Annotated in this window: 45 protein-coding genes and 3 pseudogenes (1 of these 48 running past the window's edge); 22 read left to right on the forward strand and 26 right to left on the reverse strand. The window is 69.7% G+C overall.

Annotated features, from left to right (window positions below; all coding sequences use genetic code 11):
• Positions 1–279 precede the first annotated feature (279 nt).
• The 3 genes from PSR1_RS01555 to PSR1_RS01565 all read left to right on the forward strand — a co-directional run bounded on the left by PSR1_RS01555 (position 280) and on the right by PSR1_RS01565 (position 2,010).
• A complete protein-coding gene (locus PSR1_RS01555; RefSeq protein WP_059435890.1) occupies positions 280–696 on the forward strand; it encodes a hypothetical protein in 417 nt (138 codons plus the stop codon).
• A gap of 610 nt (positions 697–1,306) precedes the next feature.
• A complete protein-coding gene (locus PSR1_RS01560; protein WP_059435891.1) occupies positions 1,307–1,708 on the forward strand; it encodes a hypothetical protein in 402 nt (133 codons plus the stop codon).
• Positions 1,709–1,716: 8 nt separating this feature from the next.
• Positions 1,717–2,010, forward strand: a complete 294-nt coding sequence (locus PSR1_RS01565) for a ferredoxin family protein (RefSeq protein WP_059435892.1) — start codon at positions 1,717–1,719, stop codon at positions 2,008–2,010.
• A 501-nt stretch (positions 2,011–2,511) separates the two neighbouring features.
• Here the strand turns inward: PSR1_RS01565 and PSR1_RS01570 are convergent.
• Positions 2,512–3,348 (reverse strand): vitamin K epoxide reductase family protein, encoded by an 837-nt coding sequence (locus tag PSR1_RS01570; protein WP_059435893.1) that lies wholly within the window; start codon positions 3,346–3,348, stop codon positions 2,512–2,514.
• Between the two features lie 10 nt (positions 3,349–3,358).
• On the opposite strand from PSR1_RS01570, the gene PSR1_RS23685 reads away from it, so the two are divergent.
• Positions 3,359–4,657, forward strand: coding sequence for a hypothetical protein (locus tag PSR1_RS23685; protein ID WP_152643266.1), 1,299 nt, complete (start codon positions 3,359–3,361; stop codon positions 4,655–4,657).
• A gap of 27 nt (positions 4,658–4,684) precedes the next feature.
• Here PSR1_RS23685 and PSR1_RS01575 read toward each other — a convergent pair.
• From PSR1_RS01575 to PSR1_RS01605, 7 genes and pseudogenes are all read right to left on the reverse strand, one after another.
• Positions 4,685–4,918 (reverse strand): annotated as a pseudogene (locus tag PSR1_RS01575) (thioredoxin family protein); the annotation flags it as partial.
• 170 nt (positions 4,919–5,088) lie between these two features.
• Entirely contained in the window at positions 5,089–5,697 is a 609-nt protein-coding gene (gene arsD, locus PSR1_RS24935) for an arsenite efflux transporter metallochaperone ArsD (RefSeq protein ID WP_082100089.1), read from the reverse strand.
• A 20-nt stretch (positions 5,698–5,717) separates the two neighbouring features.
• Positions 5,718–6,212, reverse strand: coding sequence for an arsenate reductase ArsC (locus PSR1_RS01585; protein WP_059435895.1), 495 nt, complete (start codon positions 6,210–6,212; stop codon positions 5,718–5,720).
• A gap of 12 nt (positions 6,213–6,224) precedes the next feature.
• Positions 6,225–6,683 (reverse strand): arsenate reductase ArsC, encoded by a 459-nt coding sequence (locus PSR1_RS01590; RefSeq protein ID WP_237757780.1) that lies wholly within the window; start codon positions 6,681–6,683, stop codon positions 6,225–6,227.
• Between the two features lie 33 nt (positions 6,684–6,716).
• Positions 6,717–7,610: a universal stress protein gene (locus PSR1_RS01595; RefSeq protein ID WP_059435896.1), complete on the reverse strand. Its 894-nt coding sequence runs from the start codon at positions 7,608–7,610 to the stop codon at positions 6,717–6,719.
• 31 nt (positions 7,611–7,641) lie between these two features.
• Entirely contained in the window at positions 7,642–8,748 is a 1,107-nt protein-coding gene (gene arsB, locus PSR1_RS01600; RefSeq protein WP_059435897.1) for an ACR3 family arsenite efflux transporter, read from the reverse strand.
• Positions 8,749–9,102 carry a helix-turn-helix transcriptional regulator gene (locus PSR1_RS01605; protein ID WP_059435898.1) on the reverse strand — a complete coding sequence of 118 codons (354 nt, stop codon included), beginning with the start codon at positions 9,100–9,102 and terminating at the stop codon, positions 8,749–8,751.
• Between the two features lie 134 nt (positions 9,103–9,236).
• Here PSR1_RS01605 and PSR1_RS23690 point away from each other — a divergent pair, with 134 nt between their 5' ends.
• The 3 genes from PSR1_RS23690 (at position 9,237) to PSR1_RS24330 (ending at position 10,998) form a co-directional block, all read left to right on the forward strand.
• A complete protein-coding gene (locus tag PSR1_RS23690) occupies positions 9,237–9,431 on the forward strand; it encodes a hypothetical protein (protein WP_152643267.1) in 195 nt (64 codons plus the stop codon).
• 132 nt (positions 9,432–9,563) lie between these two features.
• Positions 9,564–10,361: an arsenite methyltransferase gene (gene arsM / locus PSR1_RS01610; protein ID WP_059435899.1), complete on the forward strand. Its 798-nt coding sequence runs from the start codon at positions 9,564–9,566 to the stop codon at positions 10,359–10,361.
• 28 nt (positions 10,362–10,389) lie between these two features.
• Positions 10,390–10,998, forward strand: coding sequence for a sigma-70 family RNA polymerase sigma factor (locus PSR1_RS24330; protein WP_160308990.1), 609 nt, complete (start codon positions 10,390–10,392; stop codon positions 10,996–10,998).
• Positions 10,999–11,117: 119 nt separating this feature from the next.
• On the opposite strand, the pseudogene PSR1_RS24335 reads toward PSR1_RS24330, so the two are convergent.
• A pseudogene (locus tag PSR1_RS24335) lies at positions 11,118–11,282 on the reverse strand (ArsR/SmtB family transcription factor); the annotation flags it as partial.
• Between the two features lie 501 nt (positions 11,283–11,783).
• Here PSR1_RS24335 and PSR1_RS01620 point away from each other — a divergent pair.
• From PSR1_RS01620 to PSR1_RS01650, 8 genes and pseudogenes are all read left to right on the forward strand, one after another.
• Positions 11,784–12,854, forward strand: a complete 1,071-nt coding sequence (locus PSR1_RS01620) for a hypothetical protein (protein ID WP_059435901.1) — start codon at positions 11,784–11,786, stop codon at positions 12,852–12,854.
• Between the two features lie 91 nt (positions 12,855–12,945).
• A complete protein-coding gene (gene moaA / locus PSR1_RS01625) occupies positions 12,946–13,926 on the forward strand; it encodes a GTP 3',8-cyclase MoaA (RefSeq protein WP_059435902.1) in 981 nt (326 codons plus the stop codon).
• A 443-nt stretch (positions 13,927–14,369) separates the two neighbouring features.
• The gene (locus tag PSR1_RS01630) at positions 14,370–15,962 is read left to right on the forward strand and encodes a sigma-54 dependent transcriptional regulator (protein ID WP_160308991.1); all 1,593 of its coding nucleotides are present in this window, start codon (positions 14,370–14,372) and stop codon (positions 15,960–15,962) included.
• 328 nt (positions 15,963–16,290) lie between these two features.
• Entirely contained in the window at positions 16,291–17,442 is a 1,152-nt protein-coding gene (nrfD, locus tag PSR1_RS01635; RefSeq protein WP_059435904.1) for an NrfD/PsrC family molybdoenzyme membrane anchor subunit, read from the forward strand.
• A 62-nt stretch (positions 17,443–17,504) separates the two neighbouring features.
• Positions 17,505–18,299, forward strand: a complete 795-nt coding sequence (locus tag PSR1_RS01640) for a 4Fe-4S dicluster domain-containing protein (RefSeq protein ID WP_082100093.1) — start codon at positions 17,505–17,507, stop codon at positions 18,297–18,299.
• Between the two features lie 53 nt (positions 18,300–18,352).
• A complete protein-coding gene (locus PSR1_RS01645; RefSeq protein WP_059435905.1) occupies positions 18,353–21,655 on the forward strand; it encodes a molybdopterin-dependent oxidoreductase in 3,303 nt (1,100 codons plus the stop codon).
• Positions 21,656–21,703: 48 nt separating this feature from the next.
• Positions 21,704–21,904: pseudogene (locus PSR1_RS24940) on the forward strand (4Fe-4S binding protein); the annotation flags it as partial.
• 177 nt (positions 21,905–22,081) lie between these two features.
• Positions 22,082–22,834: a 4Fe-4S dicluster domain-containing protein gene (locus PSR1_RS01650; RefSeq protein WP_160308992.1), complete on the forward strand. Its 753-nt coding sequence runs from the start codon at positions 22,082–22,084 to the stop codon at positions 22,832–22,834.
• A 6-nt stretch (positions 22,835–22,840) separates the two neighbouring features.
• Here the strand turns inward: PSR1_RS01650 and PSR1_RS01655 are convergent, their stop codons facing one another.
• Positions 22,841–24,292, reverse strand: coding sequence for a sensor histidine kinase (locus PSR1_RS01655; protein ID WP_059435907.1), 1,452 nt, complete (start codon positions 24,290–24,292; stop codon positions 22,841–22,843).
• Complete coding sequence (phnD, locus tag PSR1_RS01660; RefSeq protein WP_082100094.1) at positions 24,289–25,311, reverse strand: phosphate/phosphite/phosphonate ABC transporter substrate-binding protein; 1,023 nt, start codon at positions 25,309–25,311, stop codon at positions 24,289–24,291. Before phnD ends, PSR1_RS01655 begins: the two co-directional genes overlap by 4 nt.
• Before the next feature lie 266 nt (positions 25,312–25,577).
• Between phnD and PSR1_RS01665 the strand changes: the two genes are divergently transcribed.
• The 3 genes from PSR1_RS01665 to PSR1_RS01675 are packed head-to-tail and all read left to right on the forward strand — an operon-like array spanning position 25,578 to position 29,846.
• Positions 25,578–25,874: a cytochrome c3 family protein gene (locus tag PSR1_RS01665; RefSeq protein WP_059435909.1), complete on the forward strand. Its 297-nt coding sequence runs from the start codon at positions 25,578–25,580 to the stop codon at positions 25,872–25,874.
• Positions 25,875–25,888: 14 nt separating this feature from the next.
• Positions 25,889–26,644 carry a 4Fe-4S dicluster domain-containing protein gene (locus PSR1_RS01670; protein ID WP_059435910.1) on the forward strand — a complete coding sequence of 252 codons (756 nt, stop codon included), beginning with the start codon at positions 25,889–25,891 and terminating at the stop codon, positions 26,642–26,644.
• The gene (locus tag PSR1_RS01675; RefSeq protein WP_059435911.1) at positions 26,637–29,846 is read left to right on the forward strand and encodes a molybdopterin-dependent oxidoreductase; all 3,210 of its coding nucleotides are present in this window, start codon (positions 26,637–26,639) and stop codon (positions 29,844–29,846) included. The genes PSR1_RS01670 and PSR1_RS01675 overlap by 8 nt, the downstream gene beginning before the upstream one ends.
• Before the next feature lie 287 nt (positions 29,847–30,133).
• Here the strand turns inward: PSR1_RS01675 and PSR1_RS01680 are convergent, their stop codons facing one another.
• The 12 genes from PSR1_RS01680 to PSR1_RS01735 all read right to left on the reverse strand — a co-directional run bounded on the left by PSR1_RS01680 (position 30,134) and on the right by PSR1_RS01735 (position 46,800).
• The gene (locus PSR1_RS01680; RefSeq protein WP_059435912.1) at positions 30,134–31,003 is read right to left on the reverse strand and encodes a universal stress protein; all 870 of its coding nucleotides are present in this window, start codon (positions 31,001–31,003) and stop codon (positions 30,134–30,136) included.
• Positions 31,004–31,045: 42 nt separating this feature from the next.
• Complete coding sequence (locus PSR1_RS01685) at positions 31,046–32,941, reverse strand: efflux transporter outer membrane subunit (protein WP_082100095.1); 1,896 nt, start codon at positions 32,939–32,941, stop codon at positions 31,046–31,048.
• Entirely contained in the window at positions 32,938–34,149 is a 1,212-nt protein-coding gene (locus tag PSR1_RS01690) for an efflux RND transporter periplasmic adaptor subunit (protein WP_082100096.1), read from the reverse strand. The genes PSR1_RS01685 and PSR1_RS01690 overlap by 4 nt, the downstream gene beginning before the upstream one ends.
• A gap of 8 nt (positions 34,150–34,157) precedes the next feature.
• Positions 34,158–37,346, reverse strand: coding sequence for an efflux RND transporter permease subunit (locus PSR1_RS01695; protein WP_059435914.1), 3,189 nt, complete (start codon positions 37,344–37,346; stop codon positions 34,158–34,160).
• Between the two features lie 34 nt (positions 37,347–37,380).
• A complete protein-coding gene (locus tag PSR1_RS01700) occupies positions 37,381–38,127 on the reverse strand; it encodes a sulfite exporter TauE/SafE family protein (RefSeq protein ID WP_059435915.1) in 747 nt (248 codons plus the stop codon).
• Positions 38,124–39,044, reverse strand: a complete 921-nt coding sequence (locus PSR1_RS01705) for a cation diffusion facilitator family transporter (protein ID WP_059435916.1) — start codon at positions 39,042–39,044, stop codon at positions 38,124–38,126. Before PSR1_RS01705 ends, PSR1_RS01700 begins: the two co-directional genes overlap by 4 nt.
• Positions 39,041–39,667 carry an FmdE family protein gene (locus tag PSR1_RS01710; protein ID WP_059435917.1) on the reverse strand — a complete coding sequence of 209 codons (627 nt, stop codon included), beginning with the start codon at positions 39,665–39,667 and terminating at the stop codon, positions 39,041–39,043. Before PSR1_RS01710 ends, PSR1_RS01705 begins: the two co-directional genes overlap by 4 nt.
• 152 nt (positions 39,668–39,819) lie before the next feature.
• The gene (locus PSR1_RS01715; RefSeq protein ID WP_059435918.1) at positions 39,820–42,894 is read right to left on the reverse strand and encodes an efflux RND transporter permease subunit; all 3,075 of its coding nucleotides are present in this window, start codon (positions 42,892–42,894) and stop codon (positions 39,820–39,822) included.
• Between the two features lie 8 nt (positions 42,895–42,902).
• Positions 42,903–44,291, reverse strand: coding sequence for an efflux RND transporter periplasmic adaptor subunit (locus PSR1_RS01720; protein WP_059435919.1), 1,389 nt, complete (start codon positions 44,289–44,291; stop codon positions 42,903–42,905).
• The gene (locus tag PSR1_RS01725) at positions 44,288–45,406 is read right to left on the reverse strand and encodes a TolC family protein (RefSeq protein ID WP_237757782.1); all 1,119 of its coding nucleotides are present in this window, start codon (positions 45,404–45,406) and stop codon (positions 44,288–44,290) included. The genes PSR1_RS01720 and PSR1_RS01725 overlap by 4 nt, the downstream gene beginning before the upstream one ends.
• Positions 45,407–45,625: 219 nt before the next feature.
• Positions 45,626–46,174 carry a hypothetical protein gene (locus tag PSR1_RS23695; protein WP_152643270.1) on the reverse strand — a complete coding sequence of 183 codons (549 nt, stop codon included), beginning with the start codon at positions 46,172–46,174 and terminating at the stop codon, positions 45,626–45,628.
• 188 nt (positions 46,175–46,362) lie between these two features.
• Entirely contained in the window at positions 46,363–46,800 is a 438-nt protein-coding gene (locus tag PSR1_RS01735; RefSeq protein ID WP_059435922.1) for a hypothetical protein, read from the reverse strand.
• 176 nt (positions 46,801–46,976) lie between these two features.
• Here PSR1_RS01735 and PSR1_RS01740 point away from each other — a divergent pair, with 176 nt between their 5' ends.
• From PSR1_RS01740 to PSR1_RS01750, 3 genes are read left to right on the forward strand one after another with little or no spacing between them, the layout of a single operon-like run.
• On the forward strand, positions 46,977–48,395 hold the full coding sequence (locus PSR1_RS01740; RefSeq protein WP_152643271.1) for a TolC family protein: 1,419 nt from the start codon (positions 46,977–46,979) through the stop codon (positions 48,393–48,395).
• Entirely contained in the window at positions 48,392–49,510 is a 1,119-nt protein-coding gene (locus tag PSR1_RS01745) for an efflux RND transporter periplasmic adaptor subunit (protein ID WP_059435924.1), read from the forward strand. The genes PSR1_RS01740 and PSR1_RS01745 overlap by 4 nt, the downstream gene beginning before the upstream one ends.
• Positions 49,507–52,662, forward strand: a complete 3,156-nt coding sequence (locus PSR1_RS01750) for an efflux RND transporter permease subunit (protein WP_059435925.1) — start codon at positions 49,507–49,509, stop codon at positions 52,660–52,662. Before PSR1_RS01745 ends, PSR1_RS01750 begins: the two co-directional genes overlap by 4 nt.
• A gap of 10 nt (positions 52,663–52,672) precedes the next feature.
• On the opposite strand, the gene PSR1_RS01755 is transcribed toward PSR1_RS01750, so the two are convergent.
• Complete coding sequence (locus PSR1_RS01755; protein WP_059435926.1) at positions 52,673–53,338, reverse strand: Crp/Fnr family transcriptional regulator; 666 nt, start codon at positions 53,336–53,338, stop codon at positions 52,673–52,675.
• A gap of 303 nt (positions 53,339–53,641) precedes the next feature.
• Here PSR1_RS01755 and PSR1_RS01760 point away from each other — a divergent pair, with 303 nt between their 5' ends.
• Positions 53,642–55,021, forward strand: a complete 1,380-nt coding sequence (locus tag PSR1_RS01760) for a sigma-54-dependent Fis family transcriptional regulator (RefSeq protein WP_152643272.1) — start codon at positions 53,642–53,644, stop codon at positions 55,019–55,021.
• A gap of 68 nt (positions 55,022–55,089) precedes the next feature.
• On the opposite strand, the gene PSR1_RS01765 is transcribed toward PSR1_RS01760, so the two are convergent.
• Complete coding sequence (locus tag PSR1_RS01765) at positions 55,090–57,393, reverse strand: carboxypeptidase regulatory-like domain-containing protein (protein WP_059435927.1); 2,304 nt, start codon at positions 57,391–57,393, stop codon at positions 55,090–55,092.
• Positions 57,394–57,572: 179 nt separating this feature from the next.
• Positions 57,573–57,671, reverse strand: the final stretch of a protein-coding gene (locus PSR1_RS01770; protein WP_059435928.1) for a methyl-accepting chemotaxis protein. The gene runs 1,206 nt beyond the window's last position; only the last 99 of its 1,305 coding nucleotides appear in the window; the start codon falls outside the window, past its right edge — the gene reads right to left on this strand; its stop codon occupies positions 57,573–57,575.

Consider the following 57,671-nt stretch of genomic DNA (forward strand, 5'->3'; position numbering starts at 1 on the left):
TCACGCCCTTGTGCGCGTTGCGGACCGAGGCGACCGTCGACCCCGGGGAACCCGAGCCACATGAGCGCGCCGCCCACCACCACCGCTCCGGACGCCCCTGCATCGGCGGCGAGGTGCAGGAGCGCGCTCCGGACACCGATCTCCCGCGACGGACTTGGCGGGATGGCCAAGCAGGGTCGGGTCTCAAGCAAGAGGGAAGGAGCGGCCAGCGCGCGGTGCCAGCTTGGCAGATGACGCTGCAGGTGGTGCTCGGTGAAGCCTTCCGGCTATCCTCGTGTCATGTTCCCGGCACTGTTCATGGCTCTCGTTGTCCTGGCCACGCCTCTCGATGCAGACGAGTACGCGGTTGGCCTGGCGAGCAAGGCGCCGTACGCGGCCGGCATGAAGGGCGCGGTCACGTTAACGGTCACCGCATACAAGGGCTACCACGTGAACCCCGAGTACCCGGTGACGTTCAAGCCCGACGGCGCAGAGGCACTCAAGTTTGCAGGAGTGCGCCTGAAACTGACCGCCGGCAAGAAGACGCTCTGCGAGGACGACTCCAACGACGCCTGCGCAGCGGACTTCGCCGTGGAGTTCGTTCCCGAGAAGAAGGGGCCAGCGAAGTTCGCCGGGACGTTCTCCTTCAGCGTCTGCACCGCGAAGAGGTGCCTGATCAAGAATGTGCCCCTCGCGCTGGCGATTATGGTCGAGTGAGCCTGATCGTCGGCCGCCGAGGCGAACTCAACGAAGCTCGAGCGCGACGATTCCGTGCGCCGACCACAAGGTAACCGTGGTTATGGAGCTTCCATAGGAGTTGAAGGGGGAAGTGCAGGCTTGGTTAAGAGCCTCTGCGTCCGCCTCGCTCGTTTGGGCAACCAACCGAAACCTCAACAGAGTGCCCAACTGTGTGGATCTCTGGAGAGCCGGGAATGCGCACGCGATCCGGTCAGAATGGGGAGCCGAACGAGCTCGCCGGCAATTTGTTTGCCGCCGGCGATGACGAAATCTTAGGAGTGCGCCGGCGCGTTTGACCGTTCGGGGGGCTGCTTCGTCCGCATGCCGCGCCTCCTCCTGCTCTTGCCGGTCGGCGAGTAGATCGCCTCCTTGGGCATACTTGGCAGGCTGCACGTTCGCCGAGGTTCGAATGCGGCGGCTTCGTGTGTTCACGGTTCGGCCTGAGCCGGTCACTCGCGCCGGCGCGGTCGGATGAGTCTCCTCCGAGGGGGCGTGGTCGTCTGCCGCAGCGGGCCGGGTGAAGGAGTTGGCTAAAATGCCAACTAGAGCCTCGCGTCGATGGCGACTGCCGCGAGGACAGGAGGACGTCATGAGCGACACCGGACCGCTTCCCGCGAAGGCGAAGGCCGTCCTCTTCTGCACGTGCTCGGGCTCGTGTCCGAGCATGGAGAAGGTGGACTTCTGGTCGCTCGCCGAGCGCGTGCGTCTGGAGCTCGGGGAGGGGATAGAGTACATGGCGCTGCATCCGCGCCTGTGCGAAGAGGACGGCGAGCGGCTCATGGCCCGGGTGCTCCGGCCCGACCTCACCGTCGTCACCCCAGCGTGCGCGGAGAAGCGTCAGGAGAAGCTGCTTCGGGACGGATTCGCTCGCGCCGGCGTGCCGATGGATCGCGAGCACTGGATCCCGATCAGCATGGCGCAGGAGGACACCGACGCGGTCTTCGCGAAGATTCGCGCCGCGGTGGATCGGCCCGATCCCGTCGCGGGTTGAGGTGTCCCATGGTCCAGCTCCGAACGTTCATGGGAATCCCGAGGGAGCGCATCCCTTGGGCGCCGACCGTAAATGTCGAGCGCTGCAGCGGATGCGGCGCGTGCCTCGACGAGTGCCCAAACGGCGTCTACGCGCTGGACGAGCAGGAGGGGGTCGCGCGGGTGGTCGCGCCGGATCGGTGCGTCGTCCTGTGCGACAAGTGCGCGCCCGCGTGCCCGGGCGACGCCATCTCGTTCCCGGACAAGGACGCCACGAAACGGCTCCTGCGCGAGCTCGCCTCGCACGCACTCGCTTCAGATTGAAGCCGGAGGTCCGTCAGAGCCCGATCCTCGAGCGCTCGGCAGCCCCGCGCTGGGCGGCAGGATCGAGGATCTGATGGCGGCGCGGCCCGAGCCGGTGGATGACGCCCTCTTTCACGAGCGCTGGCGGCCCGGGAGAAGCTCTCGGGCGCCACCCCCACGGCGGCGGCGAGCTCGCGCGACGGGCGCTCCGTGAGGCCTTGATCGCATCGAGCGCGCGTCGACCCGGAGGAGGCCCAGGAGGGCGAGGGGCGAGGGGCGAGGAAGGGCATGAAGCCGAACGTGTCGCTGGCCGAACAGGTAGAGCGTCACGCCCTCGCCTTCCGGGAGGACGCGATGAATCTTGATGCGCCCGGTCTCGATGGAGACGAGCATCGCCGCGTCGTCGCCCCGCGCCACACAGGTCGCCCGCGGCGAACGTGCGCCGCCGCAGGAACGGACCGAGGAACGCGCGCACGCGCTCACCGAGCTCCCGGCAGGCGTCCGCTCCAGGCGCATTCGCCGTCACCACGGCCCCTTCCAGTACGGCGGGTACAGGAGCGCCAGGGCGGCCGCGACCCCCGCGACCCCGAGGAGCGCCGTCGCCGCGTGCGCCGGGCGGCGGCGCATCGCGGCGAGATCCGCAGCGAGGCACGGGCCGAACCCCCCGCCGGACGAGGTCGCGCGCCAGGCGAGCCCGGCGATGGCCACGTTCGCCGCCCAGCACCCGGCGCACACGATGCAGAACGCGCCGATGCGGACCTCGCTGAGCCACGCCAGCCAGCCCGACGCGACGACGCCCGCCCCCGCCGCCACCGCGAGGAGGCCGGCGGGCCAGCGCGGGTGTGGGCGCGCCCGGCGAAGCCCCGACCCGGCGAGCAGCCCCATCGCGACGTAGACGAGGACGCCCCACGCGGCGATCGGCGCGCCGAGGAGGATGGAATGCGGGCTGAGGGCCACCGCGTCGCAGTCGATCTCGGCGTTCACCGCGCAGAAGCTCCCGGCGGCGCCGGTGTTCGCGCGGACGTGCAGGACCGCGAGGAGGACGGAGAGGACGAGCCCCGCCGCGCAAGCCGCGACGAGCCCCGTGAGCGAGCGCGTCGGGCTCGGCGCCGGGTCGACCGGCGCCGCGGGGCGTAGCCACGACGCGATCTCGCGCGCGGTCGGGACCCGTCCGGCGGACCGCAGCACGCCGTCCACGAACACGGCCGGCGTCGAGGCGATGCGGAACGGGATGAGCTCCGCGACGTCGCTCGTCCGCGAGGCGCTCGCCGTCACGCCCGCGAGGGCGATCGCCTTCTCGGCCTCCTCGAGCGCGCGCCGGCAACGCGCGCAGCCGGCGCCGACCACCCTGATCTCCATCGTCCCTCCCGTGGACCCGGATGCTTGGCAGGATGGCCAAAGCGCCGGTGGCCGTCAACGCGTCACGTCGCCGTCCACCCCCGAGTACGCGCGTGAGCGGGAGAAGCACGCCGATCGCATCGCGAAGGGACTCGAGAACGAGCCCGACCGCATTCCCGTCGGCGACATCTGGGACCAGTGGTGGAACCGGGAGGGGCGGCGGCGCCGCGGCTCGTCGACCGAGGACTACCGCGCGTTCCTCGAGAAGCACCTGGCGCCGCTCCGGTCGTTCCTCCTCACGCCAGCTACGAGCGGCGCGTTCGCCGAGAAGCTCGACGTCCTCGACGAGAAGGAGGACCGGGGCGAGCTCGGCCCGCAGAGCCTGAACCACCTCCGCGCCGGCGTGTTCCGGATGTTCGAGTGCGCCCGGGACCCGAAGCACCGCCTCTGGGCGACCGAGAACCCGGTCCAGTGGGTGAAGCGGCGGAAGGTTCCGAAGCGGAAATACGAGACGCTCCGCCGCGAGCAGGTCCGGCCGCTCCTCGCCGCGCTCCCGGCGCCGACCGTCGCGGCGCCCTGGCGCTGGGCGGCGGCGACGATGCTCTACGCTGGCACGCGGCCGGGCGAGGTCTTTGGGCTGGAAGGAGGACATCGATCTCGAACGCGTTCCAGTCGACATACGCCTGCGCGCGCGTCGACATACGCCTGCCGCGCGTCGACATACGCCTGCGCGCGCGTCGACATACGCCTGCGCGCGCGCCGACATACGCCTGCGCGCGCGTCGACATACGCCTGCGCGCGCGCCGGCGCGACGGCACGAGTGGTCGTAGCCGACGACGTCGCCGATGGCGCAGAGGGCACGGCGGAGGTGGTCGACGAGCCGGAAGCGGGTCCGCGGGTCGTACGGCTTGCCGTCAGGCCGTGGGAACACGAGGTGGCTCGTGGACGCACGCATCGCATCCTCGAGAAAGGCGCGCAGCTCGGACACGTGATGCGCCGTCCGGTTGTCGGAGAGCGGGTGCTTCGGAGTATGCCGAGCCTGCGGTCGTGCCAGACCACTTCGACCGGCACGTTCAGCAGTTGCGCAGCGGCCCTGAAGGTCCACTGGCGTTCATGGAGAGGAGTCGGGATAGTCCCGCTCCAGATCCTGCATGACGCCGAGCATTACCCGGCATGGTGCGCAGGTCGTTGTGCCCAGGTCGACGAATCGGGGCACCGCTGCTCCGGTCTCCGAAAGACGAGTCCTCGACTGCGGCGGTTGCGCTGCCGCTGTGCTCGGCGCCCCGTTCGACTTCATACAGCGGAATCGCGACGATCCCGGCGGCGATGATGAGCGAGGCCACGAGGGTGGGTGTCTTCACTTGCTGGTCTCCGCGCGGGAAGCGCCGAGGATCGCCTTGATTGCGTCCACGCCGAGCACCCGGCCGACGGACTTGATCTCGCCATTGACCATCAAGGTGGGTGTGCCCGTGATGCCAGCCTCGAGCATCTTCTGAACTCTCGTCACCTGCTCCACCTGAAGGTCGAGATGGAGCTCGGCGACCGCGGTCTCGACGTTGCGCAACATCGTTTTGCAGGGTGCGCACCCTGAGCCAAAGACATGCTTAGCATGCGCATCTTTCTGGACTCGTGATGGGCGAACTGGCCGGTGAGTCGTTGCGCGACTCCGTCGTTATCTTCCTCGGTGGTGGTCTCGACGGTTGTTCGCACCGCACGCCGAGCGTGCGACGGCATGGCTCGCGCAGCCGACGAAGACCTGCCTCAGCAGCACTTCCTCGGCTGCGAGAGCGACACCGGCGCCGCCTCTGTAGGCGGGCAGCAGCCCTTCGGCGAATCCGGCGTCTCGACCTTCGCTGCCAGGTAACGCTCGGCGAGCTCGAGCACCGCGCGGGCAGGAGCCTCCTTCACCATCCTGGCGGTGGCAACCGCCTGCGCCATGTCGTCCTTCGACACGCCGAGCTTGCGAGCCTTGTCGTAGTGGAAGCGGAAACAGGGCTCGCAGTTGGACGCGATGGCGGCGCCGATCGCGACCAGCTCCTGGACGGCCTCGGTGTAGAGGCTCTTCGGTGTGGCGACCCCGACGATCTCGGCGAGCACCTCCCGCCCCGGGTAGCTGCCCTGCGCGATGATTGCCCAGTCCAGCAGCAGGAGCGGGAGCGCGTCGTCACGGCTGCGGATGGCCTGCGTGACCACGGGGTTGCCGACGAACGCGGCCGGGTCCTGGGACAGGTTGAACCGCTCCACCCTCACGCCGTGCTGCTTGAGCCACTCGAGGTCGGCGGCGAACCGGACCAGCGCGGGGTCGACTGCGGGGCCGCAGACGCCGGTGGAGCAGCACATCGGGGGATCGAACACCTGGATGGTGGGCATGAAACGTGCTCCTTTAGGTCTTACGACCTTCCGATGATGCTCACCCGATCAACCAAAGAGAGTCGGTCGAGCTTCTCGAGGGGGAGGGCTAGGAATAGTTCGATGCGGCGCGAGAGGCTCGACAGCGCGATCCTAAATGCTCTTTGGCGTGCAGCTTCACTGGTCACGACTGCGGCAGGATCCTCGATGCCCCACAGTGCCGTGATCGGATGACCGGACCACGTGGGGCACGCCTCTCCAGCAGCCTTGTCGCAGACAATGAAGACGAAGTGCAGCTCCGGCGCTCCAGGAGCCGCGAACTCGTCCCACCCCTTGCTCCGCAGCCCGTCAAGTGGGAGCTTCAGCTGCCGAAGTTCCTCCAACGCAAGAGGGTCCACGGCGCCCTTCGGATGACTGCCTGCGGAATACGCCCTAAAGCGGCCGCGCCCGAGGTGGTTCAAGATGGCTTCCGCCATGATGCTCCTGGCTGAATTGCCGGTGCAGAGGAAGAGGACGTTGTATGTGGGTTCTGTCAACGGGCCCCTCGATCATCGCTCTGTCTTGAACACCACGGTGAGGCGCCGGCGCAGCTCGTCTCGGACGTCGCGAAATGACTGGAGCTGCTCCGCCTCGGAGTTGCCGGCGCTCGCAGGGTCTGGCAGACCCCAGTGGATGCGCCGCGCCTTACCGAGGAACACCGGGCAGACCTCCTCAGCGCAGAGCGTGATCACCGCGTCGACGCCAAGGGGCGATATGCTGTCGACGCTCTTCGACTTGTGCGAGCGGATGTCGATCCCGATCTCGTCGAGCGCGCGGATAGCCAGCGGGTTCACGCGTGATGGCTGGGAGCCCGCCGACGAGACCGTTACGCCTGCGGGTGCGAGTGAACGCGCGATGCCCTCGGCCATCTGGCTCCGCGCAGAGTTGGCTACGCAGAGGAACAGGATGTGCCGCGGTGCGAGCTTCCGGAGCTCCTCTGCCTCTGACTGCCAGGCACCGATCTTCACCGGTTCACCTCTCTCGGGGCATACGCATATCGGTCAGAACCGGGCGTCGATGACGGACCGCCCCGGGACGAGCAATACCGGCGCTTTCGCCAAGCGTGCGACGGCATGGCTGACAGAGCCGAGGAACACCTCCGGGATGAACCCCCGGCCCTGCGTGCCCATGACGATCAGGATGTCGGATGTTTCGGCTGCGCTGCGGAGGATCTCCTGGATCGGGGACCCGTGTGCTACTTCGACGTTGACGTACGGCGCTCCGGCCTCCTTCAGGTCCCGTGCGAGCCGCTCGAGCCTCGCGCGGTCGATCTGATCGAACTCCGCGAGCTGTTGCTCGGAACGTCCCTGGATCCGGGAGCGGTCCTTGCGGTCCTGGACGTGGAGCAGGGACACGCCCTCGACGCCGCGCTCGACGAGGGCGTGCACGTACGCGAACGCTCGTTCGCCGACATCGGAGAAGTCGGTCGGGTGCAGCACGCGCCTCGCGAGCGCGCCGCAATCGATCGCTGCATCACCCGCCGCGTCGCACGTCACGCGCGCGAGGAGGACGGGCACTTCGCATCGGTGAAGGGTTTCCAGGGTCACCGATCCGACGCGCAGCTCACTCAGGAGGCCTGCGCCCTGCGAACCCAGGAGAACCAGCGAAACCCGGCGGTCGCGCGCGACGCGATTGATCTCGTCGTGCGCAATCCCTGCAGCCGTGACCACGTCCACGGAGACGCCAGTCTGCCTCAGTGCATGGGCCTGCGCAGCGAGTCTCGACTCGGCGGCCGCCGCCAGGGCCGGAGCCATTGCATCGAGATGACGGATGCCCAGCGCGTGCAAGAGGATGAGTGATCGGGTGCCGAGCGGAACGAGGGCCTTGGCTGCGCATTCGACGACGCGGTCAGAAGCGGGCGAGAGGTCGGTCGGAATGAGGACTGTCGAGAACACGAGGCTCCTCCAAGCGTCCTACGCGAGCGGGTTACGCGACGCGCGCCTCGCCGCCGACGTTCACGCCAGCGGCGAAAAACCGGCGCCTGAGCCACAGCGCGACATTGACGAGGCCGATGAGGACCGGGACCTCGACGAGCGGACCGATTACTGCGGCGAATGCCGCGCCGTGGTGGATCCCGAACGTCGCCACGGCGACGGCGATGGCAAGCTCGAAGTTGTTCGACGCGGCCGTGAAGGAGAGCGTGACGGTCTGGCCGTACGGCGCCCCAACCCTCCGGCTCATGAAGAACGACACGAAAAACATCAGGACGAAGTAGATGAGCAGCGGGATCGCGATGCGGACCACGTCGAAGGGCACCTGTACGATCGTCTCGCCCTTGAGTGAGAACATCACCACGATGGTGAAGAGCAGGGCGACGAGGGTGATGGGCGAGATCCGCGGGATGAAGACCTTCCGGTACCAGACCTCGCCCTTCAGCGCCCGGAGGCCGAACCGGCTCGCGATCCCGGCGATGAACGGGATGCCCAAGTAAATGAACACGCTCTTCGCGATCTCACCGATGGTGATGTGGACCTCGGCGCCCGATAGCCCGAGCCAACGCGGCAGGACCGTGATGAACACCCAGGCGTAGACCGAGAAGAACAGCACCTGGAAGATGGAGTTGAACGCGACCAAGCCAGCGCAGTACTCGGTGTCGCCCTTCGCTAGGTCGTTCCACACGATCACCATCGCGATACAACGGGCGAGACCGATCAGGATCAGGCCAACCATGTACTCGGGGCGATCGCGTAGGAATATGACAGCCAGCGCGAACATGAGGATGGGCCCGACGATCCAGTTCTGGACCAGCGAGAGCGCCAGCACCTTTCCGTTCCGGAAGACCCGCGGCAGCTCCTCGTAGCGAACCTTCGCGAGCGGCGGGTACATCATCAGAACGAGCCCGACCGCGATCGGGATCGAGGTCGTCCCGACGGACATCCGATCGAGCATCGGGACGACGCCTGGGACGAGGAACCCGAGCGCCACGCCGGCACCCATGGCGAGGAAGATCCAGAGCGTCAGGTAGCGATCGAGGAAGGAGAGGCGGCGGGCGACGCCTTCGCGCGGGGGCGCGACGAGGGTGGCTTCGGACATCTAGAGGCTCCCGACGAGGGACTTGAGGCGGCGGAGGGTGCGGGGCTCGACGCAGTAACCGACGCGCGGCCCGTCGATCTCACCTCGGATCAACCCCGCCTCCTTGAGGACCTTGAGGTGCTGGGAAACGGTCGACTGCGCGAGCGGAAGCTCGTCGACGATGTCGCCGCAGATGCACGTTTCTCTCCGGGCGAGCAGGCGGAGGATCTGGACGCGGGCGGAGTGGCCGACCGCCTTCGCGAGGAGCGCCAACTCCTCGTCTGCTTCGGCACCCTCGACCGGCCTCAGGTCGGGCTCATCGTTCGACTCCGGCGCGGGACCGCAGGTCGGGACCTTCGTCAGATGAGGTGCCATGGAATCGGCAATCTACGATGAAGGCACGCTCGAGGCAAGTCCGGCCGGTCGAGCGAGCCCGTGACACCAAGATGTCACCCGACGCGACCCCGCTTGGCAGCGCACGCCGCCGAGTGGGCCGGTATTGGCGGCACATGGAAACCGCTCAGCCAGAAGGACTGCTAGCGCTGACGATCATCGTCGCCACGTCGCTGGTCGTGCTCGTATATGTGTTCCTGCGGATGGCCGGGGTCATCGGCAGAAACGCCCGCCGCCATGGTCGCCCTCCGCCTCCGTCGCCGCTCCAGGACGCGCTCCGCAAGGCGACCGGCGACAAGCCGCGCCGCTGAAACAGGCCTCGAGCGTAGCAGCGCGATGAACACCTCCTGCGCGGGTGCTCCGTGATGCGACCCCGTGCCGCACCCCCGTCCGCGTCCTTCTGCCCGGTCCGGCGTCTACCAGCATATGAAAAGGAGCGGACCATGACTGATCAGGGGAACGACGAGATCCGGCAGGCCGTGCGAGAGCACTACGGCAGGGTCGCGGTTGAGGGCTCCGGGTGCGGCTGCGGTACGGGCTGCTGCGGGGCGAGTCCGACGACGAGCCTCGCCCTCGGATACACGAGCTCGGATCTCGAAGCGGCGCCCGAGGGGGCGAACCTCGGCCTCGGCTGCGGGAACCCCCAGGCCATCGCGGCGCTGCGGCCGGGCGAGGACGTCCTCGATCTGGGCAGCGGCGGCGGCTTCGACTGCTTCCTCGCCGCGAAGCAGGTCGGGCCGGAGGGGCGGGTCATCGGCGTGGACATGACGCCGGAGATGGTCGCCCGCGCCCGCGCGAACGCGAAGCAGCTCGACGCCCAAAACGTCGAGTTCCGCCTCGGCGAGATCGAGCACCTCCCGGTCGCGGATGCGAGCGTGGACGTCGTACTGTCGAACTGCGTCGTCAATCTCTCTCCGGACAAGCCCGCCGTCTTGCGGGAGGTGTTCCGGGTCCTCCGTCCCGGAGGGCGGATCGCCCTCTCGGACGTGGTCGCGACCGCGCCCCTCCCCTGCGAGATCGGGGAAGGGGTCGCGGCGTACATGGGGTGCGTGGCGGGCGCGGCGCTCGTGGACGACCTCCGAGGCTGGCTGGACGCCGCCGGATTCGTCGAGACCTCGGTGCGCGTGGACGAGGCGAGCCGCGCCATGATCGGCGAGTGGTTGCCGGGGACCGGAGCGGAGCGATTCGTCGCGTCGGCGTCGATCAAGGGCGTGAAGCCGAACCGTGCTCCACGTGCGTGAGTGAGGAGGGGTCGGCACGACCTTGATGATGGACCGAGACGACAACCGCGCAGCGTGGCGAGCCATCGAGGATCGGCTCCGGCGGTTTGTCGCCCGTCGTGTTGCTCGCGGCAACTTGGAGGACGTGCTTCAGGAGATCCTGCTGCGCGTTCACCGAGGCCTTTCCGCGGTCCGGGAGGACGAGAGGTTCTCGGCCTGGATGTACCAGGTGGCGCGCAGCGCGATCGTCGACGAGCTTCGCAGCCGCGCGCGGCGTGAGCTCTCGCCCACGGATACCGGATCGCTCGGCGACGAGCCCGCGGTGCCTCCCGTCGAGCCGGACGAAGGCTTCGACGAACGCGAGCTGGCCGCCAACCTTGCCCCGCTCGTGGCGCGCCTTCCCTCCCCGTACCGCGAGGCGATCACGCTCGTGGAGCTGGAAGGGCAAACCCAGCTCTCGGCGGCGCGTCTTGCCGGTATCTCGCTCTCGGGGATGAAGTCGCGTGTTCAGCGCGGTCGGCATCGCCTGCGCGAGCTCGTGGAGGGGTGCTGCAGCGTCGCCCTGGACGCGCGTGGCCGGGTCACGGCGGTGGAGCCGCGCGGCGCGACGGATCCGGATTGCTGCCGGGCGCGGCCATCGAACCCGCGGTGCTCGTGAGGGGCAACGCGTGACGTTTCGCAGCCTTCCGCGGGCATCCCCTCGCCCAGCGGACGCACCGGCGGGATCCGCCGAACCGGCGCGCACCGCATTGACCAGTCGAGGAAGCTCATGACGCAAGGGACGCGGAGCCAGTAGAACACCTGGAGGCCCTGCCGTCGATCCGCGACGAGTCCTGCCACGCGCATGAGGGCGAGGTGCTTCGAGATGGTCGACAGGTCCGAGCCGACGATGCGCTGCAGGTCGCAGACGCAGCGCTCGCCCGCGGTGAGCGTCTCGAGCATGAGGAGCCGGGTGAGGGGCGAGTCATCGGTGTGGACATGAGGGCTCGACTGTCTGGTGAAGGGTCTGTCGAGACCTCTTCGCCAGTGCTGACGGTGTCGATCTCAGTGCGCATCGGCGCCCTCCGCGAGCCGACCGGCGACGAGCTTCACGATAAGTTCACGCGATCTCGCGGACCGCGCGAGCTTCTCGGGTCATCCCGCGTGGCCCATCCCGTTTCCTCGCCGTAACGCTCTTGGCGCATGCGGCGGCCAGTATGTTTCGTTTTCGAAACGTCCCTCCAGGGTGACTTGCCCGGATCCGCCCGGTTCCTCCCCTGGACCATGCCTTGCTATGCGCGTCGCTCGGCCGAGGAGCCGACGTTCATGGATCGCCGGCGGTCGTTCGCGCAGGGGGCCGGCTGCGGCAGAACGTCGTTCCTCCCGCGCCAGTCGCGACATTCCCGGCGCACGAGCGCCGGGCGAACCAGACGGCTCACTGCCGACACGGGAGAAACGAACACCATGAGCCTCAAGCACGCACTCGCAGCGGTCCTGGCGGTGGGCGCGGCCTCCGCCGCCGTCGCCGACCCGACCACGAAGATCTCGGGCAAGGCCTACGCCGACTTCACCTACCGCGACAACCATGACGATGGGACGGACCTCGCCGCGGACAGGCTGGTGGGCACCAACCTCGACCTGAAGCGCTTCTACCTGACGGTGGACCACTCGTTCGACGAGCACTTCGCGGCGCGGATCCGCTCCGACGTCGGGAACGAGGTCAACGGTAAGTACAATATCTTCGTGAAGCACGCCTACATCGAGGGCAAGACCGGTCCCGAGCTCGTCCTGCGCGCCGGCTCCGCCGACCTCCCCTGGGTGCCCTTCGTCGAGGACCTGTACGGGTTCCGGTACGTCGAGAACATCCTCGTCGACCGCATCAAGGTCGCCACCTCGGCGGACTGGGGCCTCCACCTGTCCGGCAAGCTCGTCGACGGCCTCGCCACCTACGCGGTCTCCGCCGTGAACGGCCGCGGCTACGGCGACCCGACCCGCACCCAGTCCCCCACCGTCGAGGGCCGCGTCTCGGTCCGCCCGGTCAAGGAGCTGACCCTCGCGATCGGCGCCCAGGGCGGCAAGCTCGGGCAGAACGTGGTGGGGACCCCGACGCCCCGCACCGCCAGCCGCTACGACGCGCTGATCGCATTCGTGGGCGGTCCGGCCCGCGTGGGCGTGACCGGTTTCCTGGCCAAGAACTACGACAAGAAGATCGTCACCGACGTGACCGTCCCGATGGACAAGGCCATCGGCGGCTCGGCCTGGGCCTCGGTCGAGCTGGTCGAGCCCTTCACGCTCTTCGGCCGGTTCGACTACGTAAAGCCCAAGAAGGACACCAAGTCCGACCTGAAGGACTACTACTGGAACGTCGGCCTGCAGTACAAGCCGGTCAAGCCGCTGGATCTGGCGCTCGTCTACAAGGGCGAGCAGGTGAAGGACGGCACGCTGTCGACGTCCAACGGGACCATCGGCTCGAGCGTCGCCGGGGCGAAGGGCAAGTACAACGAGGTCGGCCTCTTCGCGCAGTACTCCTTCTGACGCGGCATCCGGCTCGAACCGCGGCCGAGGGGTGCGTTCGCCCCTCGGCCGCTGCGTCCCGCGGCAGTTCCGAGGCAAATCGAGGAGCACCGTGGAGCTGCGAGACGGGCTCGGGCGTCGCTTCAACTACCTGCGCCTGTCGATCACCGACGCGTGCAACTTCCGCTGCGCGTACTGCCTGCCCGGCGGGTGGTGCCCGGCCCCGGGGGCGGACGCGCCGCTCTCCATCGACGAGATCCGGCGCCTCGTCGTGGCGTTCGCGACGCTCGGGGTGGAGAAGGTCCGGCTCACCGGCGGCGAGCCGACGCTCCGTCGGGACCTCGCCGAGATTGTCGCGGCAATCTCCGGCGTCCCGGGCATCCGTCGCGTCGGCATCACGACGAACGGCTTCGGCCTCTCGCGGCTCGCCCCGGCGCTCCGGGACGCGGGGCTCGCGTTCGTGAACGTCAGCGTGGACAGCCTCGACCCCGAGCGGTTCCGCGCCGTGACGGGCAAGCCACTGCTCGAGCGCGTGCTCCGTGGCGTCGAGGGCGCCCTCGCCGCGGGCTTCGGGACGGTGAAGGTCAACGCGGTCCTGCTCCGGGGTCTCGACCGGGCCGAGTTCGACCGCTTCGTCGAATGGACGGAGCGCCGCCCCATCGCCGTCCGCTTCATCGAGCTCATGCCGACGGGGTGCGACTCGCGGTTCTTCGCGGCGCATCACGTGCCGGTGGCCTGGGTCGCGGCGGAGCTGGAGCGGCGCGGCTGGTTCGCGCGAGATCGCGCGCCGACCGACGGGCCGGCGATCGAGTACATGCGCGCCGGACACGCCGGGAGCGTCGGGTACATCGCGCCTTCGACCGCGGGGTTCTGCGCTGCCTGCAACCGGCTGCGCGTCTCGTCGCGCGGCGCGCTGAAGCTGTGCCTGTTCGGAGACCGCGACGTGTCGCTCCGGAGCTGGCTCGCGTCGGACGCGCACGCCGGCGACCTCGCGGGCGTACTCGCTCGCCTCGTCCAATCGAAGCCGGCGGCTCACCGCCTCGGCGCGGGATGCCACGGGACCACGCGGAGCCTCGCGGCCATCGGCGGGTGACGCGCCCTGAGGGGCGCGTCACCCGCCAGCCTGAAGCATCGATCCATGTGAAGGCGCCGAGCACATCAGCAGGCAGTCATCGGGAAGGGGCCACGGGCTCGGTACCCGTTCCGTATCCGAGGTCGGTTCCGAGCACGGTCGAGCCGGAGCCATCAACATGGGCTGGACCCGTGCTGGACTGCGACGGCGCGACCACCGTGTTCGATCCGGACTCGGCACCGCCGAAGCTCGCGCGCGCAGGGCTCCCTTCCTTCACCGTGCTGCGCGCCGATGACGGACGGACGATCGCCGGACCGGACGCACGCCTCGCCGCACGCTTACCGGCTATGACATCGGTGCGACCGCCGCCACGCAGCGTGTCCGTGGCGTCCCGCGCTGTGTGCCGCTCCTTTGCGGAGACGCCCCCCGGCTGATCGACGCCGATGTTTCCGGGCGGATCTTGCATGCGGCCCGGGGCCGCGGACGCAGCCCCTGCCAGGACGGATGCCGAAGCGACGAGTATCCAAGCTTTCATGACGTGCCCCCATCAACCGTTCGTCCTCGCGGCCGCGGTGTCAAGGGCGCACCTTCGACCGCGCTCCGAACGTGGTGCCGAGGGCCCGCCCCGGACTAGGATGGTTCCCGTGCCCGGCGTTCCGACCAAGCTCCTGCTCGTGGAGGACGATCGCATCGTCCGCATCACCGTTCGCGACGCGCTGACGAAGGCGGGGTACGCGGTCGCGGCCCTGGCGGACGGCGTCGCCGCACTTCGCGCGGCGGAGGCGGAGCGATTCGACATCGTCCTCACCGACGTTCGGCTGCCCGGCTTGGATGGCATCGCGCTCTTCCGCCGGATCCGGCAGCTCCACTCCGACGCCGCCATCCTCCTGTTCACCGCTCACGCGGAGGTGGACGACGCGGTGGCAGTCATGCGCGAGGGCGCGCGCGACTACATCCAGAAGCCGTTCGAGATGGACGAGCTGCTCCTCCGGCTCGGGCGCGTGCGCGACGAGCTCGCGTTCCGGAGGGCGATGGAGGCCGGGGCGAAGGACCGTTCCGCCGCGCGCGGCGGCAGGTCCATCCACGGAATCTCGGCGTCGACACGCAGGCTCCTCGACCGGATCGACGCGGCCGCCGCCAGCGACGTCAACGTCCTCATCGGCGGCGAGACCGGCACCGGGAAGGACCTCTGCGCACGCACGATCCACGAGCGGAGCCGCCGGGCCGGGCAGCCCTTCGTGGTCGTGAACTGCGCCGCGCTGCCGGAGACCCTCATCGAGGCGGAGCTCTTCGGCCACGAGAAAGGGGCGTTCACTGGGGCGGACCGGCGGCGCGTCGGGCGCTTCGAGGCCGCGAACGGCGGGACGCTGCTCCTCGACGAGATTGGCGAGCTGCCCGTCGCCGCGCAGGTGAAGCTGCTGCGGGTACTCGAGACATCGACCTTCGAGCCCGTCGGGACGAGCACCTCGGTGAAGGTGGATGTGCGGATCATCGCCGCTACGAACCGCGATCTCGCCGACGCGGTCGAGAAGGGGGCTTTCCGCAAGGACCTATTCTATCGGCTGAACGTCGTCGACATCGAGGTGCCGACGCTGCGCGAGCGCCCCGGGGACATCCCGATCCTCGTGAGCGAGTTCCTCACGGACATCGCCGCGCGCCAGGGTCGACCGGTCCCGCCGATCGACCCGGCGGCGCTCGCGGCGCTCGCCACGTACCGGTATCCGGGCAACGTCCGCGAGCTCATCCACTCCCTCGAGCGCGCGGTCGCGATTTCGCGCGGCGGCGTGATCTGCCTCGAGCACCTGCCGCCCGCGATTGCGGCGGCCGCGGGATCGGCCCCCTCGCTCGACGGCCCCGAGGACGAGGAGCGCGTCGAGCCGCTCGCGAGCGCGGTGGCCCGGTTCGAGCGCCAGTACGTTCGGCGCGTGCTTGAGCGCGCGGGCGGCCATCGCGCCCGTGCGGCGTCGCTCCTCGGGATCTCGCGCAAGGCGCTGTGGGTCCGACTGCGCGGCGAGGGCGCTGCACAGGAGCCGGAGCCCGAGGACGAGACGACCTGACCTGCGCGTCTGCGCGCGCGCACGAGCTCCGTTTCGTTTCGTCATCGAAACGGTGGAGCAAGGGGCGGCCGCGGTCGAGTTGCCTTCACGAAACGTCGACGCCGCAGGCCGCGAGGCGGAAGCCCGGCGCGTTCGCGATTACCCAACGAAATCGGCGCGGGCGCGCTGCGGCGCCATGCCGCGGCGCCGCGGCGCCGCGGATTGCACAGCGGACGTCCCGACGTTGCACCGCATGGTGGCGGACGCGTGCTGCGCAAAGACCTGCGCTCCACGCACGGGCTCGTGCGGTCTGCCGCGGCTGAGTGCGTCGAGCCGAAGGGGACAATCGATGAATGTCAGGACGAAGAGCCACTGGGGGATCGCCGTCTCCGCGTTCGTCATCGGCGGCGCCGCGGTCGTCTTCCGGCTGCTGACCGGTCACCGCCATGCCGACTACGGCTCCTACGTTCCCTGGGGACTCTGGGTCGGTGTATATGTCTACCTCGTCTGGCTGGAGGTCGGGACCCTCGTCGTCTTCGCGGGGCTAGTCCACGTCTTCGGGATGAAGCGGCTCGAGACGGCACGCAAGCACGTCCTGCTGTTCGGCGGCATCGTGCTACTCGGAGCGCTCGCCCAGATCGGCCTCGATCTCGGCCATCTGCCGCGCTTCTGGCGCACCTTCGTCACGCCCAACTTCAGCGCGCCGATGACATGGATGATCTGGCTGCACACCATCTACCTCGTGATCCTGGGAACGGAGCTGCGTTTCGCGCTTCGCGCGGAGTCGGAACCCACCGCGGAGCGGCGAGCGCACCAGCTCTCGGTGCTGACGATCCCGTTCGGCGCGGTCCTCGTTTCCGTGGTCGGCGCGGTGTTCGGCGTCGAGTCGTCGCGGCCGCTGTGGAGCGGCATGGCGCTCCCGTTGTTCTTCCTGCTGTCCTCGCTCGTCATCGGCTCCGCCATGGTGACGCTCGTCTACGCCCTGGCCGCGCCGGACCGGGGCTCCGCCGCGCACACCGAGACGATGCGGCTGCTGGGCCGGATCGTGCTCGGTCTCGTGCTCTTCGGCGCATTCGCCGTCGTCGTCAACGTCGCGACGATCCTCTCCTCGGGCGCGACCGCGAGCGCCGAGTCGGTCCGCACGCTGCTCGGCGGCCGTCATTCCTGGAGCCTCTGGCTCGTGCACGTGCTGTTCGGGCTCGCGCTCCCGGTCTGGCTGCTGACCCGGCGCGTGCCGTCCCGCAGGGCGCTGGCCACCGCCGCAGGGCTCGTCGTGCTCGGCTTCATGGCCGTCCCGGTGAACCTGATCGTCGCCCCACTCGTGCAGCCCGAGTTCGCGGCGCTGCCCGCTGCGTACAGCGGCCCGGGGCTGTCGTTCGGCTACTTCCCTACCGCCGTCGAGTGGCTCGTCTCGATGTGGGTGCTCGCCGCGGTCACGCTCGGGCTCCTCGTCGGCTCGCGCTGGCTCCGGCGCCGGGGAGCCGCGGTCGTCCAGCCCTGACGCGGCGGCCCGCGCTGTTCGTTCCGCTCCGAAATTCTCACGCACACGCACGAGGAGATTCCATGGCCGAGATCGCTCCCACCGCCACGCCCCCCGCCCCGGCGCAGGCTCCGGAAGGGCCGCCGCGCAGCGATCCGCTCGTCCGGATGCAGGCCGAGCTGAAGCGCGCGCTCGCGAAGCCGGTCGAGCAGCGGCGCTGGGTGATGGTCATCGACCTCCGGAAGTGCGTAGGCTGCTCCGCCTGCACGGTCGGATGCGTCGCCGAGAACAAGCTTCCGCCGGGCGTGGTGTACCGCCCGGTGATGCAGGAGGAGGTCGGCACGTACCCGCGCACCACGCGCCGGTTCCTCCCGCGCCCGTGCATGCAGTGCGACGACCCTCCGTGCGTCTCGGTCTGTCCGGTGGGCGCGACGAAGAAGGCGAAGAGCGGCGTCGTCACGATCGCGTACAACGAGTGTATCGGCTGCCGGGCCTGCCTCACCGCGTGCCCCTACTCGGCGCGGACGTTCGACTCCGGGCGGAGCTACCTCGACGGCACCCCCGAGACTGCGCCCGGCGCGATCGGCGCGCGCGCCGCGGGCTCGTACGAGCGCGCGCCCGCGTTCGAGTACGGGCAAGCCTGGCGGCGCGCCGGCGGAAAGTCCCCGATCGGCAACGCGCGCAAGTGCCACTTCTGCGAGCACCGGCTCGCGGCCGGGGTCCTGCCGGCCTGCACGACCACGTGCATCGGGCGCGCGACATACTTCGGCGACGCCAACGACGCCGACAGCCTGGTCGCGAAACTCGTCGGCTCGCCGAACGTGATGCGCCTCAAGGAGGAGGCCGGCACGAACACGAGGGTCTTCTACCTCCTGTGACCGCCACGCGGCGACCGCGACGGACCCGCTCCCTCTACGAACCGGAGAACACGATGGCGAACGAGAAGCCGAACCGAGACCCCGCGCTGCCCACGGGCGACTCGACCGCCCCCGCGGACGCGCTCCCGCGCCGCGACTTCCTCAAGATCTCCGCGATGCTCGGCGGCTCCGCCGCGTTCGCGGCGAAGGCCGGAGTCGCATGGGAAATGATGAGCGGCAACTCCGCGAGCGCAGCGGAAGGCGCGTCGTACCCGTTCGCGGACCCGGCGAGCGTCATCTACAGCGCGTGCCAGCAGTGCAACACGAACTGCGGCATCAAGGTGAAGCTCGTCAATGGCGTCGTCGCGAAGATCGACGGCAACCCGTACAACCCGTTCACGCTCAACCCCCACCTCCCGTACAAGACGGCGCTCGCGGACGCAGTCCTCGCTGATGGCGCGATCTGCCCGAAGGGCCACGCCGCGATCCAGACCACCTACGATCCTTACCGGCTCGTGAAGGTCCTGAAGCGCGCCGGCAAGCGCGGCGAGGGCAAGTGGCGGACGGTCTCGTTCGAGCAGGCGGTGCGTGAGATCTCGAAGGGGGGCAAGCTCTTCGCCGAGGTCGCGGGCGAGGAGAGCCGCACCGTCGCGGGCCTCGACGAGATCTGCGCGCTGCGGGATCCCTCAGTCGCCAAGGCGATGGCGGAGGACGTGAAGGCGATCGTCGCCGAGAAGGACGCGGACAAGAAGAAGTCGCTCATAGGGGACTTCAAGACGAAGTTCGCCGCACACCTCGACAAGCTCATCGATCCGGACCATCCCGACCTCGGGCCCAAGAACAACCAGTTCGTCTTCAGCTGGGGCCGCATGAAGGGCGGGCGGAGCGATCTCGTCAACCGGTTCGTGAAGACCGGTTTCGGCTCGACGAACGCTCACGGCCACACCACCGTGTGCCAGGGCTCGCTCTACTTCTCCGGGAAGGCGATGAGCGAGCAGTTCGAGGCGGGGAAGTTCACCGGGGGCGACAAGTTCTACTGGCAAGGCGACGCCGAGAACGCCGAGTTCGTCATCTTCGTGGGCGCCTCCCCGTTCGAGGCGAACTACGGCCCCGCGCCGCGCACGCCGCGCATCACCGAAGGGCTCGAGAGCGGCCGGCTCAAGTACGCGGTGATCGACCCGAGGCTCTCGAACGCCGCGTCGAAGGCGTGGAAGTGGCTCCCGAACAAGCCCGGGACGGAGGGAGCGATCGCCCTCGCGATCATCGGGCACGTCATCGAGCACAGGAAGTACGACGAGGCGTACCTGCGGAACGCCAACAAGGCCGCGGCGACGGCGGTCGGCGAGCCGACGTGGTGCAACGCGAGCTGGCTCGTGAAGCTCGACGAGAAGGGCAAGCCGGGTGCGTTCCTGCGCGCGTCGGAGATCGGCCTCACGAAGAAGTCCAAGGGGAAGGACGAGACCGGCAAGGAGATCGATCTCTTCACGCTGCCCAAGGGGAAGCCGCAGAAGTTCGATCTCATCGTCGCGCTCAAGGACGGGAAGCCCTTCGCGTTCGATCCGAACGACGAGGCCGCCGCCGCGATCGCCGACCTCGACGCCGAGACGACGCTCCAGGGAATCCCGGCGAAGACCGCGTTTCGGCTCCTCGCCGAGTCGGCGGCGACGAACCCGTTCGCGAAGTGGGCCGAGATCGCCGGCGTCGACGCGCGGGACCTCGAGGCCGTCGCGCGGGAGTTCACGGCGCACGGCAAGAGGGCCGTGGTGGACATCCACCGCGGCGTGTCGCAGCACACGAACGGCTTCTACAACGTCATCGCCTGGAACACCCTCAACCTCCTGCTCGGCAACTACGACTGGAAGGGCGGGGCGGTGAAGGTCTCCACGTACGACGTCTCCGGGAAGAAGGCGGGCGGTCCGTTCGACATCGCCAAGGCGCCCGACGGGGCGCACGCGTTCGGCCTCTCGATCATCCGGCACGACGCGAAGTACGAGGATTCGACCCTGTTCGCCGGGTACCCCGCCAAGCGGAACTGGTACCCGCTCGCGTCGGACGTCTACCAGGAGATCATCCCCTCCATCGGCGACACGTACCCGTACCCGGTGAAGGCGCTCCTCATCTACATGGGGTCGCCCGTCTATTCGCTGCCGGCGGCGCAGGGGATCATCGACGTGCTGTCGGATCCCGCGAAGATCCCGCTCGTCATCGCGAGTGACATCGTCGTCGGCGAGACCTCGATGTACGCCGACTACATCTTCCCGGACCTCACGAACCTGGAGCGCTGGGAGTTCGCGGGCTCGCACCCGAGCATGACCGCGAAGGTGCAGCCGATCCGCCAGCCCACCATCGCACCGCTCGTGGAGACGGTGAAGGTGTATGGCCGCGACACACCGCTCGGTCTCGAAGCGCTCCTCATCGGGATCGCGGAGCAGCTCAAGCTGCCCGGCTTCGGCCCGGATGCGTTCGGGAAGGGCCAGCCGCTGACGCGGATGGACGACCTCTATGTCCGGATGGTCGCCAACCTCGCCTTTGGCGAGAAGCCGGACGGCTCGGGCGCCGTTCCGGACGCGAGCGACGCCGAGCTGAAGGTGTTCCTCGACGCCCGCAAGCACCTCCCCGGGCAGATCTTCGATCCGGACGGCTGGCGGACGCTCGTCGGCGACGGGCTCTGGAAGAAGGTGGTCTACGTCCTCAACCGCGGCGGGCGGTTCCAGGACCACGCGAAGATCTACGACGGCGAGAAGGTCGCGAACAAGTACGCGAAGCTCATCAACCTGTACCAGGAGAAGACCGTCAAGACGAAGAGCCCGATGACGGGCAAGTCGCTGGCCGGCTATCCCGTGTACGTTCCCGCGCCGCTCGATCTGCTCGGGCGTCCGCTCCCGGACGAGGAGCAGGGCTACGATCTCACGCTCATCACTTACAAGGAGATCAGCCAGACGAAGTCCCGTACCGCGAGCAACTACTGGCTCACCGCGGTGCTCCCCGAGAACGCCGTCCTCATGAACGCCGTGGACGCGGCCCGGCGCGGGATCGCGAACGGCGACCGGGTGCGCATCGTCTCCGCGTCCAACCCCACAGGCGAGTGGGATCTCAAGAACGGGCGGAAGCTGGCCGTCGCCGGGAAGGCCAAGGTCATCCAGGGCATCCGGCCGGGCGTCGTCGCGTTCGCGCTCGGCTACGGGCACTTCGCCTACGGCGGGACGGACGTCCAGGTGGACGGTCACATCATCGAGGGCGACGCCCGGCGGATCCGCGGGTTCCACGCGAACGTCGCGATGCGGGTCGATCCTCACCTCAAGAACACGACGCTCCTCGACCCGGTGGGCGGGAGCGCGGTGTTCTACGACTCCCGCGTGAAGGTCGTTAAGGTCTGAGCGAGGCCGGTCGGCGGCCCAAAGGGGGCGCCGACCGCGCTCGTCGCCATGCACAGCGCACTGCCCCGCGCCCGCGCAACCGGTGCCACGGTCGCGCACGCGAGCCGATGCCTCAACGCGCGCCAGCCCCGCCGCGCGTGCGACGCGTGCACCGCGTGCCCGACCGGCGCGCTTCGCATTGCCCCGGGCCTCGCCGTCGACGCCCACCTCTGCGCGGGGTGCGGCCTGTGCGCCGCGTCCTGTCCGGCCGGCGGGCTGGAGAAGGCGGGCCCGACCGCGGCCGACGTGCGGGCGCGCGGCCGTGAGGGGGAACGCCTGGAGCTCGTTTGCTCCGCGCGAGGGGATCGCCGCTCGACCCGCGCCCCGGGGGTCGAAGCGCTCCTCGAGGTCGGTTGTCTCGCGAGCCTCTCGACCGAGCTCCTCTTCGTGCTCGCCGCCGAGCACGGATCCGTCTGGCTCGACGACTCCGGGTGCGCCGCCTGCGAGCTCGGCTCGACGCGCCCTGCGGCCGAGCGCGCGGCGAACCTCGCGAAGCGAATGCTCGCCGGGTGGGGGCGGGAGCGGGCGATCCTCTCGTACACGCGAGACGACGCCCTGCTCGAGCGGCGGCCGCACCCGGTACGGGACCTGGGAGATGCGCGCCCCCGCGCCACGCGCCGGCAGTTCCTCTCGATCCGTCGCCGGCCGGATCGGGACGGGCTCGCGCGCGGCGCCGGGCGGGCGGACCTCCTCGCGTGCGGGCTCCGGTCCCTCGGACGGCCAACCGTCGCCGCGTCGCTGCCTCCCGATCGCTTCGCCCGGATCCGCGTAGTGAGGTCGTGCTCTGGCTGTGGCGCCTGCGCGAAGATCTGCCCGACGGCGGCGCTCCGTGCAGCGGCGTCACCTTCGCGCTTCGTGCTCGAGCTCACGCCGGCCGCCTGCCTTGGCCCGGCCTGCGGGGTGTGCGCCCTCGCCTGCCCGATCGGCGCTATCTCGACAGACGCGCCCGCGGACACGTCCTGGCTGAGCGGGGACGGCGAGACGATCGCGGACCTACCGATGACGAGCTGTGACGAGTGTCACGCGCCGGTCGCGCAGGGTGGCGACGGTCTTTGCGAGAGCTGCCGGAAGCGGCGTGCGGAGCGGGGTTCGCTCATCGGCGAGGTCCTGGCCGGACCGCGCCGTCTGGCGGAGCGCTGAGCCCGGTCAGGTCGCCTGGCGTCGCCGGTCGGATTTCGCCTCGGGCAGCCAGATGGTCGCGATCGTACCTCCCTCGGTCGGGCACTCGAACTCCAGCTCTCCGTGGTGCGAGTCGACGATCGCGCGGGTGACCGAGAGCCCGAGCCCCGTTCCCTCGCCCTCCGGCTTCGTGCTGAAGAACGGATCCAGGATGCGATCCCGGATCCCCTCGGCGATTCCGGGGCCTGCGTCGACGACGGCGATGCCCACCCATGCCGGGCGCCGCCGGAGGCGCAGCGAGATCCTTCCCCCGTCGGGCGTCACATAGGCGGCATTCAGCACGAGGTTCAGCAGCGCCTGTCCGATCTGCCGAGGGTCCGCGCTCACGGCGGCGCCGTCCAGCGCGGGGTCCGAGGTCGTCTCGAGGACGATGCGGCGGCCCCGGAGCACGGACGCGACGAAACGGCTCACGTCGTCCGCGAGCCGCCGCGGCTCGACCAGGATCGGATCGAGGGGCCGCGGGCGCCCGAACTCCAGCAGCCGCCGCACGACGTCTCGAATCCGGTCGAGCCCCTCGTCCATCAGGTCGAGGTACTCCGCGCGGGTGGCGGCGTCGGTGTCCCCGAGCCGCAGCGCGTGCACGCAGTTCTTGAGCCCGGCGAGCGGGTTGTTGACCTCGTGCGCGACCCCCGCGACGAGCGAGCCGAGCGCCGCGAGTCGCTCCGTCACGATCGCCTTCTGCTTCGCGCGCTCCTGCTCCTCGAAGGCGGAGCGCAGGCGCAGCATCATGCCGTTGAAGCGCTCCGCCAGCCGCTCGAGCTCGGGGCCGCCCCGCGGGCGGACGGGGCGCGGGTCCGTCGTCGGGTCGAACCCGTCAGCCACGGCGACCAGCTCGTCGATCGGGCGGACCACGCTGCGCGCGACCACCACCGCCGCGACGACGCCCGCGAGGATCACGGCGAGCGCCACGAGGCCGAGGGGAAACGCGATCTGGCGCCGCGCGGAGAGGAGGAGGGCCATGTCGATGCCGAGGCGCACGCGGCCCGCCTTGCCTCCGAGGACGGGCTCCTCGAGGTCGAGGAACCGGGACGCGCCGTCCAGGACGACCAGCGGTCCGCTGAAGCCCGCGCCTCGTGCCTCGACCAGCGCGGCCGGCGTGCTGCCGCGGAACGAGCTCGCGAGCACCGCCCCGTCCCGGACAACGAAGCAGTACGCGACGCCGGGGATCGACGCCGCGCGGGTGACGATCTCGGCGAGGGTCACGTTGTCGTGGAGAAGGATGGGGTCGGCGATCTCTCCCGCGACGAGCCGCGCGACACCGCCGCCGAGCTGCGCCTGGTCACGCTCGAGGGCGCGGATGGCGACTCGGTTGCCGACGACGAGGTGCACCGCGTGCATCGAGACGACCCCGAGCACCGCGAACGCGGCGAGCTTCGTCCAGAGGCGGAGCGCTCCGCGGGCGGTCCGCCAGGTGCTCATCGACGGCCCACGACGAGCGCCGACGCTGCGGCGTAGAGGTCCGCTTCCGGCGGGACGAAGCGATCGAAGCCGACGAGCGCGAGGGCGACGCGCGCCTCGGGGTCGTCGTGCAAGTGCAGGAGCGCATCGCGGAGCGCCGCACGCTGCTCCGGCCGCAGGCGCGTCGACACGACCACGGGCGCGACGCCGTACGGCGGCGAGCGGTGGATGACGCGCGTCATAGTGCGAACGTGCGGGGAGGTTCGCGCGAGCTCGTCGTACACGAGGCTGTCCACCGCCGCCCCGTCGACCACGCCCTTGGCGACCGCCTCGATCGACCGATCGTGGCTGTGGGTGAACGTCACGGAGCCGAAGAACGTGGCGGCCTCCCCGTGCAGCTCGCGGACGAGGTGGGAGGGGTACGCGAACCCGGAGAGCGAGAGGTCGTCCGTGAAGGCGAACCGCTTCCCGGCGAGATCGGACAGCTCGCGCGCGGTGGAGTCGGCGGGGACGATCACGTACGACTGGTAGGTCGTGCGGCCGTGCACCACCGGGACGGCGATGACCTCCACGGCACCCGGCTGGTGGCGCTCCAGGTCGACGTATCCCCCTGTGCAGACGAGGGCGGCGTCAAGCTGACCCGACGCGAGCAGCTCGTTCACCTCCTGGTACGTCCGGCGCTGGACGAGCTCGATCCGAACCTCGAGCTTCGGCTCGAGCCGCTCGAACAGCCTCGAATACGAGGCGAAGGTGTCCTGCGGGGACTGCATCGCCGCGACGCTGAATCGCAGGACGGCGGTGCGAGGCTTCTGCACGGCGGTCGGCGCCGGGCGCGAGCTCGCGAGGTCCACCGCCACCTCGGGGTACGGAGAGGACGGACAGCCGGCCAGCAGGGGCAACAGGATCGCGCCGGCGACGAGTGCGCTTCGCCGCCGGCACGCGGCCGTCCAAGGAGGAATCACGGGGGAACGCATGGGGTCGGGGATCCTAAGGAGACGACGCCTGGACGTGCAAGCTAGCGACGCCGCACGGCCGAGCATCCGTCCGAGCGCGCGCCAGCACTGCGCCGTTACCGAGGCGAAACGTCGACTGCGGTCCGACGCGACGGCGGCGTTACCCGGGCGAAACTGGACTAACGCGGTCGGTGATGAGCCGCGCCCCAGGTTTCTCGCAATTCCATCGCAAGCATCCAGCGTAGCGTCGCGGGGCCGAACTCGCGGTGCGGCATGGCGCCGCAGTTGCAGGACGCAGCGGCGGACATCGCGGGGAGAGACATCCCCTTGGCTGGAGACCGGAGGTCTGCGGAATGCGAACCATCCTCATCGCCGTCGCGCTCGCGGCGGCAACGCCCGTCGCGGCCGTCGTCGGCGGCGGCGAAGTCACCTTCCAGCCGAAAGGCGCGAAGCCCGTCAAGTTCAGCCACGAGACGCACGTGGTGGATGCGACGGTGGGGTGCCGCGAGTGCCACCCGAAGCTCTTCCTCGACGTCACCCGCAGCAAGCGGGCAACGATGGCCCAGATGAAGAAGGGCCAGTCCTGCGGCGCGTGCCATGACGGCAAGCGCGCGGCGGGTCTCGACGCCTGCGAAACCTGTCACCGCTGAGCCGGAGCCTCGCCATGCAGAAGGACATCCTCTTCACGATGCACGAAGACCTGGAGCGTGCCCTGAAGAAGCCGCCGGAGAAGCGGCGCTGGGCCATGCTCCTCGACGTCCGGAAGTGCATCGGATGTCACGCGTGCACCATCGCGTGTGTTTCCGAGAACAAGCTTCCGCCCAAGCTGTACTACCGGCCGGTTTACGACTACGAGCGCGGCAAGTACCCGAACGTGTCCCGCACGTTCCTTCCACGGCCGTGCATGCAGTGCGACAAGCCCCCATGCGTCGCCGCGTGCCCGGTGAAGGGCAAGGACGGAGCGACGTGGAAGGAGACGACCGGGATCGGCGCCGGGACCGTCCCCGTGAACTACAAGAAGTGCATCGGTTGCGGAAAGTGTGTGCCGGCGTGTCCGTACGGAGCGCGCACGCTCGACCCGGGGACGTACCACTCCGACGGCACGCCGGAGCTGCAGAAGTACGAGACGATGCCGTCGTACGAGTACCTTGCGACGTGGCCGCGCGCCGGCAAGAACCTACCGGTCGGAAACGCGCGCAAGTGCCACTTCTGCGTCCACCGCCTCGCGAACGGGATGCTCCCACAGTGCATCACGAGCTGCCTCGGCCGGATCGGCTACTTCGGCGACGAGAGCGACCCCGAGAGCCTCATCGCGAAGGTGAAGAAGGCGAGCCGGATCCAGATCCTGAAGGCGAGGGCCGGCACGGCGCCGCGGGTCTACTACGTCGCGAACGAGAAGCTGGAGGTCATCTATGGCTGAGCAGAACGGCACCTCGCGTCGCGAGTTCCTGAAGCGCAGCGCGCTCTTCGGCTGCGGCGCACTCGCCGCTTCCCAGCTCGACGTCGCCCGCGCGCTCATTGCCCGCGCCGAAGCGGGCGAGCTCACGCCTGCGGAGCTCTACCAGCTCAACCGACTCGAGAACACGCTCTACACGGTCTGCCTCAACTGCAACACGGGCTGTGGTATCAAGGTTAAGGTCGTTGACGGCGTCGCAGTGAAGATCGACGGCAACCCGTACAACCCGTGGACGCTGCACCCGCACCTCCCGATGACGGCGGATCTCGCCGCCGCGGCGAAGCTCGACGGCGGCATCTGTCCCAAGGGCCAGGCCGGGCACCAGGGGGCGTACGATCCGTACCGCATCCGCAAGGTGTTGAAGCGGGCGGGGAAGCGCGGTGAGAACAAGTGGACGTCGGTCCCGTTCCACCAAGCGGTCGATGAGATCGTGAGCGGAGGCAAGCTCTTCGCACACGTGCGGGGCGAGGAGAACCGCGTCGTCACCGGCCTCAAGGAAGTGTGCGCGCTCAGGGACCCGAAGGTCTTCGCGGAGATGGGCGACGACGTCGCGAAGATCCGCAAGAAGAAGATGACGGTGGACGAGTTCAAGGCGAAGCACGCCGCGAACCTCCACCTCCTGATCGATCCGGATCACCCCGACTTCGGGCCGAAGAACAACCAGTTCGTCTACTTCTGGGGTCGCAAGAAGGGCGGCCGCAGCGAGTTCGCGAAGAGGTTCGTCGACGCGTTTGGCACTGCGAACGCCCACGGCCACACCACGGTGTGCCAGGGTTCGCTCTACTTCGCCTGCAAGGCGCTCTCCGAGCAGTACGGCGGGGACGGCTTCAAGGATGGCCAGAAGTTCTACTGGCAGGCCGACACCGAGAACGCCGAGTACATCCTCTTCGTCGGCTCGAACCTCTTCGACGCGAACTACGGCCCACCCAACCGCAGCCCGCGGATGACGCAGCGACTCGTGGACGGCGCCCTCAAGATCACCGTAGTGGATCCCCGCTTCTCGAAGCTCGCCTCGCGCGCGCCGGGGAGTTGGGTCCCTGTGAAGCCCGGCACCGACGCCGCGTTCGCGATGGGCATGACGCGCTGGATCTTCGAGAACAAGCGCTTCGACGCGAAGTACCTCGCGAACGCGAACAAGGCGGCGGCGGTAGCGGACAAGGAGTCCACCTGGTCGAACGGCCCCTGGCTCGTGAAGCTCGGCAAGGATGGTGAGCCCGGTGGGTTCCTCCGGGCGTCCGAGATCGGGCTCCGGCCCGCCGAGCTCCGGACGGACAAGGACGGCAAGGAGACGAGCTACGAGTTCCTCGTGGTGCTGCGTGACGGGAAGCCCGTCGCCTTCGATCCGAACGACGAGAAGGAGGCCGTCGAGGGCGCGCTGTTCATCGACACCGAGCTGCCGTCCGAAAGGGGCCCGGTGAAGGTGAAGAGCTCGCTTCAGATCATGCGCGAGGTCGCGGCGGAGAAGACCATCGCGCAGTATGCCGAGATCTGCGGCATCGAGCCCAACATCATCGAGAAGGTCGCGCGCGAGTTCACCTCGCACGGCAAGAAGGTGGCCGTCGACGTGCACCGCGGCCCGGCACAGCACACGAACGGCTTCTACAACATCTCGTCCCTGATGAACCTCAACCTGCTCGTCGGCAACTTCGACTGGACAGGTGGAATGATCGCCGCGTCCACCTGGAACGTGGACGGAACCAAGACCGACGCGCAGCCGTTCAGCCTCAAGAAGCTCACCCCGAAGTACCCCAAGGCGTTCGGCCTCTCCGTCATCCGCCACGATGCGAAGTACGACGAGTCCACGATCTTCAAGGGATATCCGGCGAAGCGGAACTGGTGGCCGCTCTCCTCGGACGTCTACGAGGAGATCCTCCCCTCCATCCAGGACGCCTATCCGTACCCGGTGAAGGTCGTCTACTCGTACATGGCGGCGGCGACGTACTCGCTGCCGGCGGGCCACACGAATATCCAGGCGCTCCAGGACCTCGAGCGCGTCCCGCTGTACTTCGCGAACGACATCACCGTGGGTCCGACATCACTGTACGCCGACTATGTCTTCCCCGACCTGCATTACCTCGAGCGCTGGGAGATGCAGGGCTCGCACCCGAACATGCCGGTGAAGGTCCAGCCGGTCCGCAACCCGGTGATCGCCTCGCCAAACGAGGTCGTGAAGGTCTTCGGCGAGGAGCAGCCGATCTCGTACGAGGCCCTGTGGCTCGCGCTCGCCGACCGGCTCGGCCTCGCGGGCTTCGGCAAGGACGGGCTCGCCCCGGGTCAGGACCTCACTCGCCCCGACGACTTCTACGTCCGCCTCACCGCGAACGTCGCCACGGACGGGAAGCAGCCCGTCGCCGACGCTTCCGACGAGGAGCTCCGCGTCTTCCTGGCGTCGCGTCGCCACCTGCCGAAGAACGTGTTCGATGCGGCGCGCTGGGAGCGGATCAGCGGACCGGCGTGGCGCAAGGTCGTGACCGTCCTCACTCGAGGGGGACGGTTCGACACGCAGGAGAGCTCGTACAAGGGTGACCAGGTCGCGAACAAGTACGGGAAGCTCATCAACCTGTACCAGGAGAAGACGGCCAAGGCGAAGGACGCGTTCACGGGGAAGCACTACTTCGGCCTTGCCCGGTACGTCCCGATCGCGGACACGCTCGACCGTGACACGAAGGCGCTCGAGGCGGGCTACGACCTTCACCTCATCACGAACCGCGATGTCCGGATGACGAAGTCGCGGACGATCACCCAGCCGTACCTGACCGAGCACATGCCGGAGAACGCGATCCTGATCAACGCTCGGGATGCGAAGCGGCTTGGGCTGAGGAATGGTCAGCGCGTGAAGGTGGTGTCCGCGACGAATCCCGAGGGCGTGTGGGACCTCGGAAACGGGAACAAGAAGCCGATGATCGGCAAGGTCGCCGTCATCGAGGGCATCCGCCCGGGCGTGATCACGTTCTCGCTCGGCCACGGGATGTGGGGAGCCGGCGCGACCGACATCGTCCTGGATGGGATGCTCTACAAGGCCGCGGAGAAGCGGCAGGGCGGTGTGCACGCGAACGCCGCGATGTGGATCGACCCGCACCTCAAGAACACCTGTCTCATCGACAAGGTCGGCGGGAGCGTCTCGTTCTACGACACGCGCGTGAAGCTCCTCCTCGTCAACACCTGACGTCGGCCTGCAGTACAAGCCGGTCAAGCCGCTGGATCTGGCGCTCGTCTACAAGGGCGAGCAGGTGAAGGACGGCACGCTGTCGACGTCGAACGGGACCATCGGCTCGAGCGTCGCCGGGGCGAAGGGCAAGTACAACGAGGACGGCCTCTTCGCGCAGTACTCGTTCTGAGGCGGGCCGGGGTCGCGCCCGCGACCCCGCCCGGAAGTGCCGCGCCCCGCCCTCCCGGCGGGGCGCGGCTGTTGCGTTTCTTTGCGCCCTTGGATTGCTTGCCCGTGACTGATCCTCATCGTGCCGGGGGCACAAGCAACGCGGGAACGGTCGCGTGATGGACCGTATGGTAGGACACGCTGCCGAGGAGCAGCGCACCGACGGAGCCGCGGCCCTGGGTACCCATGACGATGAGTGAGTAGAACCCCTGCTCGGCGCGCTGGGCGATCTCGACCTTGGGTGCCCCGTAGGGCAGCGCGATGCGAACGATAGTGGCCCCTAGATCCCTGAGGCGGCTCTCCATTCCTTCCAGCCTCTTGCGATCGATTCGATCAGCATCCTCGGCCATTCCTTGGACCTCGCGGTGCTTAGGTCTCCGTTCCTGCGCGTGCAGGAGCGTGACCTCCCTGCAGCCACTCCGGACGAGCTGTTCCACGTACGTGAACGCTCGCTCGGCGGTGTCGGAGAAGTCGGTCGCAAAGAGTACGCGCGCTCTGAAGTCCTGGCAGACGACGTCGCATTGACGGTCGGCTTCATCGGTTATTCGCACACGCACGACGAGAACCGGCACCTCCGCTCGATGGAGCACTCCCAGGGCAACGCCACCCAGGAGCGCGTCACGAGCCAAGGTGGCACCGTGCGAACCGATGACGATCATCGAAGCCTGGTTCTGCTTTGCGACGCGACTGATTTCCGAAGGCGCATTTCCGGGCGCGATCACAAGCTCGACCGCGAACCCCTTGCTCTCGAGCGTACGCAACTGCTGGCGCAGCCTGGGGTCGACGAAGGGCTGGAGCATATGCCGCATCCCGTCCAGGTGACGGATCCCGAGCGCGTGCACCAGCAGGACTCTGTGAGTCCCGAGGGATCGCAGCCCCTGCAAGCACCCGATCACGCTATCGGAAGCCGACGAGAGGTCAGATGCAAGCAGAACCGTTCCGAACATGACGTCCGCGTCTAATCCAGTGCAGCAGCATGTTCATCTGCGTCAGTCGATACGCTCCAGCGTGAACCCAGCTCCACTACTGAGCAAGGGGCCGCGCGGCCACAGCCCCGGGTGGAGCCTCGTCGCTGGATTTCCAACAAAAGACAAGGGAGTACGGCTGCAAGCTCCCCGAGCCCGCTGACACATATGCCTTGGGCGCGATAATGAAACGCAGGCCCGTTTCGCGGCGAATCGGTGACAGGCGATATATGTTGCGCTTCGACGAACGCGGGAGGGGTCGCGGCGGTCGAACCGCGGGCGGCGACCGCTCCGCATTGCTGCCGGGCGTGACCCTCGTCTTCCTCGCCGAGGAGCAGCTGCGCCGCGAGGTTGCCCTCCACCTCTGCAAATGCCGTCAGGACGGTCTCGCGGTAGCGTGCCACGACCTCGTCCCATCCCGCGCGGGCGGCCCGGACCGCGCCGGAGCAGCGCTGGAGCGGTCGCGGTGGGGGCGGAGTCGTCCCTGAGGGAGGTATCCGTCCAGCCGCCGCCGAGCGCCTTGATGAGCGCAACGGCCGCCGCCGCCCGCTGCGCTCGCGAACGGATCACGGCCCGGTCGCGCTCGAACGCAAGGGACTGGGCGGTCACCACCGGCAGGTAGCTGATGAGCCCGTGCTCGTACCGCTGGACCGCGAGGGTCTCCTGCAGGCGGGCCGCCGCGGCCGCTGCGGCGAGCCGCTCATATTCCTCGCCGAGGAGTTGCTGCGCCACGAGGTTGTCCTCGACCTCTGCGAAGGCCGTCAGGACGGTGTCACGGTAGCGTGCCACGGCCTCGTCCCATGCCCCGCGCGCAGCCCGCACCGCCGCCTGCTGCTGACCACCCTGGAAGACGGGCAGCGAGGCCGCTGCGCCGAATGCCCACAGGAAGCTCGACGCGCTGAACAGCGAGCTCACGTCGATGCTCTGCGTGCCCGCCGTGGCTCCGAGCCGGAGCGAGGGGTAGTAGGCGGCCTCGGCGAACCCGATGCCGGCGTTCGCGGCCGCCATGCGCCGCTCCGCCGCGGCCACGTCCGGGCGTCGCTCGAGCAGGTCAGACGGCAGCCCTGGTGGCACCAGGGGGGCTTCGTGGTCATTCCGGCCCTCGGCGAGATGAAAGAGCGGGGCTGGCTGGCCGGTCAGTACGGCCAGAGCATGCTCGAACCTCGCGCGCGTCAACGCGTTGGGCGGCAGGAGCGCCTCGGCCGAGCGCAGCGCGGTCTCGGCCTGCGCGAGGTCGAGGTCCGTGGCGAGCCCCGCTTTCCGTCGCGCCTGGACGAGGTCGAGCGCGCGGCGAAAGCTCTCCACCCCGCGGACGAGGAGCGTCCGCTCGTCGTCCAGTGAACGCGCCGCGAAGTAGTCGGCGGCCACCTCGGCGGTGACCGCAAGCCGGACCGCCGCCAGCTCGGCGACCTCCGAGCCGGCCCGAGCACGCGCTCCCTCGAGCTGCCGCCGCTGGCGTCCGAAGAGGTCGAGCTCCCAGCTCAGATCGAACGGGACGCTGAAGTTGTCGTAGGTGAAGGCCTTCCCGGCGGCTACACCGGTCGTGGCGAGCGGGCGATCCTCGGAGTCGTGCTGACGCGACGCCGCCGCCCCGGCGCCGATCCGCGGAAAGAGACCAGACCGTGCGACGTCTGCCGAGGCCCGTGCTTGCTCCAGTCGGGCAGCGGCCGCATGGAGGCGCTGGTTGCCCTCGAGCGCCAGCGCCTCGAGACGATCGAGCTCCGCATCGCCGAAGATGCTCCACCAGTCCCCGCGAGCGAGCGCGTCTCGCGGCGCAGCGGTCTTCCAGAGGTCGCGCCCACCCGAGAAGGACTCCGGCATCGGCTCGGTCGCCACCGGTCGAACGTAGTTCGGTCCCACCATGCAGCCGGTGAGCGCGACGAGCGCGAGGAGCGCCCAACTGGCTCTCGACGCGGTCACCGCGCGGCCTCGCGCTTCGCCTCGGGAGCGACCCGGACCGTGGCGCCGTCCGCGAGGGAGTCCGATGGGTTGAGGATCACGCGGTCTTTCGGCGCGGCCCCTTCGAGGATCTCGACGGTCCGGCCGAAGTCACGCCCCAGCCGCACCGTGCGGAGGGCGACGCGATCCTCGGTGCCGACGACTCCGATCCGGGGGCCCTCAGGGCGGAAGAGCAACGTGTTCGCGGGCAGCGTGAGGGGCGTCGGCCCCGCAGCGCCCAGGAAGCGCACGCGCGCGAAGCTGCCCGCCAGGATGGCTCCGCTCTCGTTGGGGAGCTCGAGCTCGACGAGAAGGGTCCGTGAGTCCGCGGAGATCACCCCGGCGGTGCGTGCGACGCGGGCCGGGAGGGGCTTCCCGGGGAGCTCGGGGATCAGCACCTCCGCCGACGCGCCAGCGACCACGCCACCCGCGGCCGTCTGCGGGACGCGAGTCTGAACGCGCAGCGTGTCGGTCTGCGCGAGGCGGAAGACCTCCCGGCCGCTACCGCTGGTCACGAGATCTCCCACGTCGACCCTGCGGGCCGTGACGGTCCCCGCGAACGGGGCCGTGATGCGCGTGTAACGCTGGAGCTGCTCGAGCCGCCGGACGTTGGCACGCGCGACGCCGAGCGCTGCGGTCTTCAGCGCCAGCTCGCCCTGCTTCTCCGCGTTCTCCTGCTCGCTGACGCCCGAGGTCTCGACGAGGCCGCCGTAGCGATGCGCGGTACTGGTCGCGAGCGTCAGGCTCGCCTCGCTCTGTGCCAGCTCCTGCCGGGCGCGCGCGAGCTCCTCGTCGAGGTCCGGGCTCACGAGCTCGGCGAGGACGTCCCCGGCCTTCACGTGGCCGCCGATGTCCGTCGTCCAGCGCTTCACGTACCCGGTCGCGCGGGCGAGGAGCGAGGCCTCGATGCGTGGCTTGATCTCGGCCGGGAAGAAGGGGGAGGGGCCTGGCTTGTCCGCGGTGGGGGAGACCACCCGGACGACCGGGATGGCCAGCGCTCCGGTCTCGGTGGCGAGCGCCGCTCGCGCCCTCCAGCGGGGGACGGCTCCCGCGAGGGCGGACGCCCCCAGGACCAGGGCGGCGATCACCGCTGCGCGCCCGAGCCGGGCGCGGCGGGGCCCAGGAGCCGGCGGGCCGGCCGGGGCGGGGCCCGAGGGCGGGGAAGCTACCTGTTCGGCGGTGCCGGTCATGGAGGTCCTCACGCTGCGGGAGGCGAGGCCGCGTCGGCGGGGCTCGACGCACGGTGAAGCGTCGCGAAGACGGCCGGGACGAGGAAGAGCGTCGCCGCCGTGGCGACCAGCAGGCCGCCGATCACGGCTCGGCCGAGGGGAGCGTTCTGCTCGCCTCCCTCCCCCAGGCCGAGCGCGAGCGGGATCATCCCGATGATCATGGCGGCCGCGGTCATGAGGACGGGACGGAGTCGACCGCCTGCCGCTTCCCATCCGGCGGTCACCGGGTCGAGCCCTCGCCGCAGGCTCGCGCGGGCGAAGCTCACGACCAGCACCGAGTTCGCGGTCGCGACGCCCAGGCTCATGATCGCCCCCATCAGCGCGGGGACGCTCAGCGGCGTGAAGGTGAGATAGAGGCCCCAGACGACGCCTGCCAGGGCGGCGGGGAGGGCCGACACGATGATGAACGGGTCGGTCCAGCTCTGGAAGTTCACCACCAGGAGCAGGTAGGCGAGCACCACGGCGGCGAGCAAGCCGAGGCCCAGCCCGGCGAAGCTCGAGCGCATCGTCTCGGCCTGACCGCGCAGCATCAGGTACGAGCCAGGGGGCAGCTCACGCTCGGCCCGGGCGACCAGGGGCTGGAGATCGTCGACCACGCCCCCCAGGTCCCGGCCGGCGACGCCGCCGTAGACGTCTATGACCGGCTGGATGTCACGGTGGGAGAAGACCGGCGGGGCCGTGGACCGGCTGATCGTCGCGACGTTCGCGAGCAGCGTCTCGTCCGCCTCTCCGGCGCGGCTCGCGCCGGCCGGGATGGACCCGAGCGCCTCGAGCGAATCCATCTCCGTCTGCGGCACGCGGGCGTTCACGAGGTACTGCACCCCGTTCCTGGGGTTGAGCCAGTATGCGGGCTGCGCCTGGCTGCTGCCGCTCAGGCTGAGGAGGAGCGAGCTCGCGACGTCGCGGGCGGATAGCCCCATCTGCGAGGCCTTGGTGCGGTCCACCGCGACCTGGAGGCGCGGGAGATCGGATGGCTGCTGGACGCGCACGTCCACGGCGCCCGGGATCTGGCGGATCTGCTCCGCGAGCGCATACGCCACGGCGCGGCTCTTCGCCTGGTCTCGGCCGACGATCTGGATATCGAACGGTGCGGGCAGGCCGAAGTTGAGGGTCTGGCTCACGATGTCGGCGGGGAGGAAGTAGAAGGTCGTGCCCGGGAATTCGGCCGACAGCCGCGCCCGGAGCCGCCTTGCGTAGCGGTCCGTGGGCGCATGCCCGGTCCGCAGCGAGACCAGGATGTCGGCGTCGGCGGTCCCGACCAGTCCGCTGTCGATGTACGTGAGCGGGATGCCGCCCGACGGGATCCCGATGTTGTCGAGGATGCCCGCTACCTCCGCGGCAGGGATCTCCGCGCGAATGGCCCGCTCGACCTCATCCGTCAGGCGGGCCGTCTCCTCGATCCGGGTCCCGCTGGGCGCCCGTAAATGAAGTCGAAGCTGGCCGCTGTCGACCGTCGGAAAGAAGTCCCGGCCGAGCAGGGGAAGGATGAGGGCCGTCGCGGCGCAGAACGCTCCGAATCCCACGAGCGCCGCGCGACGGTGTCGCAGCACGGCGCCCAGGGACGCAGCATGGAACGCGCGAAGGCGTTCGAAGCCGATCTCGAACGCGGCGTGGATCCGCACGAGGGGTCGGAGCCACGCGCGGACCGGCGCCGGCTCGACTCCGCGCCCGCCATGCGCCGAACCCCGGTAGAGCCACATGACGAGGGTCGGCACGAGCGTGCGGGAGAGCACGTAGCTGGCCAGCACCGCGAAGACCACCGCCTCACCGAGCGGAACGAAGAGGTATCGCGCGGTTCCGGTGAGGAGGAACATGGGGACGAAGACGATGGCGATCGACAGGCTGCCGACGAACGCCGGCAGCGCGATCTCCTGGGCGCCGTCCAGGATGGCCGTCTCCACCGACTTCCCCATCGCCAGGTGGCGGTGCACGTTCTCGATGGTGACTGTGGCGTCGTCGACGAGGATGCCCACGGCCAGGGCGAGCCCGCCGAGCGTCATCAGGTTGATCGTCTCCCCGAGCGCATTCAGGGCGACGATCGAGCTCAGCACCGAGAGCGGGATCGAGAGCGCGATGATGAAGGTGCTGCGCCACGAGCCGAGGAAGAGGAGGATCATGGCGGCCGTCAGGAGCGCTGCGACGACGCCCTCGCGCACGAGGCCGTTCACGGCCGCCCGGACGAACAGGGACTGGTCCGCGAACTCCCGCACGTCCAGCTCCGGGGGTAGCCCGGCCAGGATGCGGGGCATGGTCGCCTTGACGCCCCGGACCACGTCCAGCGTGGACGCGGCGCCGCTCTTCAGGATGGTGAGGAGCACCCCGCGCACGCCGTCGAGCCTCACCACGTTCTGCTGTGGCTCGGCGCCGTCGTGGACGTGCGCCAGATCTCGCACCCGGATCACGGCCCCTTCGACAGCGCGGACGGGGAGGTCGTTCAGCGCGTCCAGGACCTCCGGGCTGCTGTTGAAGGCGACGTCGTACTCGGTCGGCCCGATCTTGGCCGTGCCGCTCGGCAGGATGAAGCTCTGGGCGTTGATGGCATTGACGACGTCGAGCGGCGTGAAGCGCCGGGCCTCGAGCGCGGCGAGGTCCAGGTCGACCGAGACGAGGCGGGTCTTCCCGCCGTACGGATAGGGGACGGAGGCGCCCTTGACGTTCGCCAGGCCTACCCTGACCTGGTTGAAGGCCAGGTCCTGGAGCTCCTGCTCGGAGAGCTTCCGGCTCGAGAGGCTGTACTGGAGGATCGGGACGGTCGAGGCGTTGTACCGGATGATGATCGGCGGGGTCTGGCCGGGCGGTAGGCGGCGGAGGATGGCCTGCGCGCTGGCGGTGACCTGGGCGACGCCGGCGTCCACGGATCCGCCGGCGTGCAAGAACACCTTGATGACGCCGGCGCCGTTGTACGAGGTGGACTCCGTGTGCTCCACCCCGTCCACCGTCGAGCTGATCATCCGCTCGTGGTTGTAGACGATCCGCTGCTCGATCTCCTGCGCGCTCAGGCCGTTGTAGAGCCAGATGACGCTCACCACCGGTATGTCGATGGACGGGAAGATGTCCGTCGGCATGCGCAGGAGGACGAGCGGCGCGGAGAGCAGCAGCAGCAGGGCCCCGACGACGAACGTGTGCGGTCTGCTCAGCGCGAGTCGGACGATCCACATAGACCGCTCCTCCAGCTACGTGAATGCTCGCCGGTCACGGGAGTAGCCCCCAGCCGATCTTCACCGCCACCACCAGAAGGACGGCTCCGAGCACCGTCCTCACCTGCGGCCCCCTCAAGCGATCCGTCATGAGGTAGGAGCCGAGGAGCGCGCCGGCGACCGAGCAAGCCGCGGTGGCCCCGACGATGGCTGGGTCCATCGCAGAGAGCGAGGCATGGGCCAGGAAACCGGCCAGAGACGAGAAGACCACCGCGAAGGAAGTCGTCGCCGACGCGCGGCGCGGCTCCACGCCTGCGGTGACGAGCACCGGGGCGATGATGTTGCCGCCGCCCACGCCGAGGAGGCCACCGACGAACCCCGCGGCGGCGCCGACCGCGGAGCCAAACAGCGCGCCCCTTCCAGTGGAGGGCCGGTCGGCCCGGCTCCGCGTGAGAGGGCGGAGCATCATCACGGCGGCGAAGAGAAGGAAGAGGACGAACAGCGAGAGGAGCGTGCGCCGGTCGAGTCCCTGGCTCGCCCAGGCGCCCAGCGGCGACAGCACCGCCGCGACGAGCAGAATGGGCAGGCCGGTGCGGTAATCGATGAAACCCCTGCGAGCGTTCCGGACCGAGGCGACCGCGAGCGCGACGGCGTTCAGCAGCAGCGCGGTGGCCATCGCGGCGTGCACCTCGATGCCGAGCGCGATGAACACCGGGATGAGGATGAACGCGGCGCCCACCCCCGCGATCGTCAACACGACCGTGAAGGTGAAGGTCACCCCTCCGGCGAGGAGCAGGATCACGGGTTGAACCCGCCGACGTGCCGCGGATCCGCGAGAACGCCCGTTTCGCGGCAGGGCACCGTCTCGAGCTGGAAGGTCGCGTGTGCGACCGCGAACGACTCCTGCAGGCGGTCCTGGAGCAACGACAGGAGCGGGCGCGTGGAGGCATTCGTCACGTCGGAGACGACCACGTGGGCGGTTGCCGCACGAAGGTGGCTCGAGATGCTCCAGACGTGCACGTGGTGGACGTCCACCACGCCCTCGACGGCGCAGAGCTCCGCCGCGACGGCCTCGGCGGTCACGCCCTCGGGCGCGCCTTCCGCCAGCACGTGCGCGGCCTCGCGGAGGACGCCGAGGGCTGCCTTCGCGGTGAGGAGACCGATGCCGATCGAGAGGATCGCATCCACACCCGGGACCCCGAGCCACATCAGGGCGCCGCCGATGATCACCGCGCCCGAGGCGCCGGCGTCCGCGATGAGGTGAAGGAGTGCGCTGCGGGTTCCGAGATCGGAGCGGCCGTGCGGCGCGAGGACGAGCGCCGACGCCGCGTTGGCGAGGAGCGCGAAGGCGCCGAGCGCCATCACGGTGGGCCCGGCGGCGGCGGCCGCCCCGACGCGCTGCACGCCCGCGTAGACGAGCAAGCCGGAGAGCGGCACGAGCGCGAGCGCGTTCACAAACGCCACCAGCGGCTCCGCGCGCAGAAACCCGAAGGTGCGAGACGGCGTCGGCGCGCGCGCTGACAGGCGCGCGCCAACCCACGCCAGCGCGAGGCTCGCGACATCCGACAGGTTGTGCAGCGAGTCGGCGAGCAGCGCGAGGCTGCCGGTGAGGACGCCCGCGACCCCTTCCAGGGCAGTGACGCCGACGTTGATCAGCAGGGCGATGGCCAGGGCGCGGGAGCCAGCCGCCTCGTGGTCGTGCTCGTCGCGACCGCTCATGCGGTCTTCCCGCTCAGTTGGGACGCTTCCTGGCAAGGGATGCAGACGAGCTTGTCGCCGAGGACGCGCATGTAGCGGTCCACGACCATCTCGCCGCACGCCTGGCAGGGGCGGGTGGCGAAGGTCTCGCCAGTCTTGTCGACCTCGGTCTTGAACTCCGCGCCGACGACGAGAATCTGGTCCTGCGGCGCGCTCATCACCTGCTGGATCAGAGGGTCGACCACCTCGTCCGGGACCTGCGAGGCCGGGGTGCCCTTCGATCGGTACTCCTGGAAGAACTTGGTCTGCTTCATCTGGGCCTGCGCGCGCGCGAGCGGCACCACGCGCACGGCGCGGCCGGTGCCGCGGTCCACGAGCGTGAGGCCGAACTTGCCGTGGTGGACCTTGCGGATGTTGCCCTTCCCGAAGGTGCAGCCCGTGATCATCTGGACGCCGTCCGCGAAGCAGTGCGAGCAGTGATCGTCGCCGAGCTCGAGGATCGCAAAGAGGTCCTTGTCCTTGGCGCGCGGAACGGCGAGCGCGTTCATGGCCGCCGCGCCGGCGCGGAGCCCCATGGGCATCGCGGGGCACTTGTGACCGTGCAGCAGCTGGCCAGCCTTCAGGAACTCCCTGGCTTCGATCATGACCATCTCCCTGTCGCCGCGGCCGACGGACCGCGATCGATCGGGAGCATAGGTTCACGGCGGGGAGGGGGCGTTGCCTGCAGGCAACGCCGGACGTTTCGCGACGGGCCTCCGAGATCATCCGCGAGTTGGTGGTCGACACCCCGCAGCCGTCAGGGTGGAGCGGCCACACGCCCCTGGCGTCCCGCGAACAACGCGTAGAGCGTGGGCAGCACGAGCAGCGTGAGCAGCGTCGACGTGACGAGGCCGCCCATGACGACGACGGCAAGAGGCTTCTGGATGTCGGCACCAGAGCCGGTGGCGTAGAGCATCGGCAGGTGGCCGATGAAGCTCGTGAGCGCCGTCATCAGGAGGGGGCGGAAGCGCAGGTTGCACCCCTGCTCCACGGTGTCGGTCACGGAGACCCCTCGCTCGCGAAGCTGCTTGAAGAATGCCACCAGGACGACCCCGTTCTGGACCGCAATCCCGAGCAGCACGATGAATGCCACGGCGGCGGAGACCGAGAGCGGCATCCCGAAGACCACGACGGCGACGACTCCGCCGACGAGCGCGAACGGAAGGTTCAGAAGGACGAGCGCGGCGTATGGAACGGACCCGAGCGCGAGGTAGAGGAGCAGGAACACGAGCGCGAGCGCCACCGGTACGATGATTGCGAGGCGCTTCATCGCCCGCTCCTGGTTCTCGAACTGACCGCCGAGCCGGAGGAAGTACCCCGGGGGCAGCTCCTTCTCGATCCCCTGAATCCTCGTGCGTACGTCCTGGACGAAGCCGCCGAGGTCGCGCCCGCGGACGTTCGCCTCGACGACGACGCGCCGCATCCCGTTCTCCCGGCTCACCTGGGCGGGGGCTTCGACGAGATTCACCTTGGCGAGCTGGGCGAGCGGAACGCGGCCGCCTTCGGGGCCAGGCACGAGCAGCCGCACGATCTCGTCGATGTCTTTACGGCTCTCCTGCGGAAAGCGAACCGTGACCGCGAACCGACGCTGGCCCTCGACGAGCGTGCTCGCCTGCCGTCCGCCGATCGCGGTCTCGATCGTGTCGTTCACGTCGCCGACGCGAATGCCGTACCGGGCGGCCGCCTCGCGATCGATCTCAAGGTCGACCTGCGGCATCCCCGACACCTGCTCCACCTTCACGTCGCCCGCGCCTCGGACCCCGCCGACCGCAGCGCCGATACGATCGGCGAACCCCTTCAGGACCTCGAGGTCGGGTCCGAAGACCTTCACGGCGAGGTCGCTCTTCACGCCCGAGATGAGCTCGTTCACGCGCAGCGCGATCGGCTGCGAGAACGAGAGCCGAAGACCGGGGACATCGGCGAGCTCCTTACGCATCGCCTCGACGAGCTCGGCCTTGTCGCGCCCGCCCTTCCACGCGCGGCGCGGCTTCAGCATGACGAACACGTCCGTCTGCTCCGGCCCCATCGGATCCTCGGAGATCTCGGCGCGGCCGGTCTTCGACACGACCGTATCCACCTCCGGGAACTCCCGGAGCCGTTTCTCCATGTAGCTCGCGACGTTCACCGACCCGGCGAGAGACGCGTTCGGCAGCCGAACCACATTGATGGCGATAGAGCCCTCGTCGAGCGGCGGCATGAACTCGGTTCCGATCAGCGGAACGAGGGCCGCCGACGCCGCGAGCACCACCGTGCTTATGGCCATGGTTCGGTGCGGATGCGCGACCGCCCGGCGGAGGAGCCAGAGGTAGCCCTCGTGGAGGCGGCGCACGAGCCGAAACTCCTTCTCCGGCCCGTGCTTCAGCAGCGACGCGGACAGGACGGGCACCACGGTGAGCGCCACGGCGAGCGAGACGAGCAGCGCGATGAGCATCGTCGTCGCGAGCGGTGCGAACATCTTCCCCTCGACGCCCTGCAGCGCGTACAGCGGCACGAGGATCACCGCGATCACGAGCACCGAGAACGCCACCGGGCGCGCGACCTCCCTCACTGCCATCGCGATGACGTCGCGGAGATCGCGCTCGCGGTCCTCCGCGAGGTGCCGCCGCACGTTCTCGACCACGACGATCGAGGCGTCGACGACCATCCCGACGGAGAACGCGAGGCCGCCGAGGGACATGAGGTTCGAGGTGAGCCCCGCCCAGCCCATCACGATGAAGGTCACGAGGAACGTGAAGGGCAGCGCGAAGAGAACGACCACAGCCGTGCGTAGCTCCGCCACGAACAGGAACAGCACGAGGACGACGAAGATCCCGCCCTCGAGCAGCGCGTCGACGACGGTCTTGATACAGGCCTCGATGAGCGAGGTGCGGTCGTAGAAGACGCTGATCCTCGCCCCCTGGGGCAACGTCCCCCGGGCGCGCTCGATCGCTTCCTTCACACCGGAGACGACGTCCTTGGCGTTCGCGCCCTTCAGCATGATCACCATGCCCGTCACGGCCTCGCCGTTCCCGTCGCGAGTCACGGCGCCCTGGCGCGGCTCCGCGCCGATCACCACGTCCGCCACGTCGCGGAGGTACACCGGCGAGCCGTCGAAGGCGCGGAGCACGATCCGCTCGATGTCGGGGACGTCGCGGAGGAGACCGACGCCGCGGAGGTACGTCTGCTCCCAGCCCACGGCGATCACACCGCCGCCGGCGTTCCCGTTCGACCGCTCGATCGCCTCGGAGACGTCTCGGATGGTGAGCCGGTACTTCACGAGCCGGTCCGGATGGACGAGGACCTGGTACTGCTTCACCTCGCCGCCGAAGCTGTTCACCTCGTTCACCCCGGGGACGGGGCGAAGCTGCGGGGCGAGGACCCAGTCCTGGATCGTTCGCAGGTCCATCGGGGAGAGCCCATCTCCCTCGAGCGTGTACTGGAAGATCTCGCCGAGCCCGGTCGAGATCGGCCCGAGCTCCGGCTGGACGCCCGGCGGCAGGTGCTCGCGGGCGCCAGCCAGCCGCTCGAAGACCACCTGCCGCGTCCAGTAGGTCTCCGCGCCGTCCTCGAACACGACCACCACCTGGGACAGCTCGGCCTTGGAGAGCGACCGCACTCTCAGGACGCGCGGCAAACCGCGCAGCGCCTGCTCGATGGGGAAGCTGACCCGCTGCTCGACGTCGACCGCCGCGAGGCCAGGCGCCTTCGTGAGGATCATCACCTGCGTGTTCGTCACGTCGGGAAAGGCGTCGATGGGCAAGCGCTTCCACGCGACCCAGCCCGCAACGGAAAGCAACGCGGTGAGCGCGAGGACCAGGAGCCGGTTCTTGAGGAGCCACTCGATGAAGCGCATCGCCGCCCCTAATCTGCGCAACCGGCGCCCATCTTCGAGCGCAGGACGTCAGACTTCAGCAGGAAGGCTCCCTCGGCCGCGAGCGTCTCGGCGCCCGAGAGGCCGTGCTTCACCTCGACCCAGTCTAGCCACCTCCGGCCCGGTTCGATCGGGCGCCGAACCCAGTAGTCGCCGTGGTGGTGTACGAAGACGAAGGACCGCCCCTCGTCCGAGAGCACTGCCGCCCTCGGAACGGCGAGCGCCTCCTCCTGCCCGGGCAGGAAGATCCGGACGGTCGCGAACATCCCGGCGCGGAGCTTCGCGTCGGTGTTCGGAGCGGCCACCCGCACCTTCACCGTCCGGGTCCGCTCGTCCATCGCCGGCCCGACGAAGTCGACGGCGCCCGGGAACGAGCCGTCCTGGAAGGCCTTCACGGCGATCTCGGCGCGGAGCTTTCCACCCCGCTGCGCGTCGAGGACCCGCCCGAGCTGCTCCTCGTGGAGATCCGCCCACACCCACATCGACGAGACGTCGCCCACCGTCACGATGCTCTCGTCGGGCTTCATGAGCTCGCCCGGCACCGCGCGCATCTCGAGGATGATCCCGTCCGCGGGCGCACGGACGACGAGAGCGCCTTCACCCGCGCTCCGGCCCGCCGTCCCCAGCCGCTCGACCTCTCCGGCGCCCACGCCGAGCCGCGTGAGCTTCTCCTGCGCCGAGCGAGCGCGGATCTGCGCGGCCTCGAGATCATGGCGCGCGGACAGGTATTCCTTCTCGGAGGAGATCTGCTCCTTCCGGAGCTGCTCCTGCCGCTGGAAGCTGGAGCGCGCGAGCCGGAGCGCCGCCTGCGCGGCGAGGTAGTCGCTCTCCACCTCGCCGAGTTGCACGCTCTCGAGCTCGACGATGGGCTGGCTGGGCCGGACCCGTTCTCCTAGGGTCGCGTGGACCTTCCGGACGATACCCTCGACGCGCGGCGAGACGTGGGTGACGTGCCGCTCGTCGAACCGGACCTCGCCCGTTAGCACGATCGGCGCCTCGACGCGGCGCCTCGAGATGCTCGCCTTCTTCACGAGGCCGCCCTGGACGAGCTTCTCGGGAACGCGAACGACGCCGACCTCGTAGCGGCACTCGTCGCACTCGTGAGTCTTCTTTCCGTGCTCGCACATCGCCGCGAAGAGGTCTTCGACGGAACGGTCGAGGTCCGAGATCTTCTCATCGCCGCGCCGGCTAGGGTCCGTCTCCTCGCGAGCGGCGGGCGCCGACGCGGCGTTCGGGGCGCCGGGCTGCCTGCGGCCGGAGTCGCCGCCGTGCGGGTCGGCGATCAGCTCGCCCGCGACTTCCGCTTTTCCGCTTCCTCGGCACGCGACCGCGAGGAGCGCGACGGCGAGCAGGACGCCCCTAAGCTTGCAGCGGATCATGGCAGCTCCCGACCGGACAGCAGGAAGAGAGCGCCACACTCGATGTCTCGTTCGCGGGCGCTCGTGAGGACGTCGCGGCGGGCCGCGAGCAACACCCGTCGCGCGTCGATGACGTCGAGGATCCCCGCCTCGCCGAGCTGGAACGTGCGCTCCAGGGTGCGGGCCGAATCCTCGGCGCGAGGAAGGATGTCGGCTCTCTGGCGGTCCGCGATGGCGCGCGTTCGTGCGCAGGCCGAGACCGCGTCTGCTATCGCCGCCGTGACGGCTCGGCGCTCCGCGTCCGCCCGGCTCGCCGCCTCGTCCGCGGCTGCCTCGGCGCGGCGGACGCGGCCTGACTTCCAGTCCCACAGCGGCAGCTCGACCGCGAGTCGGCCACCGATCGCCTCCCGGTCCAGCTCGCTCGAGTAGAAGCCACCAAGGGTCACGGCCGGGATCCTCGACCGCCGCGCGGTCGAGGCCTCAGCCCTGGCCGCCGTGGCGCGCGCGAGGGCCGCTCGCACGCGCGGGTGCCAGGCGAGGTCGCCTGCCGCGGCGGCGTCCTCGACCTGGGGCGGCGTGGGCGGAACCTCGACGCGGCTGATGGTCGCACCGAGCCAGGCACCGAGCTGCGCGACCGCGGCGTCGCGGCTCCCGCGGGCGGACGCGACATCGTTCCGCACACGCTCGAGCTCGAGCTCCACCCGCGGGACCTCGACCGGGCGCCCCTCGCCCACCGCTACCCTGCGCCGGACGAGCCGCGTCAGCGCATCGACCTGCTGCTCCGTCGCCTCGAGGGTCTCGACTTCGGCCTGAGCGTATGCTGCGCTGACGAAGAGCCGCCACAACTCAGCGGAGACCTCTGCGCGGAGCGCCGCGCTCTCCATGGTCACCTCGTCCACCGTCGCGCGAGCCGCCTCGATCTCGGGCCCGCGTCGCGCGAGCCAGTCGAGCGGGAGCGAGATCGCGAGTCCCCACTCGTCCCGGCGGGCAGGACCTTCGCGCGCAATGCCCCGGCCTATCGTGGCCTCGACCTCCGGGTTCGGAGGCGTCCGTGCGGCGGTGATGCTTCCCTCGGCCGAGCGGACCCGGGAGCGCGACGCTGTGACCCGGGGGTCCCGCTCGATCGTCGCGGCCACGTCGGCCCAGCGGAGCGGCGATGCCTGGGATGTGGGTACCTGCGCGAGCGCGGGCGCCCCGTACGCGAGCACGAGCGCGCACGTCCATCGTCGATGTGCCGACAAGTCCTGCCTCCTGACGCGAGACGTGCGACCCGCCGGCGCGAAGGGCGCCGCCGGTCCGAGGAACGCGCGAGGTCCGGGCGTGCCCGGCGCTCGCGCGAACGAGACGTCACCGCTTCAGGAGATCGGGGGGCGGAAAGGGCGAGCCGGCTCCCGCGCGGCGATCATCAGCTCGCCGGGGTTGAACACCCTCGAGGCGGCGCTGTCGAGCGAGGCGACGACGACCTCGCCCGGCGGAATGACCGCCTGGGTCGCGCAGCAGGTGCAGTGATGGTGCGTCGTGCCGCAGCCGTGCTCGGACCTCGGGTCGCCGAGATCGCCGTGGTCGGCCGCACTGTGCGGCACGTGGCCCGTCCGCGCGTATTGCACGACGGCCTCGCCCATTTCGGCCAGGCCGGGCACGAGCCCGTTCACGAGCATGAAGACGAGGAGCACCCGCATGACGCTCATGATGGTAGCGACCCGGGCGCTGCGGCGCAAAGGCCGCCGTACGCACGGTATGATCTCGGCGCCGGCCCGAGGGGTCGGCTCCTGCGGTTCATCCGTGGCCGTGTTGCGATCGGACGTGTCATCCGGGTCATCAACCGACGATGAACATAGGCTCAGCTTGGGGAGCAGGCGTTGCGTGCAGGCAACGCGCCGCGTTTTCGGGTTCGGCGGCGCCACGTGGCGGGATATATGCGGTCCCCGCCTCGCCGACTCGTCCTTCAGAGCTTCGTCTCGTTCACGAGGACGAGGCCGTTCTCGCGCACACACGCCCGGAGCTCCACCAGGAACGCTTGAATGTCGGCATCGGTGTGAAGTGGGCTTCTTAGCCGGTGCACCAAGCGCGTCCTTGCGCCGTGTGCGGACCCTCAGCGCTCGGGCAGAGACAGGCGCTTCAATCGCCTCCGTATCTCGGTGAGGCAGTACGCCTCGGGTGCGCCAGCGGGGTGCGCTTGCGGCTCGAAGTCACGCAGCAGTCGAATCGTGAGCGCCACCTCGTCCGTACCCGGCACCTCGCTCGACTCGTACAGCGCGGGCCTGAACGGCTCGACCTCGATCCGGCCGATGCTCCGGCACTCCGGCAAGAGTGTCTCCGCAAGCGATTGGAGAGATGCCGCCAGGGCGCGGGACTTCGGGCCGCCGGGGAGTGCTCGGGCACGTTTGTCATGCCCCGCGAACAGGCGGACGTTGAAGCCGACGGGCCACCGACCGTTGCCCGTGATCACCCACTCTTGCTCGACCGAGTAGTGGACGTGGTGACGCTTCACGAACGCTCGAAGCACGCTCTCGTCGCGAGCCTCGGTCATCGCTCCCTCCAGAATCGCGGCGCGCCTTCGCCGCACCCGCGTTCGATTAGACGAAGATGTCGCGCAAATGAGGACGGCGTGGGTGGGGCGTTCCACGAAGAAAGTGCATTCGTTTGACTGCGCTCAACGCATGACGGAATCGGCGGAACCACACCATCGCTGGCGGCTCGGAAGGGGTGGGACGCTCTGCATCTGGCGCGGGGTGCCCGCTGGACCGACGGGAGATCGCCGAAATGCGCAGACGCCGCGCTGGTACGAATGATCGCTCACCACGGCGCGCAGCGCAGCTGGCTGCGTTCGCTTGCTGGCTGTCGCTCGCGTCGGTACCGACCGCCGCGCGAGCGAGGCATCTCACGCTCCCGGAAGCGGAAGTCCGCGCGCTCGCGGCGAGCCCGGCGGCGCGCGTCGCCCGGCTGGAGGCGCTGGCCGCGCATGAGCGCTCGATGCAGGCGTACGCCCGCCACCTGGGGGAGGGGGATCTGGTCGCATCCGGCAACCGCTTCGAGGGTGCGCGGCTGGTGCGTCCTATCACCGGCCCGATCACCCCCGCGACCATGGCCGCGATGCCGTTCGACCGGGACCAGCTCCACTTCGGCGCGGCGTGGCAGATCCCGCTCTTCGCGGGCGGCGCGCTGGTCCGGGGGGACCGGGCAGCGCGGCTCGCCGAGCGCGCCGCGGACGCGCAGGCATCGCATGCGCTCGACGAGGTTCGGTACAACGTTCGCGCGGCCTACCGGAACGTCCTCGCCACGCGGCACGCGCTCGACGTATCGCTCGCCTACGAGCAGGCGCTCACGCAGGACGATGTGTCCGCGCGTCTCCAGGTGGAGACCGAGGCGTGGTCGGCGGCCGATGCGGCCAAGGTGAGCTTTGCGCTCGCCAGCGCGCGAGCCCGCCGCGCCGCGCTCACGGCGCAGCTCCAGAGCTCTCAGGCCCTCCTCGCCGCGATCATGGGCGAGGACGGTGCCGTGACCTACGAGCTCGAGGACATCCCGGACGAGCCGGCCGCGCTCCCCCAGCGGTCCTTGGCCGACCTCAGCGACGCCGCGCAGACGGGCCGTCGCGACCTCGCCGGCGCGCGAGCGGCGGCCGAGGCGCAGGAGGAGCGAGCGGGGGCGGTACGTGCCGGCTTCTGGCCCCAGCTCGCGCTCGCCGGGAGCTACCTGTGGAACCGCGGGCGGGACGTCGGGCGGGTCCCGGAGACGTACGAGGTCACGCTGCAGCTCCGGATACCCATCCTGTCCGATGTCGGGCGCGTCTTCGCGGCCCGAGAGGCCGACGCCGTCGCGGCGCAGGCGGCGGAGCGCGCGCGGGCGAAAGAGCTGGAGGTGCGCGGCCAGGTGGTGGACGCGCTCGGACGCCTTGACGCCGCGCGGGCCGGGTTCGACGCCGGCAAGGCGCAGCGAGCGCTCGGAGCGGAGGTCGCCCGCGTGGAGAAGCTCAAGCTCGAGTCGGGCAGGGGAAAGGTGGAGGACTACCTCGCGGCGCGCGCCCAGGCGCTGGAGGGTGAGACCGGCTACTGGCAGGGACTCTACGGCCTCCAGAGCGCCTACGACTACCTGGCCCTGGTGACGGGCATCGGAGGAACGCCGTGAGGAAGATCGTCGTCGCCGTGGTCGTGGTGGCCGTCGTGGCTGCCGGGTTGGGGGTGGTGGTGCACCGCAAGCGCGAGCTCGCCTCCCTCGCATCTCCTGGCGCGGCGCCGGTGCCGGTGCGCCTCGTCGCCGTCCGGGAGGGCGCCGTCACGGAGGGAGTTCGCACGGTCGCGCTGGTCCAGGCGGACACCGCCACGACCGTCGCAGCGCAGGTCGGAGGGACGCTCGTCGCGGTCCTCCGGCGCGAAGGGGACCGGGTCGCCAGGGGAGACGTCCTCGCCCGCATCGATCCTCGCACGCTGGAGGACGCCGCGGCGGCCGCCCGGGCGCGGCTGGCGGCCGCCACCGAGGAGCTCGCCCATCAGCAGGCCGTCAACCGCCGCGACGAGGCGCTGTTCGCCGGGAAGGCCATCTCGCGTCAGGCGCTGGACACGAGCAGGGCGCAGCTCGAGGGCGCTCGCGCCGCCGAGATCGGCGCCCGGCGCGCGCTCGAGACCGCTCGGACCGCGCGGGGTTACGCGGACGTGGTCGCGCCCTATGCCGGGGTGATCACCGGGAGGGCGGTGGAGCCCGGCGACCTGGCGACCCCCGGGAAGCCCCTCTTCACCCTGCAGGCCTCGGGTAAGGCGCGGCTGCTGTCGAAGCTCTCCCAGTCGTCGCTCGCCGGCATTGCACCGGGCGCGGCGGCGACCTTCGTCTCCGGCGGTCAAAGCGTCGCCGCGCGCGTGACCCGGGTGTACCCAGCGCTCGACGCCGCCCGCCTCGGCGCCGTTGAGACCGTGCTGCCCGAGGCGCCTTTCGGGCTGCGACCCGGCTCGATCGTCGCCGCGAGCTACGACGTGCGACCGGTGCACGGGCTGGTCGTCCCTTCACTCGCGCTCCTCGAGGGAATGGACGAGACGATGGTGGTGCGCGCCAGGGACGGACGCGCCGAGCCGGTCCCGGCCTCGGTGGTCGCGCGCGGCACGAACGAGGTGGTGGTCAACGGACCCCTGAGCCCCGGGGACCTCGTGGTGACCGCCCTCCCGAGCGAGCTCATGGCGCTGACCGCGGGCACGCCCCTCCGCGCGACCGCGGCGCCGCTCGTTCGTGAGGCCCGGGAGGTTCGACCGTGAGCTACGTCGCGCGGTACGTGAAGCGGCCGCACCTGCTCCTCTCGCTGGTGCTGCTCCTCTCGGTGGTGGGGGTGGTCGGCTACTTCCGGATGCCGGTGAACCTCTTCCCGGACAGCGAGCGGCCGCAGATCGCGGTCGTCACGGTCTGGCGGGGGGCCTCCGCCGACGACGTCTCGGCGGAGGTGAGCCGCGTGATCGAGAAGGAGGTCAAGACCATCGACCTCGTCCGCCGCGTGACCTCCACCTCGAACGACGAGGTCTCGGTCGTGAACGCGGAGTTCGAGTACGAGAAGGGGCTCGACTCGGCCGCGACGGACGTGCGGAGCGCGCTCGACAAGATCCGCCCGCTGCTGCCGCCTGATCTCCGGCCGTTCCAGGTCTTCAAGGTCTCCTCCGCGACGCCGGCGGTCCTCACCCTGTCGATACGGTCCAAGGAAGGCGCGCACCTCGACCTCGCCATGGTGCGGCGGCTCGCGGAGAACCCGATCAAGGAGCGGCTCCTCCGCCTCCCCGAGATCGGAAACGTGGAGGTGTTCGGGGGATACCAGAGCGTGGTGCGCGTCTCGCTCGATCCCGACCGGCTGCAGGCGTTCCGGCTCTCGCCCGGGCAGGTCGCCACCGCTCTGGCGGGGCTGAACCGGAACATCCCGGAGGGCCTCGTCGTCACCGATGCGACGCACCTGCTCCTCAAGACGGCCGGGGAATTCAGGACGGTGGAGGACGTCGCCGCGGCGGTGGTGAGCGCGGGACCAGGGGCCCCCATCTACCTGCGCGACGTGGCGACGGCCGCGCCGGGCGTCCAGGAGCGGCTCTCCGCGTTCCACGGGAACGGGAAGCCGGCCATCGGCATCAACGTGCAGCGGCCGCTGTCGGGTCACGCGCTCCCCACCATCCAGTCGGTCATGAAGGCGCTCCCCCACCTCGAGCGCGACTATCCCGGCCTGGCCTTCGAGGTCGCCGACACGCAGGGCGAGCTGATCCAGAAGAGCGTCTCGAACATGGCGGACGCCCTGCGCGACGCCATCCTCATGACGGCGCTGGTCATATTCCTGTTCCTCGCCGACGTGCGCGGGATGCTGCTGGCCGCGATCTCGATCCCGTTCACGTACCTCGTCACCTTCGCGTTCATGTGGCTCTTCGGCTTCGAGCTCAACATGGTGACGCTGACGGGCGTGATCCTCGGGGTCGGCATGCTCCTCGACGACGCCATCGTGGTGCTGGAGAACATCGAGCGCCACCACAAGCAGCTCGGGAAGGACCTCGGCGAGGCGGTGGTGGGCGGGACCGAGGAGGTGATGCTCGCGATCCTCTCCGGGACCTACGCCACGGTGGTGGTCCTGATGCCGATCATCTTCATCGGCGGCTTCGTCCAGACGGTGCTCCGGCCGCTGAGCCTCACTCTCTCCATCGCGCTCCTCGCGTCCTACGTGGTCTCGGTCACGGTCCTCCCAATCCTAGCGCCCGTGATCCTGCGCCTGGGTGGCCGGATGGAACGCTGGCGCTGGGAGAAGGGCCTCGACCGGTTCGTCTCGCGGCGGGTGCTCGGACCGGTGCAGGAGTTCTTTGCGCGCGCGGTCCGGCTCGCGCTCCGACACCCCCTGCCGTTCCTGCTCCCGGCGGTGATGATGCTCGTCCTCACTGGGCGCGTCCTCATGCCGCTGGTCGGCCGGGATCTGATGCCGCCCATGGACACCGGGATCTTCCGGGTGACGTTCGAGGCGTACCCGAACGCTTCCCTCTCCAGTGCGGAGGCGCTGCTGGGGAAGGTCGAGAAGATCGTGTGGGACCAGGGGGGCGTCGTCCGCTCGTCCGCCACGCTCGGATCCGAGCCCGGTGTCCTCTCCTTCGGCTCAGGACGCAACGCGCAGCAAGCGTTCGTCACGGTCCACCTGGTCGACCGCTTCCATCGCGGCCGGACCCTGTGGCAGGTCGAGGACGAGGTCCGCCGCAGGTTGAGCGAGCTCCCCGGCCTCCGCTACCCGGCGGTGTTCGACTATGGCGCCACCCCGCTCTCCACCATCCGCTCCACCGTGGACCTCGTCATCTCGGGCTCAGATCCGGCGGTCCTCGATCGGCTCGCCCGCGACGTCGAGCGGCGCATGCTGACCGCGGGCGGGGTCCGCTCCGTCGCGCGGACCTGGACGCTGGACCGCGCCGAGCTGCGCTTCGCGCCCTCGCCGGAGTTGCTGAGCCTCGCGGGCACCGATCCGAGCTCGGTGGCGGCCCAGCTCGGCGCGCAGGTCCAGGGTGGCCCGGCGACGCTCTTCCGCGTGCCGCAGCAGGACTCGTTCCCGATCTGGCTCCAGGCGCCTGCCGCGCGCCGCACCGCCGAAGGGGACCTGGCCACGCTTCCCATCCTCACCGCCAGCGGACCCGTGCCCCTGTCCTCGCTCGGTGAGGTGAGCCGCGCGATCGTCCCGACGCTGCACTCCCGCCAGAACCTGGTCGAGACCGTGGACGTGCTCGGCTACCGCGGCACCGACGCCGTGACGCACCTCGGCGCGAACGTGGACGCGGCCCTGGCCGGCCTGGAGCTGCCGCCGGGCTACACGATCACGGACGAGGGCGAGCGCAAGGCCATGGCGGAGTCCTTCTCGGCGCTCATGGCGGCGCTCCTGCTGGGGCTCGTGCTCCTGTACTTCTCGCTCGTCCCCGCCTTCCGGTCGTTCCTTCACCCCCTCACGATCATGGTCGCGATTCCGCTCGGCCTCATCGGGGCGGCGTGGGCGATGCTGGTGACCGGCAAGCATCAGTGCATGCCGTCGTTCATGGGCATGATCCTGCTCGCCGGGATCGTGGTGAAGAACAGCATCCTCCTCATCGACTTTATCCAGGAGGCCCGGGCGCGCGGAGCGTCCATCGAAGACGCGCTCGTCGAGTCAGTGCGCGTCCGCACCCGCCCCATCCTCATGACCGCGGCCGGGACTGCGGTCGGGATGCTCCCCATCGCGCTCGAGTGGGCGATCGGGCTGGAGCGGCTCTCGCCGCTCGCCATCGTGGCGATCGGGGGCCTCGTCGTCTCCACTTTTCTCACGCTCCTCTACGTCCCGCTCATCTACGACCTGCTCGAGCGTGCGAAGGTCCGGCTCCGGCGCGTGGTCGAGGTGGCGCATCCCTCGGCGCCAGACGCGCCTGGCGCGCCCGAGCCGTAGGGAGGGCTGCTCAGGGCTCGTGCGCGCCGGCTCCGGCGGCGCGCCGGAGTGCGGCCGGATCGAGCACCTGGTACCGGCGTGGTCCGAGCCGGTGCAGGACGCGCTCTCCGACGAGCTTGGTGATGGCGCGCGAGAAGCTCTCCGGGGCGACTCCGATGGCCCCCGCGAACTCGCGCGCGCGCACGGGCAGCTCCAGCACGACGAGGGCGCCGGGGCGTACGCCCGCCGGCAGGAGCGAGGCGAGCGCCGACGCGACACGCGGCAGCACCTCCGGGATGGATGAGCGCTCTATCCGGTCGAACGCCTCGCGCAGCCTCGTCGCGAGGAGCCTCACCAGCGCGAACGCGACCTGAGGATCCCGCTGGAACGCCAGGAGGAGGTCGCTCCGGGACACGACCAGTGCCGTGACGTCGTCGAGCGCCTGCGCCGTGGCCGGATACGGGCGGCCGTCGAGGAACGGCATGAAACCGAACACGTCTCCGGGTCCGAAGAGATAGATGGTGACCGCGCTCCCGGTCGGCAGCACCCGGTAGATCTTCACCCGGCCGGACTCGATGGCGACGAGCGTCCCCGACTCATCGCCCTCCCTCCAAAGGAGGTCGCCGGCCCCGAAGGTCCGGCCACGCGCGTACGGCGCGAGGAGCGTGCGCGCCTCGCGCGCGAGTGCGGCGGTCAACTGCACGGCGGCGGCCCTTCATCGGCGGCCACGTGCTCGGCTCGAGGGTCGGTGTTCACGAGCGAATCATCCTATACCAGGAGCCTGCGGAGCTTCGCGGTCGCTCGTCCGCATGCCGCAGCGGTGGCTCGTGCGGATCCAGCCCACGCAGTCATGTCTTCGCCCAATCGCCCGCCCTCCTCAGTCGTGCGACATCGTGCCGCCATGGAAAGTCCCTTTTGAGCGCGTCATCATGCCGCCGACGCGCCGATCGGGCCGCACAGTGCGCGGAGGCGCGCCCATAGAGTGAGGGGGTCACCTCCCGTGAGCGAAGCCTGGGACGAGTCATCCGGAGCCTGTCTGAGAGCGCTCTCCAAGCTCGACGGGGGCTCCGCAGCGGTCCCCACGAGAACCCGATGGCTGGAGATAGAGTCGGCGGGAGCGATCTTCGTGGTCGACTCCCGACACCGGATCGTGCAGCTGAACCGGAGTGCAGCGACGCTAGCCCAGCGCCCCGTCGAGGCGCTGATCGGACGCACCTGTCGAGAAGCGTTTCACTGCATCAACTGCCCCGACCGCTGCCCGCTCTTTGCCGGGGTTACCATTCGCGGGCGAGAGGTCGTCCTTCGGTCGACCCGCGGTCGACGCATCCCCGTGCTCAAGAGCGCTCAGGTCCTGCTGGACGACGCCGGTCGCCTCGTCGGGGGCCTCGAGGTCATGCACGATCTGACCGCGCTGAGGGTGGGAGAAGGCGCTTCCTCCGTCGTGCACGCAGGAGTGGCGACGGATGCGGCGCCCGTTCACGGAATCGTGGGGAGCAGCCCTGCCATCCGGACGCTGATCGAGCAGGTCGAACGGCTCGCTGGGCTCGGCGTGAGCGTGCTGGTGACCGGTGAGAGCGGGACCGGGAAGGAGCTTGTCGCCCGCGCCCTGCATCACCAGGGCCTTCGTGCGGCCCGGCCTTTTCACGCGGTGAACTGCGCGGCGCTGTCGGAGACGCTGCTCGAGAGCGAGCTCTTCGGCCACGAGCGCGGTGCGTTCACGGGGGCATTTCGGGACAAGCCGGGGCGGTTCGAGCTCTGTGAAGACGGGACGATCCTGCTCGACGAGATCGGCTGCCTTCCCTTCGGTCTGCAGTCGAAGCTCCTTCGCGTCCTCGAGGACGGAGGATTCGAGCGGGTCGGAGGCACGCGGCCGCTTCAGCTCCGGGCACGGGTCGTCGCTGCGACCAACGCCGACCTCGACCAGCTGGTACGCCAGGGCACGTTTCGCGCCGACTTGCTCTATCGCCTGAAGGTGATCCCCATCCGCGTCCCGCCGCTCCGGGAGCGGAGAGAGGACATACTCGCGCTGACGAATCATCTCGTCGAGAACCTGGCTGCAGCAGCCGGCCTTCGCGCGGGCGGCGTGTCGACCTCGGCGCTCGGTGCGCTCGAGCGCCACGACTGGCCCGGAAACGTGCGGGAGCTGCGAAACGTACTCCAGTTCGCGCTCGTGCTCGCAGGCGAGGGTGAAATCCGCCCCGAGCACCTCCCTGTGGAGGTGACTCAGCTCGCTGCGGGAACCGCCACGGGAGCGCCCGACCGCGCTCGCATCGAGGCCGCGCTGGCCCGGGCGCGCTTCAATCGCACGGAGGCAGCCGCCCTCCTAGGCGTGAGCAGGACCACACTGTGGCGGCACATGAGGCGCGCCCGTCTGGGCTGATCGAAGCAGAGGAAAGAGCGAGCGCCCCGTGGCGGGGGTTCCATGGGGCGCTCGCCAGGTCACCCGGACTAGTCGCCGCTCAGCCGCGCACCTGCATGACACTTGCTGCAGGAGTTCGGCATGATGTCGAGATCCGAGCCACCGCTCGCCAGCTTGAGCGCGCCGCTCTGCGACGGCCACACGATGTCGAACACGTGCGAGGCGGCGTTCCCCTCCGTGATGGCGACCTGACCCATGGCGTCGAGCCCGAGGTGCCACTGCGTCACGTCGCTGATGTCGTTCTTCTTGCCGGTCTTCGGCATGTGGCAGGACGTGCATCGCCCGACCGGGCTGGCGTCGTTGGTCGGCGAGTACGTGGCCATCCCCATGCTCGCGCGCTGCTGCATGTGCTCTCCCACCGCCATCGCCACCGTGATCCGCGCGGCGGTGACCTGATCCGCCGTGAAGGTGGTACTGGCGCCGCTCAGCGTGACGCCGTCGTTCGCCGAGTGCATCGCCGCGACGTCGGACTGCGCCACCGACGCGAAAGGTCCGTGCGTCGCGTGGCAGCCGAGGCAGAGCGTGTTGTCCTTCATGCGCGGGTTGCGGAGCTCGTACTCACCCATCCCGAACTTTGGCGGGCCGTAGTAGGTGCTGTGTGGATCGTGGCAGTCGAAGCAGGCGAGGCGCTCGTATGAGTTGTTCGAATGCTTCGAGGCCGTCAGCATCGGGTACTCCTGGTCGTGGGCCTTGGTGTGGATGCGATCCGGCCAGGTCTCGACTCCGCCACCGTCGAGGAGCGGCTGCTGGAACCCCTTGATGAAGTCCGACAGCTCGTAGACACCCGGCACGAACACACCGTTCCCGAGGGTGTCCATGTTGTCCGCCTGGAACGGCATCTTGAAGGCGCCGTCGGGATTCTTGCTCGAGCCGCTGTGAGCCGAGTGGCACTGCGCGCAGACCTGCTGCGCAGCGTGCGACGTCAGATACCGTGGGATGATGATCTGGTCGCGCGGATTGCCTCCTGCCAGGTGCCCCGAGGCGGGTCCGTGACACCGCTCACACGTGATGTTGATGTCCTTGTAATCGTACGAGGTCAGGAGTGACGCGGGGCCGGTGAACGTGATCTGCAGGCCAGTGTTGTGGCACGACGAGCAAAGTCGCCCGGTCGTGCGCTCCTGCTTCAGCCACTTGTCCGGATAGATCTTGTAGAACTTGGGCGAGACCGCGCCGTAGGCCGGGTTGGTGTTGCCGTCCTGGACGAGGTAGACGGGGAGGATCAGGAAGTCGCGATCCCGGTCGGCCTCGGTGGTGTACTGCACGGCCCAGTGGTTCACGGCGTAGGGGACGTCTTTCGGCTTCGTGAGGTAGCGCTGCTTGTAGACGCCGAAGTTCGGTCGATTGTCGACGCCGCCGTCACCCTCGCCACCGATGGTCGCCGCGACGGGGATCAGCGTGCCGTCGTTGACCATGCAGTCGGGGGTACCGGCGAACTTCATCGCGTAGGCACCCGGTGTGTTCTGGCACATGTACACCGGCACGAATGCCTTGCCCTCGATGGGGTCGACCGCCTGCACGTGCGGGTCGAGCGTCTGGCCGACGGCGGGCCACATCTCGATCTTGACCATGCGCGAGGTGCCGGGGGTGACGAAGTGATAGTGCGCGGCCAGGTGCTGGGACGCGGCCACGTCCTGGTGGCACAGCGTGCACATCTTCTCGCCTAGGTAGGTGGCGGTGTCCGCCGGCCTCCCCGAGAGTGTCACGGTCACGTCGGAGAGCGTCGCCCCCGCGGCGACGTAGTGCGACTGGCGATCGCCGCCGTCGAGAAACCCGACGGGCGCCTTAGCCAGCAGGTACACGAACCCGGGGGAAACGTTCGTGAGCGTGAAGCTCCCATCCGCGGCGCTCGTGGCGGTGGAGGTCTGACCTTGCACGGTGACCACGGCGCCTGCGAGCGGACCTCCCGATGGCCTGCGAACCCAGCCGGTGATCGTCGAGGGGGCCGAGGCGGAGGGCTCGAGGGTCAGCGTCACCTGCGACTTGGCTCCTCCGACCACTCCGACCGCAGCCACCGTCGAGGTGACGTAGCCTGACTTGGTCGCCGAGACGGTGTAGGCGCCGACCGGCAGATCGGTGAGGACGAACGCACCCTGGTCGTCGGAGGTGGCCGTCGCCGTGGCGGGCGAGGTCTCCACAGTGACCCCGGCAACGCCGGCGCCGGCGGCTGTCTTGATGCTCCCCTGGATCGACCCGCGGTCGACGGCCGGTGTGCCCCCGGTCCCCTGCGGCCCTTCGGGCCCCTGGACTCCCGCTGGTCCCGGAGTCCCGTCGTTTCCACTGCACCCGGCGAGCAGCAGGACGGCGATCGCCAGGGCCGATACGTGTCTTGTCACGTCGAAGCCTCCCTCGTGCAGTTGCCGGGCGAAGCGCCCGCCGCTTCGCGTTGCGAAGCCGAACGGCCGGGAGCAAGGCGCGTGCCCATCCGCTGTCCATCAGCGTTGTCGGTGCTTCGGCGTCGGACCGGGCGAGCTGGACAGGCGAGCGTGTTTCAGGTGGGGAACAGGTTGGTTCATCAAGGTGAGGTCGTGGCCGGATCCGCCGGACCGTTCCTGCGAACATCGAAGAAGTCGACCGAACGGCGAAGCGTCGCAGCCCGGCGAGAGAGCGTCTG

It is taken from the genome of Anaeromyxobacter sp. PSR-1 (assembly GCF_000964525.1).
GTDB lineage: Bacteria > Myxococcota > Myxococcia > Myxococcales > Anaeromyxobacteraceae > Anaeromyxobacter.

Coding starts and splice junctions, on each gene's coding strand:
- phnD (WP_082100094.1), bottom strand. CDS start 25,311: ATGCTCGGCCGTGCGGCGTCGCTAGCTTGCACGTCCAGGCGTCGTCTC.
- PSR1_RS01565 (WP_059435892.1), top strand. CDS start 1,717: ATGGTCCAGCTCCGAACGTTCATGGGAATCCCGAGGGAGCGCATCCCT.
- PSR1_RS01645 (WP_059435905.1), top strand. CDS start 18,353: ATGGCGAACGAGAAGCCGAACCGAGACCCCGCGCTGCCCACGGGCGAC.
- PSR1_RS01570 (WP_059435893.1), bottom strand. CDS start 3,348: ATGGAGATCAGGGTGGTCGGCGCCGGCTGCGCGCGTTGCCGGCGCGCG.
- arsB (WP_059435897.1), bottom strand. CDS start 8,748: ATGTCCGAAGCCACCCTCGTCGCGCCCCCGCGCGAAGGCGTCGCCCGC.
- nrfD (WP_059435904.1), top strand. CDS start 16,291: ATGAATGTCAGGACGAAGAGCCACTGGGGGATCGCCGTCTCCGCGTTC.
- PSR1_RS01560 (WP_059435891.1), top strand. CDS start 1,307: ATGAGCGACACCGGACCGCTTCCCGCGAAGGCGAAGGCCGTCCTCTTC.
- PSR1_RS01665 (WP_059435909.1), top strand. CDS start 25,578: ATGCGAACCATCCTCATCGCCGTCGCGCTCGCGGCGGCAACGCCCGTC.
- PSR1_RS01690 (WP_082100096.1), bottom strand. CDS start 34,149: ATGACCGGCACCGCCGAACAGGTAGCTTCCCCGCCCTCGGGCCCCGCC.
- arsM (WP_059435899.1), top strand. CDS start 9,564: ATGACTGATCAGGGGAACGACGAGATCCGGCAGGCCGTGCGAGAGCAC.
- PSR1_RS01705 (WP_059435916.1), bottom strand. CDS start 39,044: ATGAGCGGTCGCGACGAGCACGACCACGAGGCGGCTGGCTCCCGCGCC.
- PSR1_RS01670 (WP_059435910.1), top strand. CDS start 25,889: ATGCAGAAGGACATCCTCTTCACGATGCACGAAGACCTGGAGCGTGCC.
- PSR1_RS01680 (WP_059435912.1), bottom strand. CDS start 31,003: ATGTTCGGAACGGTTCTGCTTGCATCTGACCTCTCGTCGGCTTCCGAT.
- PSR1_RS01630 (WP_160308991.1), top strand. CDS start 14,370: ATGCGGCCCGGGGCCGCGGACGCAGCCCCTGCCAGGACGGATGCCGAA.
- PSR1_RS01620 (WP_059435901.1), top strand. CDS start 11,784: ATGAGCCTCAAGCACGCACTCGCAGCGGTCCTGGCGGTGGGCGCGGCC.
- PSR1_RS01720 (WP_059435919.1), bottom strand. CDS start 44,291: ATGATCCGCTGCAAGCTTAGGGGCGTCCTGCTCGCCGTCGCGCTCCTC.
- PSR1_RS01695 (WP_059435914.1), bottom strand. CDS start 37,346: ATGTGGATCGTCCGACTCGCGCTGAGCAGACCGCACACGTTCGTCGTC.
- PSR1_RS01555 (WP_059435890.1), top strand. CDS start 280: ATGTTCCCGGCACTGTTCATGGCTCTCGTTGTCCTGGCCACGCCTCTC.
- PSR1_RS01675 (WP_059435911.1), top strand. CDS start 26,637: ATGGCTGAGCAGAACGGCACCTCGCGTCGCGAGTTCCTGAAGCGCAGC.
- PSR1_RS24330 (WP_160308990.1), top strand. CDS start 10,390: ATGGACCGAGACGACAACCGCGCAGCGTGGCGAGCCATCGAGGATCGG.
- PSR1_RS01710 (WP_059435917.1), bottom strand. CDS start 39,667: ATGATCGAAGCCAGGGAGTTCCTGAAGGCTGGCCAGCTGCTGCACGGT.
- PSR1_RS01655 (WP_059435907.1), bottom strand. CDS start 24,292: ATGAGCACCTGGCGGACCGCCCGCGGAGCGCTCCGCCTCTGGACGAAG.
- PSR1_RS01715 (WP_059435918.1), bottom strand. CDS start 42,894: ATGCGCTTCATCGAGTGGCTCCTCAAGAACCGGCTCCTGGTCCTCGCG.
- arsD (WP_082100089.1), bottom strand. CDS start 5,697: ATGCCCACCATCCAGGTGTTCGATCCCCCGATGTGCTGCTCCACCGGC.
- PSR1_RS01605 (WP_059435898.1), bottom strand. CDS start 9,102: ATGGCACCTCATCTGACGAAGGTCCCGACCTGCGGTCCCGCGCCGGAG.
- PSR1_RS01640 (WP_082100093.1), top strand. CDS start 17,505: ATGGCCGAGATCGCTCCCACCGCCACGCCCCCCGCCCCGGCGCAGGCT.
- PSR1_RS01735 (WP_059435922.1), bottom strand. CDS start 46,800: ATGACCGAGGCTCGCGACGAGAGCGTGCTTCGAGCGTTCGTGAAGCGT.
- PSR1_RS23690 (WP_152643267.1), top strand. CDS start 9,237: ATGGAAACCGCTCAGCCAGAAGGACTGCTAGCGCTGACGATCATCGTC.